44 protein-coding genes and 1 pseudogene are annotated in these 44,705 nt (G+C 64.4%); 19 read left to right on the top strand and 26 right to left on the bottom strand.

Translation table 11 applies throughout. The features are described 5' to 3' along the window. The 3 genes from GSQ79_RS02245 to GSQ79_RS02235 form a co-directional block, all read left to right on the top strand. The coding region (locus tag GSQ79_RS02245; RefSeq protein ID WP_210252989.1) for an MOSC domain-containing protein at nucleotides 1–505 on the top strand (505 nt) is incomplete at its 5' end. 192 nt (nucleotides 506–697) lie between these two features. Next, complete coding sequence (locus tag GSQ79_RS02240; RefSeq protein ID WP_158807131.1) at nucleotides 698–1,501, top strand: glutamine amidotransferase; 804 nt, start codon at nucleotides 698–700, stop codon at nucleotides 1,499–1,501. A 57-nt stretch (nucleotides 1,502–1,558) separates the two neighbouring features. Next, nucleotides 1,559–2,698, top strand: a complete 1,140-nt coding sequence (locus GSQ79_RS02235; protein ID WP_158807109.1) for an alpha/beta hydrolase — start codon at nucleotides 1,559–1,561, stop codon at nucleotides 2,696–2,698. Nucleotides 2,699–2,700: 2 nt separating this feature from the next. Here GSQ79_RS02235 and GSQ79_RS02230 read toward each other — a convergent pair whose 3' ends face one another. Further along, complete coding sequence (locus tag GSQ79_RS02230; RefSeq protein WP_158807108.1) at nucleotides 2,701–5,085, bottom strand: pilus assembly protein TadG-related protein; 2,385 nt, start codon at nucleotides 5,083–5,085, stop codon at nucleotides 2,701–2,703. 237 nt (nucleotides 5,086–5,322) lie between these two features. After that, complete coding sequence (panB, locus tag GSQ79_RS02225) at nucleotides 5,323–6,120, bottom strand: 3-methyl-2-oxobutanoate hydroxymethyltransferase (RefSeq protein ID WP_158807107.1); 798 nt, start codon at nucleotides 6,118–6,120, stop codon at nucleotides 5,323–5,325. Between the two features lie 143 nt (nucleotides 6,121–6,263). On the opposite strand from panB, the gene dnaG reads away from it, so the two are divergent. The 3 genes from dnaG (at nucleotide 6,264) to GSQ79_RS02210 (ending at nucleotide 12,119) form a co-directional block, all read left to right on the top strand. Continuing rightward, entirely contained in the window at nucleotides 6,264–8,189 is a 1,926-nt protein-coding gene (dnaG, locus tag GSQ79_RS02220) for a DNA primase (protein ID WP_158807106.1), read from the top strand. A 277-nt stretch (nucleotides 8,190–8,466) separates the two neighbouring features. Continuing rightward, nucleotides 8,467–10,509: an RNA polymerase sigma factor RpoD gene (gene rpoD, locus GSQ79_RS02215; protein ID WP_158807105.1), complete on the top strand. Its 2,043-nt coding sequence runs from the start codon at nucleotides 8,467–8,469 to the stop codon at nucleotides 10,507–10,509. A gap of 254 nt (nucleotides 10,510–10,763) precedes the next feature. Then, nucleotides 10,764–12,119 carry a lipocalin-like domain-containing protein gene (locus GSQ79_RS02210; protein WP_158807104.1) on the top strand — a complete coding sequence of 452 codons (1,356 nt, stop codon included), beginning with the start codon at nucleotides 10,764–10,766 and terminating at the stop codon, nucleotides 12,117–12,119. A gap of 30 nt (nucleotides 12,120–12,149) precedes the next feature. Here the strand turns inward: GSQ79_RS02210 and GSQ79_RS02205 are convergent. The 6 genes and pseudogenes from GSQ79_RS02205 to GSQ79_RS02180 form a co-directional block, all read right to left on the bottom strand. Continuing rightward, nucleotides 12,150–12,638: pseudogene (locus GSQ79_RS02205) on the bottom strand (urease accessory protein UreE); the annotation flags it as partial. Continuing rightward, complete coding sequence (locus GSQ79_RS02200) at nucleotides 12,631–12,993, bottom strand: 4a-hydroxytetrahydrobiopterin dehydratase (RefSeq protein WP_158807102.1); 363 nt, start codon at nucleotides 12,991–12,993, stop codon at nucleotides 12,631–12,633. The pseudogene GSQ79_RS02205 and the gene GSQ79_RS02200, both read right to left, overlap by 8 nt. 154 nt (nucleotides 12,994–13,147) lie before the next feature. Next, on the bottom strand, nucleotides 13,148–13,879 hold the full coding sequence (locus tag GSQ79_RS02195) for an amino acid ABC transporter ATP-binding protein (protein ID WP_158807130.1): 732 nt from the start codon (nucleotides 13,877–13,879) through the stop codon (nucleotides 13,148–13,150). A gap of 84 nt (nucleotides 13,880–13,963) precedes the next feature. Beyond that, complete coding sequence (locus GSQ79_RS02190) at nucleotides 13,964–14,656, bottom strand: amino acid ABC transporter permease (protein WP_158807101.1); 693 nt, start codon at nucleotides 14,654–14,656, stop codon at nucleotides 13,964–13,966. A gap of 2 nt (nucleotides 14,657–14,658) precedes the next feature. Then, entirely contained in the window at nucleotides 14,659–15,390 is a 732-nt protein-coding gene (locus tag GSQ79_RS02185; protein ID WP_158807100.1) for an amino acid ABC transporter permease, read from the bottom strand. A gap of 149 nt (nucleotides 15,391–15,539) precedes the next feature. Next, entirely contained in the window at nucleotides 15,540–16,448 is a 909-nt protein-coding gene (locus GSQ79_RS02180; RefSeq protein ID WP_210252992.1) for an amino acid ABC transporter substrate-binding protein, read from the bottom strand. Between the two features lie 321 nt (nucleotides 16,449–16,769). On the opposite strand from GSQ79_RS02180, the gene GSQ79_RS02175 reads away from it, so the two are divergent. Further along, a complete protein-coding gene (locus GSQ79_RS02175) occupies nucleotides 16,770–18,053 on the top strand; it encodes an FAD-binding oxidoreductase (RefSeq protein WP_246725045.1) in 1,284 nt (427 codons plus the stop codon). A gap of 472 nt (nucleotides 18,054–18,525) precedes the next feature. On the opposite strand, the gene ureC is transcribed toward GSQ79_RS02175, so the two are convergent. From ureC to GSQ79_RS02120, 11 genes are all read right to left on the bottom strand, one after another. After that, on the bottom strand, nucleotides 18,526–20,235 hold the full coding sequence (ureC, locus tag GSQ79_RS02170) for an urease subunit alpha (RefSeq protein WP_158807097.1): 1,710 nt from the start codon (nucleotides 20,233–20,235) through the stop codon (nucleotides 18,526–18,528). Nucleotides 20,236–20,335: 100 nt separating this feature from the next. Continuing rightward, complete coding sequence (locus GSQ79_RS02165) at nucleotides 20,336–22,723, bottom strand: alpha-amylase family glycosyl hydrolase (RefSeq protein ID WP_158807096.1); 2,388 nt, start codon at nucleotides 22,721–22,723, stop codon at nucleotides 20,336–20,338. A 252-nt stretch (nucleotides 22,724–22,975) separates the two neighbouring features. Continuing rightward, on the bottom strand, nucleotides 22,976–23,182 hold the full coding sequence (locus GSQ79_RS02160; protein ID WP_158807095.1) for a molybdopterin-binding protein: 207 nt from the start codon (nucleotides 23,180–23,182) through the stop codon (nucleotides 22,976–22,978). A 20-nt stretch (nucleotides 23,183–23,202) separates the two neighbouring features. Then, on the bottom strand, nucleotides 23,203–23,871 hold the full coding sequence (locus tag GSQ79_RS02155) for a dienelactone hydrolase family protein (RefSeq protein WP_158807094.1): 669 nt from the start codon (nucleotides 23,869–23,871) through the stop codon (nucleotides 23,203–23,205). Nucleotides 23,872–23,951: 80 nt separating this feature from the next. Continuing rightward, on the bottom strand, nucleotides 23,952–24,443 hold the full coding sequence (gene folK / locus GSQ79_RS02150) for a 2-amino-4-hydroxy-6-hydroxymethyldihydropteridine diphosphokinase (RefSeq protein ID WP_246725044.1): 492 nt from the start codon (nucleotides 24,441–24,443) through the stop codon (nucleotides 23,952–23,954). Continuing rightward, complete coding sequence (folP, locus tag GSQ79_RS02145) at nucleotides 24,443–25,273, bottom strand: dihydropteroate synthase (RefSeq protein ID WP_210252988.1); 831 nt, start codon at nucleotides 25,271–25,273, stop codon at nucleotides 24,443–24,445. Before folP ends, folK begins: the two co-directional genes overlap by 1 nt. Further along, nucleotides 25,273–26,325, bottom strand: a complete 1,053-nt coding sequence (locus GSQ79_RS02140; RefSeq protein ID WP_158807093.1) for a dihydroneopterin aldolase — start codon at nucleotides 26,323–26,325, stop codon at nucleotides 25,273–25,275. Before GSQ79_RS02140 ends, folP begins: the two co-directional genes overlap by 1 nt. A gap of 171 nt (nucleotides 26,326–26,496) precedes the next feature. Continuing rightward, entirely contained in the window at nucleotides 26,497–27,189 is a 693-nt protein-coding gene (locus tag GSQ79_RS02135; RefSeq protein WP_246725043.1) for a hypothetical protein, read from the bottom strand. Between the two features lie 64 nt (nucleotides 27,190–27,253). Further along, on the bottom strand, nucleotides 27,254–27,637 hold the full coding sequence (locus tag GSQ79_RS02130; RefSeq protein ID WP_158807092.1) for an MAPEG family protein: 384 nt from the start codon (nucleotides 27,635–27,637) through the stop codon (nucleotides 27,254–27,256). A gap of 54 nt (nucleotides 27,638–27,691) precedes the next feature. Further along, nucleotides 27,692–28,603, bottom strand: a complete 912-nt coding sequence (locus GSQ79_RS02125; protein WP_246725042.1) for a Tim44 domain-containing protein — start codon at nucleotides 28,601–28,603, stop codon at nucleotides 27,692–27,694. 150 nt (nucleotides 28,604–28,753) lie between these two features. Then, nucleotides 28,754–29,446: a hypothetical protein gene (locus GSQ79_RS02120; RefSeq protein ID WP_158807090.1), complete on the bottom strand. Its 693-nt coding sequence runs from the start codon at nucleotides 29,444–29,446 to the stop codon at nucleotides 28,754–28,756. 191 nt (nucleotides 29,447–29,637) lie between these two features. On the opposite strand from GSQ79_RS02120, the gene GSQ79_RS02115 reads away from it, so the two are divergent. Together GSQ79_RS02115 and GSQ79_RS02110 are read left to right on the top strand one after the other, a co-directional pair. After that, nucleotides 29,638–30,087, top strand: a complete 450-nt coding sequence (locus GSQ79_RS02115; protein ID WP_158807089.1) for a GatB/YqeY domain-containing protein — start codon at nucleotides 29,638–29,640, stop codon at nucleotides 30,085–30,087. Nucleotides 30,088–30,148: 61 nt separating this feature from the next. Further along, the gene (locus GSQ79_RS02110) at nucleotides 30,149–30,610 is read left to right on the top strand and encodes a VOC family protein (RefSeq protein WP_158807088.1); all 462 of its coding nucleotides are present in this window, start codon (nucleotides 30,149–30,151) and stop codon (nucleotides 30,608–30,610) included. Nucleotides 30,611–30,745: 135 nt separating this feature from the next. On the opposite strand, the gene GSQ79_RS30025 is transcribed toward GSQ79_RS02110, so the two are convergent. The 3 genes from GSQ79_RS30025 to GSQ79_RS02100 all read right to left on the bottom strand — a co-directional run bounded on the left by GSQ79_RS30025 (nucleotide 30,746) and on the right by GSQ79_RS02100 (nucleotide 32,043). Beyond that, nucleotides 30,746–30,874 (bottom strand): hypothetical protein, encoded by a 129-nt coding sequence (locus tag GSQ79_RS30025; protein WP_256378978.1) that lies wholly within the window; start codon nucleotides 30,872–30,874, stop codon nucleotides 30,746–30,748. Nucleotides 30,875–30,946: 72 nt separating this feature from the next. Further along, nucleotides 30,947–31,501 (bottom strand): hypothetical protein, encoded by a 555-nt coding sequence (locus tag GSQ79_RS02105; protein ID WP_158807087.1) that lies wholly within the window; start codon nucleotides 31,499–31,501, stop codon nucleotides 30,947–30,949. Between the two features lie 77 nt (nucleotides 31,502–31,578). Then, nucleotides 31,579–32,043 carry a GNAT family N-acetyltransferase gene (locus tag GSQ79_RS02100; RefSeq protein WP_158807086.1) on the bottom strand — a complete coding sequence of 155 codons (465 nt, stop codon included), beginning with the start codon at nucleotides 32,041–32,043 and terminating at the stop codon, nucleotides 31,579–31,581. Nucleotides 32,044–32,392: 349 nt separating this feature from the next. Between GSQ79_RS02100 and GSQ79_RS02095 the strand changes: the two genes are divergently transcribed. The 5 genes from GSQ79_RS02095 to GSQ79_RS02075 all read left to right on the top strand — a co-directional run bounded on the left by GSQ79_RS02095 (nucleotide 32,393) and on the right by GSQ79_RS02075 (nucleotide 36,904). After that, a complete protein-coding gene (locus GSQ79_RS02095) occupies nucleotides 32,393–32,602 on the top strand; it encodes a hypothetical protein (RefSeq protein WP_158807085.1) in 210 nt (69 codons plus the stop codon). A 70-nt stretch (nucleotides 32,603–32,672) separates the two neighbouring features. Continuing rightward, nucleotides 32,673–34,490, top strand: coding sequence for a hypothetical protein (locus tag GSQ79_RS02090; protein ID WP_158807084.1), 1,818 nt, complete (start codon nucleotides 32,673–32,675; stop codon nucleotides 34,488–34,490). Nucleotides 34,491–34,582: 92 nt separating this feature from the next. Continuing rightward, on the top strand, nucleotides 34,583–35,473 hold the full coding sequence (locus GSQ79_RS02085) for a Spy/CpxP family protein refolding chaperone (protein ID WP_158807083.1): 891 nt from the start codon (nucleotides 34,583–34,585) through the stop codon (nucleotides 35,471–35,473). A 375-nt stretch (nucleotides 35,474–35,848) separates the two neighbouring features. After that, nucleotides 35,849–36,040 (top strand): hypothetical protein, encoded by a 192-nt coding sequence (locus tag GSQ79_RS02080; RefSeq protein WP_158807082.1) that lies wholly within the window; start codon nucleotides 35,849–35,851, stop codon nucleotides 36,038–36,040. A 453-nt stretch (nucleotides 36,041–36,493) separates the two neighbouring features. Continuing rightward, on the top strand, nucleotides 36,494–36,904 hold the full coding sequence (locus GSQ79_RS02075; protein WP_158807081.1) for a hypothetical protein: 411 nt from the start codon (nucleotides 36,494–36,496) through the stop codon (nucleotides 36,902–36,904). Nucleotides 36,905–36,993: 89 nt separating this feature from the next. On the opposite strand, the gene GSQ79_RS02070 is transcribed toward GSQ79_RS02075, so the two are convergent. After that, nucleotides 36,994–40,422, bottom strand: a complete 3,429-nt coding sequence (locus tag GSQ79_RS02070) for a helicase-related protein (protein ID WP_158807080.1) — start codon at nucleotides 40,420–40,422, stop codon at nucleotides 36,994–36,996. Between the two features lie 423 nt (nucleotides 40,423–40,845). On the opposite strand from GSQ79_RS02070, the gene GSQ79_RS02065 reads away from it, so the two are divergent. The 5 genes from GSQ79_RS02065 (at nucleotide 40,846) to GSQ79_RS02045 (ending at nucleotide 42,902) form a co-directional block, all read left to right on the top strand. Beyond that, a complete protein-coding gene (locus tag GSQ79_RS02065; protein ID WP_158807079.1) occupies nucleotides 40,846–41,535 on the top strand; it encodes a Pr6Pr family membrane protein in 690 nt (229 codons plus the stop codon). A gap of 24 nt (nucleotides 41,536–41,559) precedes the next feature. Continuing rightward, the gene (locus GSQ79_RS02060) at nucleotides 41,560–41,832 is read left to right on the top strand and encodes a BrnT family toxin (protein ID WP_158807078.1); all 273 of its coding nucleotides are present in this window, start codon (nucleotides 41,560–41,562) and stop codon (nucleotides 41,830–41,832) included. Further along, nucleotides 41,789–42,097, top strand: coding sequence for a BrnA antitoxin family protein (locus tag GSQ79_RS02055; RefSeq protein ID WP_158807077.1), 309 nt, complete (start codon nucleotides 41,789–41,791; stop codon nucleotides 42,095–42,097). The genes GSQ79_RS02060 and GSQ79_RS02055 overlap by 44 nt, the downstream gene beginning before the upstream one ends. Nucleotides 42,098–42,210: 113 nt before the next feature. Then, nucleotides 42,211–42,465: a type II toxin-antitoxin system Phd/YefM family antitoxin gene (locus GSQ79_RS02050; protein ID WP_158807076.1), complete on the top strand. Its 255-nt coding sequence runs from the start codon at nucleotides 42,211–42,213 to the stop codon at nucleotides 42,463–42,465. Next, a complete protein-coding gene (locus GSQ79_RS02045) occupies nucleotides 42,462–42,902 on the top strand; it encodes a hypothetical protein (RefSeq protein ID WP_246725041.1) in 441 nt (146 codons plus the stop codon). Before GSQ79_RS02050 ends, GSQ79_RS02045 begins: the two co-directional genes overlap by 4 nt. Here the strand turns inward: GSQ79_RS02045 and truB are convergent. Genes truB through rbfA form a run of 3 tightly spaced genes read right to left on the bottom strand, consistent with a single transcriptional unit; the run spans nucleotide 42,899 to nucleotide 44,627 of the window. Then, nucleotides 42,899–43,813, bottom strand: coding sequence for a tRNA pseudouridine(55) synthase TruB (gene truB / locus GSQ79_RS02040; protein WP_158807075.1), 915 nt, complete (start codon nucleotides 43,811–43,813; stop codon nucleotides 42,899–42,901). The two genes, GSQ79_RS02045 and truB, sit on opposite strands and share 4 nt — an antisense overlap. Further along, nucleotides 43,813–44,220 carry a hypothetical protein gene (locus GSQ79_RS02035; RefSeq protein ID WP_158807074.1) on the bottom strand — a complete coding sequence of 136 codons (408 nt, stop codon included), beginning with the start codon at nucleotides 44,218–44,220 and terminating at the stop codon, nucleotides 43,813–43,815. Before GSQ79_RS02035 ends, truB begins: the two co-directional genes overlap by 1 nt. Then, the gene (gene rbfA / locus GSQ79_RS02030; protein WP_158807073.1) at nucleotides 44,217–44,627 is read right to left on the bottom strand and encodes a 30S ribosome-binding factor RbfA; all 411 of its coding nucleotides are present in this window, start codon (nucleotides 44,625–44,627) and stop codon (nucleotides 44,217–44,219) included. Before rbfA ends, GSQ79_RS02035 begins: the two co-directional genes overlap by 4 nt. Between the last annotated feature and the right edge of the window lie 78 nt (nucleotides 44,628–44,705).

Below are 44,705 nucleotides of genomic sequence, written 5' to 3'. Positions count from 1 at the left end.
GCACGGCGTCGGCAAGATCCCGCACGCGACGATCCGCCTGCTGACAGGGCTCGGCGTCGAAGGCGACGCGCACGCCGGCAAGACGGTGCAGCACCTCTACCGGATGAAGCTCGACCCGACCGCACCGAACCTTGCGCAGGTGCATTTCCTCCATGCCGAACTGTTCGACGAGATGGCGGCGCAAGGCTTCGCCCTGGAGGCCGGGACGCTGGGCGAGAACGTGCTGACGCAGGGGATCGACCTGATCAACCTGCCGACCGGTACGATCTTCCGCATCGGTGCCGAGGCGGTCGTGGAAATCTCCGGCATCCGCAATCCCTGCAAGCAGATCGACGGGGTGGCGCAGGGCCTGACCAAAGCGCTGTTCGATCGCGATGCCGCCGGCCAAGTGGTCCGCAAGGCCGGTATCATGGGGATCGTGGTGTCGGGTGGCGTCGTGAACCCCGGGGACGCCATAGCCGTGACCCTGCCGCCCGAGCCGCACCGCCGCCTGGAGGTGGTGTGACCGCGAAACCATTGATGGCGGTGCCGTTGTTCAGGCCAATAGTGCTGGCACCGCACGTGCATATTCGCTCTTGCCACTATTCGACCTTGGGTTAATCCTCCTTTAACCAAATGAATCGTCTCATAAGGCGATAAGACCTATCGATCAGGAAGAAATCGCTTGTTCGACGATGCTTTCAAAGCGCTGGATGAGATGGACGGCTTCGGCGACCTCCCGCTTTCGCTCGCCAAGCCTGCGCCGTCGCGCCGCATCCTGGTCATTCTGCATCAGGCTCATTCGACGCCCGGTCGAATCGGCCGTCTGCTGATCGAGAGCGGTTATCAGCTCGACATGCGCCGTCCGAGTTGCGGCGATCCCCTGCCCAGGACGATGGACGGGCATGATGCCGCGATAATCTTCGGCGGTCCGATGAGCGCCAATGACGAGGCGCCCTGGATCCGCGAGGAAATCGACTTCATCGGCAAGCCGCTCGCCGCTGGCAAGCCGTTTCTCGGCATCTGCCTCGGCGCCCAGATGCTGGCGCGCCACCTCGGCCATCGTGTCGCGCCGCACCCGGAAGGACGCGTCGAAGTCGGCTATTATCCGATCCGGGCGACGGCGGAAGGTGGCATGATGTGCCCCTGCGCCCTGCCGAAGAAGGTCTACCAGTGGCACCGCGAGGGCTTCGACCTGCCCACCGGCGCCACCCTGCTGGCGTCCGGCGACGATTTCGAGGCCCAGGCCTTCTCCTATGGACGCAGCGCCTTCGGGCTGCAGTTCCATCCGGAAGTCACCTACGCCATGATGTGCAAATGGACCGTGACAGGGGTGGATCGTCTCAGCATGCCCGGCGCTCTGCCGCGCGATATGCACCTCAAGGGCTGGTATCTCCATGATGCCGCGGTCGCGTCCTGGCTGAAGGCTTTCCTGCGCACCTGGGCGCGCGGCGGCGCCGTGACCGGCATGATGCACCAGTCGCCGCGCACGACGCCGATGACGGCGCCCCGTCTGGCCTGACCGGCCTCCTTGCCCTAGATTGGGAGTCCGCCGTCTCGGCGCGAGGAACCACGCGTCATGATCCGCAAGACGACCCTCATCGCCGCGATGTTCAGTGCGACCGCGATACTCGCGGCTTCGAGCGCGAGCGCGAAAGTCACGCCGACGCTGAAGGACCGCTTCGACCAGATCCTTGCAACCTTCATGGGCGACCCGAGCGCCGGCGTCGACGTCGACATGAAGCACGTTCTCGACATGTGGCGCTCTATGGGGCCGCAGAAGCTGGAGACGCTAACTCCCGACGAGGCGCGCAAGCAGCCGACGCCGATCGAGGCCGCCGCCAAGCTTTTGCAGCAGGCTGGCCAGACCCTCGATCCGTTCAAGGTCACGACCAAGGACCTGACCTTCAACGGCCCCGGCGGTGTGATGAAGGTGCGCGTCTATCTCCCGGCCGATGACGGCGTCGGCAAGCCGCGGCCGGTGGTGGTGTTCTACCACGGCGGTGGCTTCGTGCTGGAGAACGCGATGAGCACCGACGTCACGTCGCGCGCCCTGGCCGGCACCAGCGGTTTCATCGTCGTCGCCCCGGATTATCGTCTGGCGCCGGACGCGAAATTCCCCGCGGCGCCCGAAGATGCCGTCGCCGCCTATGCCTGGGTCCTCGCCAATGCCGCAAGCTTCGGCGGCGACCCGGCCCGCGTCGCGCTCGCCGGCGAGGGGGCGGGCGGCATGCTCGCGGTCGACACCAGCATGGCCGCGCGCGACCGCAAGCTGCCGATGCCGGCAGCGCAGATCCTCATCACGCCCGCGGCGGGGATCGACATGAAGACCGCCTCCTATCTCCAGGACGCCGCCGCGCGGCCATGGAGCGAGAAGGCGGTGCGCTGGGCCTTCGGCCAGTTCCTCGCCAACCCGGCGGAAGCCAACGATCCGCGTATCGACATGATCGGCAAGGGCACCATGGACGGCCTGCCGCCGACCACGATCATCACCGCGGAGATCGACCCGCTACGCTCCGACGGCGAGCGGCTCGGTGGCAAGCTCAAGCTGGCGACGGTACCGACGGAATTGCGGGACTACCCCGGCGTCACCCATGATTTCTTCGGCATGGGCGCGGCGGTCGAAAAGGCCGCGCTGGCACAGCGCTTTGCGGCAGATCGCCTGAAGGCGGCCTTCGCGCCGCCGAAGTCGAAAGCGGAGCAGGCCAACCTCGAATAGCGCTACTGCACCAGCGCGACGTTCCATGCGGAGGCGGATCCCGAGAAGCACGTAGCCGCCGACATGTTGCCGCTGCCGCTGAAGTTGATCTGCGACGCGATCACCTGGAGGCACCGGCCAGCTGCCGGCGCCATGCCGGCGCTGCCGGCGAGCGTCATGGGCCCGTACGGAAAGTAGATGGCGCCGTTGAGCGTCGATCCGCCGTAGCCTTCGGTCAGCGCGATGCCGCCGGTGTTGTAGGTGGTCGGCCCGACGATCAGGAGATTCGCGTAGGGCCCTGTCGTCGGCGCGGAGAGCGACACGTTGTTGAATCCCGAGGAGATGCAGAAGGCGGCGCTCGGGCAGTTCGCCGACGCCATCGTCGAGGCCGCGCCGGTGACGAAGGTCACGTCTGTGCCGGTGGCGCCGACGGAGACGCCGTTGCAAGTCGTGTTGCCGCCGTTGGCGTAGCCCATCCCGATATAGCCGCTGACCGTGTAGATCCCCGAGCCGAAGATCGTGCCGCCGGCCGTCGCGACGGAGCCGTTGATGTCGTGTTGGGCCGCCTTGCTGAAAGTCATGCAGCTGCCGCCCTGCGGGGCGTAGATATTGCCCGCCATCTGGAACAGGCCCGTGGTGGCGTCGCCGAACGTCGTCGTCGATCCGCCGCCGACATACAGTGCATAGCCGTCGCTGCTCGCACCGACCTGAAAGCTGTTCGTCGTGGTGTTTGCGCCGAGCAGCAGCGTCGAGCCGCCGGTATTGTAGATGCCGCTCGACAGAAGGAACATGCTCGGCCCGGCGAAGGTCGTCGTCCCAAGATTGCAGATGCTGTATTTGCCGGCGCCAGTACAGGCGGTCGTCCCCTGGCCGATCGCGAAGCTCCCGGCGCCGAAGGTGGTGGTGCCGCCACCGGCCGTGTAGACGCCTTGCGCAATGGTGAAGGCGCCCGCGCCGAAGGCGGTCGTGGCGCCGCCTGCCGTGCTGACGCTTTGCCCGATGGTGAAGGTCCCGGCGCCGAACGTCGTGGTCGACCCGCCTCCGGTGCTGACGCCTTGCGCGATGGTGTAGGTGCCGGCCCCGAAGCTCGCGGTCGCGCCGCCAGACGTGCTGATGCCTTGAGCGACATTATACGTCCCGGCGCCGAACGTCGCGGACCCGCCCGTCGTGCTGATGCCCTGCGCAACGTTGTACGTGCCCGCCCCGAACGTGACGGATCCGCCGGTCGTACTGACGCCTTGGGCTATATTGTACGTGCCGGGGCCGAAGACGACGGAGCCGCCCGATGTCAGAACCGTTTGCGCGATGTTGAAGGTGCCGATGCCGAAGGTCGTCGTCGATCCATAGGACGTTGTGACGCCTTGGGTGATGTTGAAGATTCCTGGCCCGAAAATGATCGTCCCGTTATTCACGATCTGGCCATTGAAATTATAGGTCGTCGGCAGGATGGTGCCGGGATTGAAGGTGACGGTCACGCCGTTCTGCACGGTCACGTTGCCGAAGCTGACGGTCGTGTTCAACGGGCAGGTGACGACCCACTGATTGAAAAGCCCGACGGCGACGCAAAGCTGCGCCAAGAGGGCGGAGAGTGTCGTCGCTGGCGTCGTGAGAATGCTCGAACCGAAGACGAGGTCGACCCCGGCCGGGGCTGTCACCGCTGGCACGGTGGGTACGGAAGCAACGGTCGGCGCGAGCGGCGACGCCAGGCTGTTGACGGCGGCGAGGTGGGTGGTCAAGGCGCTGACGCCCGCGTTGCCGGCCAGCGGATCGGTGACGGTCGCCTGCGACTTCGCTCCGATGACGTTCGAGCAGCCGGCCGACAAGGCGCCGCCATAGGTCGTGGCGACGTCGCTGATCGAAGTGCCGCATGGTGCCGTCACGTTGGCGTTCGAGGCGACCGCACAGGCCGGCGCCGTGATCGATGTCGATCCGGAAATGCTGATGCCGGCGGCCGTGGTTCCAAGCGCGATCACGCAGGCATTCGTCTTGACGCCGAGTTGCGCATAGGATTTCGCGACGATCGGCACGCTGGAGCTGAAATTGACGACGGGCGCGAGAAGCAGCAGCTGGGTTTTCGCGATGCTGACGAACACCGCCTGATCGCTCGCGTTTTTCGGCGAGGTGATGAGGCGGACGCTGACCGCCGAGGCCGGTATGCCGTTCAGCAAGGCGACATTCTGGGCCGCGGCGATCATCGACGTGGTGGACCCGTTGGACGCGTAGGCCAGGCCGCCGGCGTAGGACGCCATATCCGCAACCCGCTGAATCTCGGCTTTTGCCAGAAGCCCATGGCCGAATTCGACGACAAGGGAGGCGAAGGCCACCAGCATCGGCAGCGCGACCGCGCCGATGATCGAGACCGTGCCGTCACGACGCCGCAAAAACGATCTGACGAGAGAAAACAGCATAAGCCCGCTGATTTTGAAGAAAGCGACCTCTGGTCGCACTTTACCCATAGGAATAGCACGTCACCGAAACGCGCCACTCTTCAAAATCGCAGGATTATATAATCAAGATGATAATGTTCGCGGCATACGCACATGCTATAAGCTTGAGCTTGAACGCATATACTTGACTCATGCGGCCGCTTCTTGCTGGCGCAGGCTGTTTTTCCTGCGCCGCCGGCAACCCGGTTTGCGCGCGACCTAAATCAGCGCCAGTTCCGCCTTCGGCATGGCGAACACGTTGCCCGCAGCGGGAAAGCGGCGTTCACGCACGTCGTCCACGTAGGTTGCAGCTGCCTCGCGCACGGCGGCGCCGACCTCGGCGAAGCGGCGGTTGTGGCGGAACGCGGCGTCGGTGTAGCCGAGCACATCGGTGATCACGAGGACCTGACCATCCGTCTCGCGACCAGCCCCGATGCCGATCGTCGGCGCAGCGATCGCTCTGCTGACGCGCGTCGCCACAACTTCGGGGATTAGCTCGAGGATCAACATCGCGATGCCGGCCTCGTCGAGGGCGATGGCATCGGCGAGCAACTGGTTGGCCGCTTCGACGGTCTTGCCCTTGAGCCGCTTCTCGACGTGGTGCTGCGGTTCCAGCCCGATGTGGCCGCTCACGGGAATGCCGGCGTCGCAAAGCGCGCGGACGATCTCCGGCCTTGCCCCCTCGAACTTGACCATGTCGGCGCCGGCGGCGATCAGGCTTCGGGCGTTGGCGACGGCGTCGGCCGGCGTGTCGTAGGTCGCATAAGGCAGGTCGGCGAGGATCGGCGTCTCGGGCGCGCCACGGCGGACGGCGCGCACGTGGTGGGCGATGTCGGCAAGCGTCACCTCCTGCTCGCTGGCATAGCCGAGGAAATTGGTGCCGAGACTGTCGCCGACGAGAATCAGGTCGATCCCGGCCGCAGCGAGCGCCTTGGCGGTCGGCGCGTCATAGGCGGTGAGGACCGTGATCGGCTGGCGCCCCCGCTTCATCTCGAAAAAACGGCTGGAGATGCTCATGTCTCATCACGCTCCCGTGGCGCTTCCTGGTGGCGACCGCCGTCCGCTTCAAGGCGAATTTTTACGGCGCGCCTGTTGATAGAGGGGATAAGCTTCGAAAAGCCATCCCGATTCTTAAGTCATGCCGCATAGGTGTGGGTTCAATGCGCTTTCCGCCATCCTTCCTCGACGACATAAAAGCCAGGCTTCCGGTTTCGGACGTCGTGCGGCGGCGCGTCAAGCTGATGAAGTCCGGCCGCGAGTGGAAGGGCCTGTCGCCCTTCGGCTCGGAGAAGACGCCGAGTTTTTTCGTCAACGACCAGAAAATGGCGTGGTTTGACTTCTCCTCGGGCAAGAACGGCAACATTTTCGATTTCGTGATGGCGACGGAAGGCCTGTCTTTTCCTGAGACGGTCGAACGGCTGGCCCAGGATGCCGGCCTTCAGCTGCCGGAGCGTTCGCCCGAAGCCGAGCGCCACGAGCAGCGCCGCGCCGGCCTGCACGAGGTGCTGGAATTCGCCGCCGCCTATTTCGAAGCGCAGTTGCGCGGCGAGCGCGGTGGTCGGGCGCGGGCCTACCTCGTCGAGCGCGGCATCAGCCTCGACAGCCAGAAAACGTTTCGCATCGGCTATTCCCTGGGCGACCGGCATGCCTTGCGCGATGCGCTGGCCGCCAAGGGCGCCTCGGCGGAAACGATGATCGAGGCCGGCCTGCTGATCCACGGCGACGACATCCCGGTGCCCTACGACCGATTCCGCGATCGCGTGATGTTTCCGATCACCGACCGCGGCGGCCGGATCATCGCCTTCGGCGGCCGCGCCTTGGACAAGGACGCGCAAGCCAAATACCTGAACTCGCCGGAGACGACGCTCTTCCACAAGGGCGCGGTGCTCTACAATCATCACCGGGCGCGCAAAGCGGCGCATGACAAGGGCCGGGTGATTTCCGTCGAAGGCTATATCGACGTCATCGCCATGCACGCCGCGGGATTTCCCGAGACGGTGTGCGGCATGGGGACCGCGCTGACGCCGGAGCAGGGGGCGCTGTTGTGGGGCATGGCGGCGGAGCCGATCCTCTGTTTCGACGGCGATAAGGCCGGCCGCAAGGCGGCGTTCCGCGCCGCCGAGATGGCCCTACCGCTGATCGGGCCGGACAAGACGCTGGCCTTCGCTCTGATGCCGGAAGGCCAGGACCCCGACGATATCTTGAAGGCGGCCGGCCCGGCCGCCGTGGATGAGGTGCTGCGCACCGCGCTGCCGCTCGTCGATCTGCTCTGGGCGCGGGAGACCGAAGGCCGGCCGCTGGCGACGCCGGAGCATCGCGCCGCGCTGGAGCGCGCGCTGGCCGAAGTCGCCACCGGCATCCGCGACGAGGCGTTGCGCCGGCACTACAAAGCGGCGTTCGAGCAGCGCCTGAAAACGCTGTTCGGCCCGACGGAGCGCAGTTTCGAGCGAAGGCAACCTGGACCGGCGCGACGCGGCGGGCGCGGGCGCGGCGGCGCCTTCCAGGACGAGCGGGTCGGCTATCTCTCCTCGCCGGTGATGGCGAGCGCCAGCCTGACCCAGAGCCCGGCGTTCCGGGCGTCGCATGCGGCGATGCCGGCGCGCGAGGCGCTGATCCTCACGCTTCTGCTCGCTCACCCAACTTTGATCGCCGATCATGCCGAGGAACTCGCGGGCCTCGATTTCGCCGCCAAAGAGGCGGGGCCGCTGCGCGACGCGATGCTCGATCTGGCGCAGGACGACGCGCCGCTGAGTAGCAGCCTACGCGCCGCGCTTGGCCATGGCGGGTACGACGCGACGCTGGCAAAGCTCGATCGGGTGGGTCCGGCTTTCGGCTGGTATTCGCAGCCTGACGCCGCTTTGTCGGACGCCGATGCGGTTTTGCGGCAGGCATTGACCTTGCATCGCAAGGCGCGAGCGCTACATAGGGAGTTGCTTTCCGCTGAAGCTGCTCTAGCTATCGACGCTAGCGAGGCAAACTTTGCCCGCATGCGAGACATCCAGGAGCAACTATCCGCTCTTGCGGGCACGGAGGCAGCAGTTGAAGGGTTCGGCGCTTCCTCTGGACGCCCAAAGCCAATGCTTTAAACGCGTTTCCCGGCCGGGTTTCCATCCGGGCGGTAAAAGTCGTTAACGCACACTCGGTTAAGGCACATGTTCGAAGCGGTGATCTCTTGGATGGATGGTCCTTGGGGGCTGATCCGATCCAAGCCATCGTGGACCGCGCGGTCCGATGGGTTGGTTGAGAAGAGCTCACTCTTCCATGTTGCGCAAAGTTTAGTCTATGGCGGCGGACCGCGGTTCCGTCAGTCTCCGGGTACAGCGGGCCACGACGCGGCCGGTACCAGGTGGGAAAGAGGATCGGATGGCGAAGAAGGAAAACGAGAAGGCGGAAACCGAAGGCGCCGTGACCGAGAGCGCCGATGGCCCCTTGCTCGACCTCTCGGATGCCGCCGTCAAGCGGATGATCAAGGCCGCGAAAAAACGCGGTTTCGTGACCTATGCCGAGTTGAACTCCGTGCTGCCCTCGGAAGAGGTGAATTCGGAACAGATCGAAGACATTCTGGCGATGCTCAATGAGATGGGCATCAACGTCGTCGAGGCCGAGGAGGCCGAAGAGGGCGAAGCCGAAGAGGACAAGGAAGAGGAAGAAGCCGAAGGCGGCGATCTCGTCGAGGCGTCGCAGCCCAAGGCCGTCGTCATCAAGGCGTCCGAGCCGGCCGACCGCACCGACGATCCCGTACGCATGTATCTGCGCGAGATGGGCTCGGTCGAGCTGCTGTCGCGCGAGGGCGAAATCGCCATCGCCAAGCGGATCGAAGCCGGCCGCGAGGCGATGATCGCCGGGCTCTGCGAGAGCCCGCTGACGTTCCAGGCCATCATCATCTGGCGTGACGAGCTCAATGGCTCGCGCGTGCTGCTGCGCGAGATCATCGATCTCGAGGCGACCTATGCCGGTCCCGACGGCAAGAACACGCCGAAAATCGACATGACGGCGCCCGGCGCCCAGGAGGCGCTTGCCGCCCAGCAGGCGCGCAATGCTGCGCCCGCGACCGCGCCGATGAACCCGCCGGCCGGGCTCGATGGCGAGATGCCGCCGCCGGAAGACAACTTCGACGACGAAGACGACATGGAAAACTCCGTGTCGCTGTCGGCGATGGAATCCGAGCTGAAGCCGAAGGTGCTCGACACGTTCGACCGCATCGCCGACGCCTACAAGCGCCTGCGCAAGCTGCAGGACCAGAATGTCGAGAACAAGCTCAAGAACGAGACGCTGACGCCGGCGCAGGAGCGCAAGTACAAGACCCTCAAGAAAGAGGTCGTCACCGACGTCAAGTCGCTGTCGCTCAACCAGAATCGTATCGATTCGCTGGTCGAGCAGCTCTACGACATCAACAAGCGTCTGATCAGCCTGGAAACCAAGCTGCTGCGCCTGGCCGAGAGCTATGGCGTCGGCCGCGAAGACTTCCTCAAGAACTACCAGAACTCGGAGCTCGATCCGAAGTGGGTGCTCCGGGTGTCCAAGCTCGGGCAGCGCGGCTGGAAGGATTTCGTCGGCAAGAGCCTCGAGCCGATCAAGGACATCCGGACCGACATCCATTCGCTGGCGACCGAAACGGGCCTGGAGATCCAGGAATTCCGCAAGATCGTCCACATGGTGCAGAAGGGCGAACGCGAAGCCCGCCAAGCCAAGAAGGAGATGGTGGAAGCCAACCTCCGTCTCGTGATCTCGATTGCCAAGAAGTATACCAATCGCGGCCTGCAGTTCCTGGACCTGATCCAGGAGGGCAACATCGGCTTGATGAAGGCGGTCGACAAGTTCGAGTATCGTCGCGGCTACAAGTTCTCGACCTATGCGACCTGGTGGATCCGCCAGGCGATCACCCGCAGCATCGCTGATCAAGCAAGAACCATCCGCATCCCGGTCCACATGATCGAGACGATCAACAAGATCGTCCGGACTTCGCGGCAGATGCTGCACGAGATCGGCCGCGAGCCGACCCCGGAAGAGCTGGCCGAAAAGCTGGCGATGCCGCTGGAAAAGGTGCGGAAGGTTCTCAAGATCGCCAAGGAGCCGATCTCGCTCGAAACGCCGATCGGCGACGAGGAGGATTCGCATCTCGGCGACTTCATCGAGGACAAGAACGCGATCCTGCCGATCGATGCCGCGATCCAGTCCAACCTGCGCGAGACCACGACGCGGGTTCTGGCCTCGCTGACGCCGCGTGAAGAGCGCGTGCTACGCATGCGCTTCGGCATCGGCATGAACACCGATCACACGCTGGAAGAAGTCGGCCAGCAGTTTTCGGTGACCCGCGAGCGTATCCGGCAGATCGAGGCCAAGGCGCTGCGCAAACTGAAGCACCCGTCGCGGAGCCGGAAGCTGCGGAGCTTCCTGGACAACTAAATGCAAGGCTATGCCGACGGCCATAAGCGCTGCCGTTAGTCGTCGTGCATGCAATCGATGCGTGCACGACGACTCGCTCCCGTCGCTGGTCATCAGGTGCCGAGCACCCGGCCAACGATGTATACCGCCTGAAGTGGCGCTTCGTGCCCGTATCAGCTAGCTCTAACAAAATACTACCTTAGGGTGTATTTTGCATGACCTTTTCCTTTTCCTTGATATGATCGAGGAGTGTGGAGGATAGTCGGGAGGGCTTGATGACGGCTGACAGTGCGATCTCACCCGGCGAGGTTTTGTCCGACCTCGGGACTACGTTCGCCGCCTATCTCGCGACCATCGAGAATTTCTACACCCCCGACATTCTTGCCCTGATGCGGACGGTTGCAACGACCTCCCCGACGCCGGCGGCAGTCGAGGCTTGCTATCAGCTCTTGAGCAACTGGACCGGCAGCGGGATGAACCTTCCTCTCCCGATCCCGCCGGCCACGGGACTTTCGTTTCCGAAGGACCACGGCGAGCATTGGGACACGCCGATCGAATGGCGATATCTGGCGTGCAGCCTTTCGCTCAAGGGCGGCGGCCATATCCATGCGATCACGAATATCTTCCGCAAGGCGATCGCGACTGTGGCGAGCGCATCGGCTCTGCGCGATGTCGAGCGCCAGATCTACAGCACCAGTCGCGCCGTCACCATCGACCTGCCGGGCAAGGCGCCGGTGCACTACTCCTTGCCGGTGGAGACCCGCTCGGCTTTGCAGGGCGGCATGGAGGTTGCCGGCGATCCGTTGAAACTCGTTGTCGGCGACACGAGCCTCATCGCCACCACCTCGGATGTCTTTCCCATTCGCTTTCACTTCGAGGCAGCCGGCGATACGGCTGTCGGACGCCCCGCGATAACATTCGACATCGAAGCGGAAGCCGCCAATCCGCTATTTCTTCAGGGCTTGGACGGATACATCGGGGCGCCGGCTGGCCAGCCCCAAGCAGTCAGCTGGTACTATTACAGCTGGCCGCAACAGCCGACGACCGGGACGGTCATCATCGACGGCACGGTTCATACCGCGGCGTCCGGCCTGACTTGGATGGATCATCAATGGGGCGGCTACCCCGCACCGACGGCCGCGACGCCGCCGGGCTGGAGCGGGTGGTGCTGGTTCGAGTTCCAGTTCGACGGAAACCGGTCGCTGACCCTGGCGTGCTCGCACGCGGGACTCAAGGGTCACGAACTTCCGCTGATCAATCCTGGGTTCGGCACCTTCGTCGATAACGGCAAAGCGTCGTTGGTCCCGGCGGCTTTAGAAGTCCTGGCTTATAGCAAGAGCACGGAAACGGATGCCCACTATCCCAGTGATTGGTTGATCGAGGTGGGTAGCGCTCAGGGGCCCCTCTTGCTCGTCGTCAAGCCAAGGACGGTTTTGAAGAACCAGGCGATGTGGATGGGTGGCCTCACCGAATATTCCGAAGCCGCCGCGACGGTCACCGCGATCGGTCAAATCAACGGAAAAGGCGTCGAAATGGCAGGCATCGGCTACTGCGAAGGCGTCGGGTTCGAAGATCCTGCCGAGCATGAGGCGCGCGTCGTGGCGTTCCTGACATCTTTATTGCCACCCTGATTGTATCGTGGCCGGGCTGAAGGCGTTTCAATCGTGATGGTGACCGTGATGACCATGGCCGTGGTGGCCGTGGCTGCCCTCGGCGTAGGCGCCGCCTTCGGGATCGAACGGCGCCTCGATCGGCACGACCCGACCGCCAAGGCCAAAAACCATCGCCTCGATGACATGATCGCGCCGGATCCGCAGGCGTTTTCCCACAAGCTGCACCGGCAGATGGCGGTTGCCGAGATGCCAGGCGATGCGGACCATCGCCGCGGGGTCCGGGCTGGTGATTTCGGCCAGCGGCTCCGGCGCGGCGACCACCTCGATCAAGGCGCCGTCGTCGAGCACCAGGGCGTCGCCGCCGCGCAGCGCCGTGGCTTCGGCGAGATCGAGCAGAAAGGTCGTGCCCTTGACGCCGGTCATCGCGACGCGGCGGCGGTGGCGTGCGTCGAAATCCAGCACCACGCAGTCGAGGGGACGATCCGTCCAGGTGTTCTGCCCACGCACGGTGGCGGCGCGGCGTGAGATGTCACTCATCATATTTGATATAGGCGTGGCGCGGATCGCTCGGTGTGCCGCTGAACGGCACCCCGGGGCGCCACGCGACGACCTCCTCGATTTTTGAAGCCAGCGCGAAATCGAGGTCGGTGATGCCCTTCGCCGAATGCGTCGAGAGCTTTACCGTCACGCTGTCGTAGGACACCGCGAGGTCGGGGTGGTGCCAGGCGGCTTCGGCGAGATGACCGATCGTGGTGACCACCATCAGCGTGCCTTTCCAGCTCGCGGTTTTGTAGGTGCGCTGGATCGTGCCATCGGTGAAATACCAGTGCGGAAGCTCCGACTTCAGCCGCACGTGGATCGCGGCATCGTCGTAGGTTTGCGGCTTGGCCATGCAAACTCCTGTTAAAGGCCTCAATCTGCCCCTCTCCCCTTGCGGGGAGAGGTCGGGAGGGGGGGCGCGGCATTCTTCCGCGTCTCAATCGAAGCAGATGGATGGACCCCCACCCCTAGCCCCTCCCCGCAAGGGAGGGGGATCAGGCTGCGGTTTAGTGCGCCAAAATCTTCGACAGAAACGCCTGCGCGCGGGGGCTGCGGGGGGTGCCGAAGAAATCGTCCTTGCGGGCGTCCTCCACGATCTCGCCGGCGTCCATGAAGATCACGCGGTCGGCCACCTTTTTAGCGAAGCCCATTTCGTGGGTCACGACCATCATCGTCATCCCCTCCTTGGCGAGCTCGACCATCACGTCGAGCACCTCGTTGATCATCTCGGGATCGAGCGCCGAGGTCGGCTCGTCGAACAGCATGCAGATCGGGTCCATCACCAGAGCCCGGGCGATGGCAACGCGCTGCTGCTGGCCGCCGGATAACTGGCCGGGATATTTTTGCGCGTGCTTGGTCAGGCCGACGCGCTCCAGCATCTTCTCCGCCTTGGCCATCGCGGCGTCATGCGAGCGGCCGAGCACTTTTTCCGGACCGAGGCACAGGTTCTCGACAATGCGCAGGTGCGGGAACAGCTCGAAGTGCTGAAACACCATGCCGACGCGGGAGCGCAGGTTGGGAAGGTTGGTTTTCGCCGCGGTGACGCTGATGCCGTCGACGGTGATGGTGCCGGACTGGATCGGCTCCAGCGCGTTCACCGTCTTGATCAAGGTGGACTTGCCCGATCCCGATGGGCCGCAGACGACGACGACTTCGCCCTTGTCGACTGATGTCGTGCAGTCCTTCAGGACCTGGAACGTCGGATTGTACCACTTGCTGATATTGTCGATCGCGATCATGGCCATGACGGAAACTTTCGCACTCTTTGAATGGATAAAGCATCGGATCGGACGCAAAAGTCTGCAACTTTTACGTCCGGTGCTCTAGCGCACGATACTGACGCGGCGTTGCAGGATCTTCACCAGCGTCGAGGCGGTGAAGCAGATGATGAAGTAGATGCACGCCGCGAACAGATACATTTCCGTCAGGCGGCCGTCGCGCTGCGCGATCTTCGACGCCGCGCCCATGAAATCGGTGATCGAGAGCACGTAGACCAGCGACGTGTCCTGGAACAGCACGATGGTCTGGGTGAAGATGACGGGCAGCATATTACGAAACGCCTGCGGCAGCACGACGAAGCGCATGACCTCGCGGTAGTTCAGGCCGATGGCGTAGCCGGCCGAGACCTGTCCGCGCGGGATGGCCTGGATGCCGGCGCGCATGATCTCCGAAAAATAGGCGGCCTCGAACAGCGTGAAGGTCACCATGGTCGAGGACAGCGCGCCGACCTGGATCGGCCGATCGGCGCGGATGATCCACTGCCCGATGTAGGGCATCAGGAAGTAGAACAGGAAGATCACCAGCACCAGCGGCAGCGAGCGCATCACGTTGACGTAGCTCGCGGCGAAGCCCGAGAGGATGGGCTTGGACGACAGTCGCATCATTGCGATCAGCGTGCCGAGGATGATGCCGCCGATGGTGGCGATCACGGTCAAGGTGAGCGTGAAGCTCATGCCTTGTTCGAACAGGTAGGGCAGGCTGCGCCAGATGACGCCGAAGTCGAAATCGGAGAACATCGCTACTTCCCCCCGTTGAAGCCGGGAATGACCAGCCGGCGTTCGAGGAGGCGCATGCCGATCGTCACCACGGCGCTGAGGATCAGGTAGATCACCGTGGCGGCGGTAAAGGCCTCGAACACCTGGAACGAGAATTCCTGCATCGCGCGCGCGCGGGCCGTCAGTTCCAACAGGCCGATCGTCAGCGCGACCGAGGTGTTCTTGATCGTGTTGAGAAATTCCGAGGTCAGCGGCGGAAAGATGATGCGGTAGGCCAGCGGCAGAAGGATGTAGCGGTAGGTCTGGACCGTGGTCAGGCCGATCGCGGTGCCGGCCATGCGCTGGCCCGAGGGCAGCGACTTGATGCCGGCCGTCACCTGCGTCGCGACGCGCGACGACATGTAGAGGCCGATGCCGACGACGGACGTATAGAACGGGCCGTTGTTGAGCTGCTTGATCCAGATCCCCAAGGCGTGGGGCAGAAGCTCCGGCACCACGAAGAACCAGATGAACAGCTGCACCAGCAGCGGGACGTTGCGGAACAGCTCGATGTAGACGTTGCCGAGGACGACGAGCGGCTTCGACGGCAGCGTCCGCATGATGCCGATCAGCGACCCGAGGATGAAGGCGACCGCCCAGGCGCCGAGCGCGGTCAGGACGGTGATTTCCAGGCCGCTGATCAGCGTGTCGAAATAGGTGCCCGTCCCCTCGGGCGTCGGCTCCCAGAAGATCGACCAGTTCCAGTTATAATTCATGCGGCGATCTCATCCTGCGGTCCGCGAGAACTTTCACGCCTTGCGAAGGCGCCGGCGTTCAACCGTGCATCGTGCAACAGCGACGGGGGATACCCATCGCTGTCGCATCCCCGTGCCGGGGAAAGGCTCGGCCCCGTTCGGCCGGCAGATCAATCGGCGTAAGCGGCCGGATCCGGCGAATCGCTCGGGCTGGCGAACTCCTTCTTGAGCGACGACGGAATCGGGAAGTTGAGGTTCAGGCCGGCCTTGTTGATCGGCTTGGTGAACCACTTGTCGTAGAGCGCCTGGCCTTCGGGGCTTTTGTAGAGCGCCGCGGTGGCCTTGTCCGCGACAGCCTTGAAGGCCGGGTCGTCGCGCCGCATCATGATGCCGTAGGGCTCGGCCTTGGACAAAGTGAACTCGGAGATGACATAGGCACTTGGATCGCGCGATCCCGCGACGAAGCCGGCGAGCAAAATGTCGTCCATGGCGAAGGCGACGGCGCGATCGGTCTCGACCATCAGGAAGGCTTCGGCATGATCCTTGGCGGGAATGATGTTGATGCCGAGCTTCTTCTCGGTGTTCACGTCGTTCAACTGCTTGATGTTCGTGGTGCCGGAGGTCGAAACCGCCGTCTTGCTCTTGAGGTCATCGAGCGTCTTGATACCGCTCGCCTTCTTGGAGACGAAGCGCGTCGCGGTCAGAAAATGCGTGTTGGTGAAGGCGACCTGCTTCTCACGCGCCGCGTTGTTCGTCGTCGAACCGCATTCGAGGTCGACGGTGCCGTTGGCGATCAGCGGAATGCGTGTTGCCGACGTCACCGGGTTGTACTTCACCTCGAGCTTGGGAAGGTTGAGCTCCGTCTTCACGGCGTCGACGATCTTGGCGCAGATGTCCATGGCGAAGCCGACCGGCTTCTGATTGTCGTCGAGGTAGGAGAACGGCACCGACGACTCGCGATAGCCGACCGTGATCGCGCCGGTTTCCTTGATTTTCTTCAACGTGCCGGTGAGATCTTGCGCCTGCGACGGCGTCGCGAGCAACGCTGCAACGCAGCCTGCCACGAGAATTTTGAACATCATTCTGCGCATCCTTGGTTCGTGAGGGACGGTCTCGAGTGAGGCGTGGTGATCAGTAAAACGTGGTGCGATGGCTTTGACACGATCTGCCGTTCAGCGCGATATCGATCGCTCGACTGAGTCAAGGCGGACGATGTCTTGTACCAGCATCAACAGAGCGTTGCGAGGTCGCTACGGTGCCGCGCGATAGTATCCGCGGCGTTAGCCAAGTCGAGATAGACGTGCAGCTTTATTATGATTGTGCTTCTCCGATCCGACAGGGTAAGCGGAGCAAGAAGCATTCCAGCTGAGCAACAAATTGCGACATCGAAAGCCACGACGTTGAATAAAAAGCATCGCGTCGCGATTCTCGGCGGCGGCGCCATCGGGATCGTCAGCGCGCTCGAGATTTTGCGCGCGGGGCATGCCGTCACCATCATCGAACCGGGCGAACCCGGCGGTCCGCAGGCCGCGAGCTACGGCAATGCCGGCTGGCTTTCGTCGCACTCCGTCATCCCGCCGTCGGAGCCCGGGATCTGGAAAAAAGTCCCGGGTTATCTCATCGATCCGCTCGGGCCGCTGGCGATCCGCTGGCGCTACCTTCCCAAAATCGCGCCCTGGCTGATGCGCTATCTGCTGTCGGGTTTTACGGCGGCACGCGTCGAAAGGACGGCGCGTGCCCTGCGGCCGCTGCTCGTTGGCGCGCCCGGCCTGCACAAGAGCCTCGCCGCCGAAGCCGGCGTCCCGCACCTGATCGAGCAGGCCGGGGTCATGCACATCTTTCACTCGCGCGCCGACTTCGAAGCTGCCCGCGTCGCCTGGGAGATCCGTCGCAAGGTCGGCATCACGTGGCTGGAACTGTCCGGCGACGAATTGCGCCAGCGCGAGCCCGATCTCGACCGTCGCTACACGTTCGGTCTCCTCGTCGAGGAAGCCGGACGCTGCCGCAATCCCGGCGCCTACGTCGCCGCCCTTGCCGACCTGGCCCGCGCGCGCGGCGCCGTCTTCGTGGGCGACAAAGCCGTGCGTCTGCGGATCGAGGCCGGGCGGCTGGTGAGCGTCGTCACCGCGGCGCATGGCGAGATCGCCTGCGATCGCGCCGTCATCTGCGCCGGCGCGCATTCCCAGCCCTTGGCGGCATCGGCCGGCGACAGGGTGCCGTTGGAATCGGAGCGCGGCTACCACGTCGTCATAGCCAACCCGCCGGTCGGCTTGCGCACCTCCGCGATGGCGTCGGACACGAAAATGGTGATCAACGCGACGGACTCCGGCCTGCGCGCCGCGGGTCAGGTCGAGTTCGCCGGCCTTGACGCCGCACCGGACTGGCGCCGCGCCGACATTTTACGCGACAACCTGCTCGGGATGTTTCCCGGTCTGCCCCGCGACCTCGCCGCGAGCCGGATCAAAGTCTGGATGGGCCATCGGCCGAGCACGCCGGACGGGCTCCCTGTGATCGGGCACGCTAGATCCACGGAGGACGTCGTCTATGCTTTCGGCCATGGTCACGTCGGACTTGTCTCGAGCGCCCGGACGGGACGTGTCGTGGCCCAGCTGATCGACGGACGCGAGCCGGAAATTCCAGTTGCACCGTTTGCCGCGACGCGCTTTCGCCGTAGGGGCCGATGACGCCGCTTGGTCTTTAAACGACGATTTCGTCTAGACGAATGGATAGGTTGTACATGCAACATCTGCATGCTCAAGTTTTGCCGTGAGCGAGCCGAGGGCTCTTACTTGAACGCGCTCTTTATTGGATGCGCGTTGCGGGACGAATTCGATGATTGATGGCCGTTGTCTCCTGGAAAAGGTGGCCGCTTTGCTTGAGCAATCGCGGCGAAGACGGCTGCAATGCTCCGTGCCAGCAGCAAGACGGCCGTCGGCTCGGCGCGATAGTCACACGGTAGTGGCGGGCGACCGGCTTATGACGGCCGTTCCCTTGGGACTATATTCCGAAAAGCTCTGATGCCGGCGCCGCAACGCTCCTCCACTAGAGCGCTTTCCGCTTTGGTGGAATCACCAAAGCGATTAGAAATCGCTCGCTTCTCGAAAAGTAAGAGTATTTTCTCGACCACAAAGGTCCGCAACTTTTGTGGAAAATGCTCTAAAATAAGAAATACCGCTGCGCCATCGGCAGCTCGGTGGCTGGCTCGCAGGTCAGGTGTTCGCCGTCGGCGGTGACGTTGTACGTCTCGGGATCGACGTGCAGCACCGGTGTCGCGTCGTTGTGGATCATGCTGGCTTTGGAAATGCCGCCGCGGGTGTTTTCCACCGCGACCAGCTGGCGCTGCGTCCGCAGTTTTGCCGCCAGGCCCTTGTCGAGCGATGTCTTCGACACGAAGGTCAGCGACCCACCCGTCATCGACGCGCCGAACGAGCCGAACATCGGGCGATAATGCACCGGCTGCGGCGTCGGAATGGAGGCGTTGGGATCGCCCATCGCGGCGATCGCGATCACGCCGCCCTTCAGCACCAGGTCCGGCTTCACGCCGAAGAAGGCCGGCGTCCACACCACCAGATCGGCCAGCTTGCCGACCTCCACCGAGCCGACGTGTTTCGACACGCCATGGGCAATCGCGGGATTGATCGTGTATTTCGCGACGTAGCGCTTTGCGCGGGTGTTGTCGGCGAGGCTGTCGCCCTTCAGGGGGCCACGCTGGCGCTTCATCTTGTCCGCGGTCTGCCACGTCCGGATCAAGACTTCGCCGACGCGGCCCATGGCCTGGCTGTCCGAGCTCATCATCGAGAGCGCGCCGATGTCGTGCAGAATATCCTCTGCGGCGATGGTCTCGCGGCGGATGCGGCTCTCGGCGAAGGCAAGATCTTCCGGGATCGACGGATCGAGGTGGTGGCAGACCATCAGCATGTCGAGATGTTCATCAAGCGTGTTGACGGTGAACGGCCGCGTCGGGTTGGTCGAGGATGGCAGCACATTGGGCAGGCCGGCGACGGTGATGATGTCGGGCGCATGCCCGCCGCCCGCGCCTTCGGTATGGAAGGCGTGAATGGTGCGGCCCTTGAACGCCTTGATCGTTTCCTCGACGAAGCCGCTTTCGTTCAGCGTATCCGAGTGGATCATCACCTGGATGTCGTGGTCGTCGGCGACGCTCAGGCAGTTGTCGATCGCCGCCGGCGTCGTCCCCCAGTCCTCGTGCAGTTTGAGCGCGCAGGCGCCGCCCTCGACCTGCTCGACGAGCCCCGCCGGCAGCGCGGCATTGCCCTTGCCGGCGAAGCCGAGGTTCATCGCGAAGCCGTCGGACGCCTCGATCATCCGGGCGATGTGCCAGGGCCCCGGCGTGCAGGTGGTGGCAAAAGTGCCGGTCGCCGGCCCGGTGCCGCCGCCGAGCATGGTGGTGATTCCCGACGCCAGAGCCTCTTCGATCTGCTGCGGGCAGATGAAGTGGATGTGCGAATCCATGCCGCCGGCGGTGATGATCTTGCCTTCGCCAGCGATGATTTCGGTGCCCGGCCCGATCGGAATGGTGACGCCCGGCTGGATGTCCGGATTGCCGGCCTTGCCGATGGCGGAAATCCGTCCGTCGCGGATCGCGATGTCGGCTTTGACGATGCCCCAGTGGTCGAGGATCAGCGCGTTGGTGATCACCGTGTCGGGCGCGCCCTGCGCGCGGGTCATCTGCGACTGGCCCATGCCGTCGCGGATCACTTTTCCGCCGCCGAACTTCACCTCCTCGCCGTAGATGGTGAAGTCGCGTTCGACTTGAATGAACAGGGTGGTATCGGCGAGGCGGACGCGGTCCCCCGTGGTAGGGCCGAACATGTCGGCATAGGAGGCGCGGGGAAGGGTTGCGGACATCAGGGGTTCCTGGCTCAGGCACGGACGTGCCGACAACAGATCATCCCGAGCCGTGATGCAATGGCCGTTCCTCGATTCTCTTGCGCCTCGTGCCTGCGGGTCAGGCCGTCACCCGGTGGAACACCAGGATCCCCGTCGCGGGGACGACTGGATTGAACGCGCCGCCCTCGGCCGCCAGCGTCGCGCCGAAATTGCCCAGGCCGTGGCCGCCGTAGGCCGTCGCATCGCTGTTCAGCACCTCGTGCCAATGCGTGCCGTTGAACGCAGCATCGTGCATGACGTAACCATGGTCGAACGGTGCGGGATTGAGGCTGGCGACGACCAGAACCTCATCGTCGCCGCTCCAGCGGCGGAAGCCGATCACCCGGTTGGCGTCGTCGGCGAGGAACACGTCGATGGCGCGCGAGCGGACCGCCGGGCTGCCGCAGCTCAGGGCGATCAGGTCTTTGTAGAAGGCGAACAGGTTTTTTCCGCTGCCGGCTTTCAGGCCGGCGAAATCCTCGCGGTGCTGCACGAAATCATTGTAGCGGTAGGGCTGCTGGGCACCGACCTCCTCGCCCATGAAGAACATCGGCGTTCCCGCCGACAACAGCGAAAGCCCTGCGGCGACGCGCACGCGCGCCTCCGCCCAGGTCCGGGTGTCGCCGACGAGCGGCGCGTTGTTCACCGCGAGGCAGATGGTTCGCGCCGTGTCATGGCCGTTGCCGGCTTCGTCGTGGGACTCGGTGTAGACGATCTTGCCGTCGGCGCTGCCGCGCAGCGCGCCGGCAAAGGCCGACATCGCCAGCGCCCGCGCATCGCCATAGCCGGCGTTGCGCACCAGCTTGGCCCATTCCGGCCCGCCGTCGCCGAAATCAACGAGATGGTGGTAGAAATCGGAGTACCAGGCCGCGTCGAAGCCAAGGCCGCCCTGCTCGAAGGGCTGAGTCACTGCAGCCCAGCCGGAATGATCCTCCGCCGTGAGAAAGAGGCCCGGTTTGATCAGTCGCAACGTCTGCGTCCATTGCCGCAGGAACGCGATCCCGGCGATTTTTGCCGCATCGGCCGGGCGTCCGTCCGCATGCAGGACGGCATAGGAATGAATCGCCGTCGTCTGATCGACGCGGAACCCGTCGACATGGAAGTCGGTGACGAAGGCGGCGGCGCTGCTGATGAACAGCTGGCGCACCATCTCCTCGGAAAAACGCGGGGCATAGCCGGTGGACTGGTTGTCGACGTAGCCGCCATCCGGGAAGGGATGGCCGGCGGCGTCTTGGTAGTCCGATGGTTGGCCTTCGTACCAATAATAGATGTTTTTCGGCGGGTCGTTGGAATCATACTGCCATTCGGCACGCTCGGCGTCGCCGTCGTAGTGGTTGTAGACGACGTCGAGCAGCACGGCGATGCCGTGCCGGTGGCATTTGCGGACGAAGTGCTTGAGCCGGTCGGCGCCGCCGGCGCTGCCTTCGATCGCGGCGAAATGCGAGGTCGAATAGCCCCAGCCTTCATAGCCCTGGAACTCGGCGATCGGCAGAAGCTCGACGGCATTGACGCCGAGCTCTTCGAGATAGCCGACGAAGGCGAGCGCGTCGTCCAGCGTCCCCGCCTCCGGGCGGCCGAAGCCCAGCGCGCCGACGTGGAGCTCGTAGATGAGCAGATCCTGCGTCTGCGTCGGCAGCGGCTTGGCCGGATCGAACTCGTCGGCCCAGAACGTCGCTGTCGCAATCGAGTCGCCGTTTTCGTCGACGACGCGCTCCGGATCGACGACGACCGAGCAGCTTTTGGTGCCGTCGAGCAGGCTCGGCAGCCCCCCATAGGGCTTGCCGTCGGGGTCGAAGCCGCCCTGGCCGATCTGCGCGCGCGAGAAGAGGTCCGAACGATAGGCGACGGAGCCGTCGTCCTTGGTGATGCGATACATGTAGGGCTTCCCGACGAGGTGCCCGATGTCGGCGAGGATCGGATCCTGTCCCGTCGACCAGACTCCCGTCGGCTCGCGGGTCATCGGCAGCGTCCGCACGATGCCCGTCCCGTCGTCGGCGACATAGCCGACGGACGGATCCGCGAGGACAAGCGCGACGTCTTTGGCGTTGGGCGCCCACACGCTGAAGCGGAGAATGTTACCCGATGGCCCCGGAACAATGTTGGCGCCGAGAGACCGGCCGAGGGTCAGGTCATAGGCCCGCGTCTGGTCCCCGGCTCCAAGGACGAACTCGAGAAACACCGTCCCACCGTCACGCACGATGCCGGAGGCGATCATCCAGCGATCGGCGGCACCTGGTCCATCCGCCCGGATGCCCCAGCGTATCGTTTGTCCCACAACACTATCGTCGAAGCTGACGGCGACCTGAAAGGCCGGACATCCCGCCGCGTCGGCAACCGGCGCCATGACGATTTGCGTCTCGGCGGAACTCGGGCGGCCGTGGCTGTCCCACAAGCCGCAAAGGCGGACATTGCTGAAGGCGGGGCTCGCCAGTCCCGGTCGGAACACGAACGCAACACTTCCTGCCACGACCGTCCCCCCGTTTCGGCACCGCCAAACCCGGCGGCTCTCCTACCTCAATAATTCTTTGCTGTTGAAGCCAATAAATGCGCCGGATCTGACGATCCAGTCAACGAAGAGGATGACCAATACTACGAAGGCATGATCTGGGAAGCCTTCGAAGCCTGCCCGCGCGCAATAGCGCGATTGTTCCAGCCTGCTACCGCATGGAAATTCCCATGCGGTAGCGCGGCTTGCAAAACCGTCTCGCCTTGCCGGCTGCTAGGCGACGCCGACCATCACGTCCGACGCCTTGATGATTGCGGTCGCTTTCTTGCCAACGGCAAGGCCGAGCTCGTCGACGGCTTCATTGGTGACCGAAGCGAAGATCTTGGCACCGTGAACCTCGATGATGACGTGCGAGGTCGTGGCCCCCTTGTGGATCTCGAGGATCGTGCCAGCGAGCTGGTTGCGAGCGGAGATTTTCATATAAAATTCCTTCCGGCTGATTATTTGATGTGGCGACCGAGGAACTCGATCGTCCGGCCCCATGCGAGGTCGGCGCTCGGCTTATCATAGCTTCCGCGCTCGTCGCAGTTGAAACCGTGGCCCGCGGGGTAGGTGTAGACCGCCATGCCGGGATGAGCCTGGCGAATTTTTTCGATATCGCTTATCGGGATATGGTCGTCCTGTTCGCCGAAGTGCAGCTCGACCGGGCAGTGCAGCTTGTCCGCGACGATGCCGACGATGCCGCCGCCGTAATAGCCGACCGCCGCAGCCACTGTGTCCAAGGTCGTCGCCGCGGCGTAAGCCAGCGTGCCGCCCCAGCAGAAGCCGACGACGCCGACCGGGCCGGCCTTCGATGCGGCCGCGACCGCTGCGGCGACGTCCTGCAACGCGGCGGCGTGATTGGTCTTCTGCATCAGAGCGATACCCGCACCCATGCCGGCTTCGTCATAGTTGAGTTCGACGCCGGGCTCGACGCGGTCGAACATCGCCGGGGCGATGGCAAGGTATCCGGCGGCTGCGAAGCGGTCGGCGACGCCGCGGATATGATGGTTGACGCCGAAAATTTCCTGAATGACGACGATGCCGCCCTTGGGCGTGCCTTCCGGGGTCGCTTGGTAAGCCGAAATCGTCGCGCCGTCGGCCGTGGTCAGTGTCAGCATCTCGCCCATGGTTTGGTATCCCTCTGAAATGACGATCGGGTTATTGTGGAATGGCGGTCAAGAGGCCACCCGGCGCCTGCCATAGAGGCTTAGGCCTCTTCGGACCAGAGCCGGATGTCGGATGTCGCAATCGTGACCGCTGCGTCGGCGATCCGGCGGCCCGCGATGGTCAGGTCGGGCGCGATCTCGGCCAGCGGCACCAGCACGAAAGCGCGTTCGAACAGGCTTTCATGCGGTATGACGAGGTCTGGCGTGTCGAGCGTCGCACCGGCGTAAAACAGAATGTCGATGTCGATCCGGCGGGGGCCCCAACGGACGCTCGGCGCGCGCCCGAGCAGGGTCTCCACGGCCTTGACCTCCGCGAGCAGATCGCGCGGCGCGAGGTCGGTTTGGGCAAGCGCGCAGGCATTGGCGAAATCGGCCTGCGGCACCGGGCCCCACGGGGGCGTACGATAGATGGCCGAGACGCGGCCGAGGCGAATATGCCCGCGGTCTTCCAACGCCCGCAGTGCCTCGGCGATTGCTGCCGGGGCGTCGCCCACGTTGCCACCGAGTCCGAGGCCGATGTCGATCCAGTCCATCAGGCGCGCTCGATGGCGTCGAACACGGTCAGCGCCGCGCGGTTTTCCGCGCAGTCATGAACGCGGAAGATCGCGGCGCCGCGTGCCGCCGCGGCGAGATTGGCGGCGAGCGTGCCGATCAGCCGGTCGGCGACGTCGGTGGCGCCGATGAGGGCGGCGAAGAGCGATTTGCGGGAGACGCCGACCAGCACCGGCAGGCCGTAACCGCGCAGCGCGGCGATGCCGTGCAGCGCGGCCAGGTTCTGCGCCTTGCTCTTGCCGAAGCCGATGCCGGGATCGAGGATGATGCGGTGATGGGGAATCCCAGCGCGGTCGGCCAGTGCGAGCGAGCGGTCGAAGAAGCGGCGCATGTCGTCCATGATGTCGATGGCGGCATCGATGTCGTCGCGATTGTGCATGATGACGAGGCCGGCCTCGCCTTCGGCGACGACGACGGCCATCGCGGGGTCGCGCTGCAGGCCCCACTGATCGTTGACCACGGCGGCGCCGGCGGCCAGCGCCACGCGCGCCACGCCAGCTTTGGTCGTATCGATCGACACGGCCACGTCGACCGAGGCGATCAGCGCCGTCAGCGCCGGCTCGAGCCGCGCCAGCTCTTCGGCCTCGGAGACAGGCGTGTAACCCGGTCGCGTGGATTCCGCGCCGACGTCGATGATGGCGGCACTGGCCGCGACATGGGCGCGGGCCTGGGCGATGGCAGCCTCCGGGGCCACGAAGCGCCCGCCGTCGGAAAACGAATCCGGCGTGACGTTGACGATGCCCATCAGCAGGGAGCGCGAACCGATCGCGGCGAAGAACGTATCGCGCTTTGCGGCGGCGTCCGGGCGCATCAGGCGGCGCCTATCGGTAGGCTCGCCCGATCTCGGGTGATGACGATGCCGACCGAGCCTTCGATGACATCCAGCTTTTCGACCTTCACCGACACCAGCGTCAGTTGCGGATAGGCGAGCAGGGTGGCCGCGAGCTCCTCGGCCAGCGTCTCCACGAAGGTGACATGGGCGCGGGCGGCCAGCACGCGGATGGTCTCGATGATGATGTCGTAGGAGAAGACGCCGCGCATGTCGGTCGGCGGTTCGGCCGGTCGGCGCACGTCGGCATCGACGCTGAAGCGGACGCGCTGGCGCACGCCACGCTCGGCCTGATAGGCCCCGATCGAAAGCAGCGCGACGAAGTCGTGGACGAAGATATGGTCCGTCTCGTCGGTATGGATAAGGCCGCCGCTGCCGCGCACGCGCGCATCGTGTGGGATCAGCGCCCGTATCGTCGCCACCGCCTTGGCGTCCAGCGCGTGGTCCGGTCGGTGATCCCGGCGCAGCGCGACGTCGAAGCCGAGGAGATCGGGCTGCAGCACCAGCAGGCGCGCGACATCGGGCGCTTCCAATCCGCCGGCGAGGCCGAAGGGGATCGCCGCGCCGCGACACGCGCCGGCAAAGGCATCGAGCTGGTCGATGGCCAACGCGTCGATCAGGCGGGTACCGTCGCAAACATCGAGCACCACGGATCCGGCGAGTCCCGCCATGGCCTCAGGCGGCGTGCCGAGGTCGCCGTCCGCAAGGACGATCGCGACCAGCGTCACCGGGCGTGTCAGCGGCGCCAAAGCCGTGAGGATGTTTTTGGCTTCGGGAATTGCCTCGATCGGCATCGCGATCTCGTCGGCGCCGAAAGCGATGGCGGCCTCGGTCGCGCCCAACTGCTGCGCCGGATCATCGATCCGCAGCCGCAGCGTCCCGGGAAATGCCGCCCGGATCGCGCGGATCGCGGTGGGATCAAGGGGACGGGCATCCCCGATCCCCGCCATCCGCACTTCGACGACATCGACGCCGCCGGCCGCCGCGACCGCGGCGTCCCTGGCATCGGCCAAGCCGACCAGCATGCGCGTCATCCGGGTCTCCGCGAAGAGGCCGGTGAGCGCGTGACGTGGATCCAATACAGCAGCATCAAGCGCCAGAAGCCGATCAGAGTCTGGAGACTGCCGTCGCAGAGGATTGCGGTCCGGCCCGCTGCGTCCTTAGCCGAGATCGCGCCGCCGCTCCAGCCCTTGCCTCTTCGGGGCTCAATGCCGGTAATTGGACCAGGCCACCCAGGCGGCAAATGCCAAGAGCGAAAAGAACGCAATCGACCCTAACACGTCGATGAAGAAGGCGAAGATGGTCGCGAGCACCTGCGTCAGGGAGCGCCGCTCCGGCGCGTGACTCTCGAGGGGCGGTGCCAGCCGCGTCGGGGCGATCGGCCGGGGGCGAACCGTGCGGCGTGGCGGCGGATCGTCGGCGCTATAGGCGGCGAGCGCCTTGTCGCGCTCAAGAAGCCGACGGGCCACGTAGTGCGTGGCGGCTTCGACCATCGCGTCGACGGATTCGCTTTCCGCCAGCTTGACCCGACCGTGGCGGGTGTCCTGGACGAACCGGTACACCCGCGGGTCGCGGCCCATTTCAACGAAACCGATCATGTCGATGAACAGGCGCGGGTTGGCGCCGGGCATCACGCCGACGTCGAAGCAATCCACGTCGTCGGGTATTTGCGCGAGCAGCGGCTTTAAGGCTTCCTGCAGCACTTCGAGCCGACCGAGGCGGGCGGCGCGCAGGTCGGCGACGACGCCGGTGCGCTCGGCATCGTCGAAGCGGGCGCGACGCATCGCCTGCTTGAGCGACAGGACAGCTGAGGGCGAATGCGCGCGGGGTGCGGGTTCGGCGATCTTGACGACCTCGGCTTCTGCCTCAGGAGCCAGGTCGTGACTGGTATCGTCCACGCTCACCATCTCCGGGGCCTGATCCCTATCGAAGCGTGAAAATACACCCCTTTTTCGGCAAACGTCACCCATGCCACGCTGGCAAGGTGAAGATCCCCACTGTCATGAACAGGCCGGCGATCCAGGCGAGGCTGCGCAGGCTCGGCCAATCGAGCAGATAAGCGGCGATATAAACCAGGCGCAACGCAAGCCATGTCAGGGCCAGCGTATTTAGAACACCGATCGCGGTATGCGCCGAACCACCGCTTGCGACCACGACGGCAACCGCAAAAAACGGGAACGTTTCCAGCCCGTTCTGGTGGGCGCTGTTGGCCCGATAAGCGAGCCCTTGGTAGAGTCCGGGCGAGCGCGGGTCGCGATTGTCGTAGGAACTGCGCGCCTTTGCGATCCCCACAGTCAGATACGGAAGAATGGCGGCGACGAGCACGCACCAGTATGCAACCGACATTGATAGTCATCCCCGACCTCGGGCAGCGGCATGCCGCCCGAGATTTTTCGCCGCTCAGCCCTGCTGGATTGCCGAAAGCACCCAGGCATTGCCCGCGCCGGCCGGCCGGACGAAGGTCCAGAGCTCTGTGACGGTTTGCGGCGCCGTCGCGCTGCCGCCCACGACACGCCCCGTGGCCCGCTCGACCATCGCGTCGATCAGCGAAAACTTCATCGCCACGGTGGCATAGTCCGTCGAGCCTTCGCGCCAGGCTTCCGCGAGATCGCCCTGCAGCAATTTCACGTCGGATAGCCGGTTGACCACGCCCTGGCGACTGTTGCCGGCGAGCTCTTCGGCGAAGTGGCTGGCCATTTCGGGCGTCGCGAGACGTCGCAGGCCGTTGACGTCCTCGGCACTATAGACGCCCTGGATTTCGCCAAGCCGCTGTTCGAACGCGGCGAAATCGGACGGATCGATGGTGATCGGCACGCCACGCGGGGCGCCGTTGCCGGAGCCGAAGCCAAACCCGCCGCCGACCGGTCCGCCCTGAGGCGGGGCCTGGCCAAAGGCCGCGCCACCGAAGGCCGGCTGCTGGCGATTGCGGAAGAAGCCCATGATGAACCGGAACAGCAGATACAGCAGCCCAAGCTGGAGGATCAGGCCGAAGATCGACGAGATTCCGCCGAGGCCGCCGCCGAACCCGTTGCCGAAGAGCATCCCGAACAGGCCGGCGCCCACCAGGCCGCCGAGCAGCCCGCGGCCGAAGCCGCCGGAAAAGAAGCCGGGGCGCTGCGCGGCGAAGCCGGGATTGAAACCGGAACTGGGCGCAATCGTCGAGCTGCGCGGTGCCGTGTAGGTCGAGGGTGGTGCACTGTAGGTGCGCGAGCCGCGGCTGCCGAAGGAGCCGCCGCTGCCCAGACGGGCGAAACTGTCGCCGACGGATCCAACGGTGAACGCGGCTGCGAGCCCGAGGACGAGCGCAGCCATCGCCGACCGACGCATCTGAGACGAGCGGAGCCAAGAAAAACGGATAGACATGGGTGGTCCTGCGTGACGCGAAACAAGGTGTTCGCGCTCGCTTATATGTGAACGCGCCCGCAAAACTGCAAAGGGTCGCGACTTATCCCTAAGGAGCAGCTACCAGCAGACCTTGGGCAGCCGGCGTTTCCACTCTTCACCCGGCTTCAGCTTGGTGCGAACCCAGGCGAAACGCTCCTCGTCGCGCGACCGGTAGGTGCTGGAGGGCGTCGTCGTCGCTGGCCGCGGGGTCGCTTCAGGAGCCGGGCGGGGGGCGTCGAAATCCGCGTCGCGGAATACAGGCGGCGGTGTGCTCGGAGCCGGCCGGGCCTGGACCGGCGCCCTTGGCACGTCGTCGATGAAGACAGGCGCTTTCGGCTTATTCTTCGAGCCGGGCTTGCGGCCGCGGCGCTTCGGCTCGCGCTCCGCCTCCAGTTCGGCAAGACCGGGCGCCGGCGTCTCGTCGATGGCGCGGAGGATACGGCCTCCACTTCCGGGGGCATCCCCGGACTCGATGTCTGGCTGGTCGTGATCCGCCATTGCCGTGCTTTCGAAGCGCGGCGCGCTCAGCTTGGGCTCGGGGGCTTTCTCCGCCGGGGAAAATAAGGCATCCGCCGCGCGCAGGGCCGCCTCATAGGCGTCCTCCGGATTGTGGCGGGGCATGTCGCCGCCAGACCGGGAAAACACCTCGTTTGCCGCGGTCGCGTAGGAGAATTCCTCGCTCTGCAGCCGTTGGGCGGAACCCGCGGCTTGGCCCGGCCGGCGAATCGGGCCTTTGTATTCCGTCACGAACGGTTTAACGGGACGACGCATTCAAATCTCGCAAGGGACTGCTCGGGACGCATCGCCGTCACGAAGACGGTGACAGGCGGGTCAAGCGTAAGCGTGGGGTCTAGTCAAAGCCAGCACCCGTTTGCAAAAAAATGCAACTCGTTTGCTTTGATATCCCAACCAAACTTCTTTCACAAACAACATGTCGTCTTCCGACAGTTAGGACATAGCGCATGCGCGACACACTGAACAACGATTTGAAAGCGGCGATGAAATCTGGCGACAAACGCCGGGTCCAGACCATCCGGCTCATCAACGCAGCCCTCAAGGACAAGGATATCGAGGCGCGGGGCCTGGGCAAGACCATGGCGGACGCCGATATCCTGGCTCTTCTGCAGAAAATGGTGAAAAGCCGGCAGGAGTCACTGGAGATCTATCAGAAAGCCGGGCGGGAGGATCTTGCGCTCGTCGAGTCTGAAGAAATCGCAATTCTGCAGGACTATTTGCCGAAGCCGATGAGCGATGCGGAGGTCACGGCCGCGATCGATGCCGCGATTGCCGAAACCGGCGCCGCGTCGATCAAGGACATGGGCAAGGTGGTGGCGGCGCTAAAGGGCGCCCATGCCGGCAAGATGGACTTCGGCAAGGCCAGCGCTTTGGTGAAGGGCAAGCTCGGCGGCTGACGCTTGGGGCCGGCGTTCGGCGGTCTCGATCTGATGGCGAATCGGGGGTAAACGTCATGGCATGACCAAGCCGCCGTTCAAGATCCTGCAGGCCGATCATACCGGCATCACCGTCCGGGACATCGAGGCGTCGCTCGCCTTCTGGCAGGGCGTGCTGGGCTTCAAGCTGTTGTATCGGGCGCGGCGGATGGGGGCCTTCGCCGAAGAGGTGACGGGGGTTGCGGAGGCGGAGATCGATATTGCCGTGTTGCTGGCGCCCGGCCACAAAATCGAGCTGTTGCAATATATCGCACCGTGCCATCGCGAGCATCTGCGGCCCCGCGCATGCGATATCGGATCGGTGCATGTCGCCTTCGACGTCGACAACCTGGACGCCGTCCTCGCCCACATCGAAGCCGCGGACTGGCAGGCGGTCGGCGCCCCGCAGATCATCGCCGGCGGCGCGCGGAACGGCACGCGTGTGGTTTACGTGCGCGATCCCGACGGCACGACGATCGAATTCATGCAGCCGCCAACGGTCTGACCGGCAGACGATGCGACGCTTTGCTGCTTGGGGCTTAATTGTATTACGGCAAACGATTGATTAAATTCGAAAACGTCGAAATTCTAGTTCCAGTTGCCTGCGATCTGCCGCGTGATGAGGCCGCCGAAAATTGCCCTAGTATCCATCCGCCACGCCGCCGATAAGGTTGACGGCAAGCAGGTTTACCGCCGTCACCGGCTTGCGCAGCGGCTTGCAGAAGGCTGTTACCGGGCCGACTTCGTCTTTCCGGGGCAGCGGCGCCACGCGGGCGGCCCCTGCCGCACGGCGCCGAGCGCGAACCCATCCGAGACGATGGTGAACCCCCGTGAGATCAGCCTAGCGCTGCTCGAACGAGCCGCTCGGCTTGGTGCCGACGTCCATGCCGAGCCGCGTCTTGATGCGACGCAGCGTGAGGCGGGCGCGCTGCTTGAGATCGGCGGCGAGGCGCCAGACCTCGGTGGAGCGGAACCAGGCCATGATCCTGTCCTTGTAGCTCATCAGCCAGGTCCAGAGCCGGGCGAACCAGCCGATCGTCATCAACTGCGCCTTGCCGGCGGTAAACGTCCGCTCGCAGACGAGAATGCTGACGATGTAGGCGCCGATGAAGATCGTGATGCCCGTCTTGAAATGGCCGCTGCCCATCAGAAAGACCGCATAGGCCTTGGCCAATTCCGCGATGGCGAAAGGGACTACCAGAAGCACCAGAAGCACGTAGGGCGGCAGCGACGCGATCCAGCCCTCGATCCGCTGGATCAGGCGCAGGCTCGACAGCCAACGCATCAGCGGCCGGAACAGCGGCGCGACCAGGAAATCGACGGTGACGTAGAGTCCGACCACGATTTCGGCCGGGATGCGGGACAGGCGGCGCAGCAAGCTGGGAGCGTTGGCCATCATGCACCTTCATCGATCACGAATTGCGTGATGCGTTTGTTGGGCTCTGGACCGCCAGCCGTCAAGGTCGCGACGCTTCAGTCCATCGGCAGCGTGTAGCGCACGAAGTCGTCGACCTGGACAAACGTATCGTAGAGGCGGCGGGCGACCACGTTGTCGGCTTTGGTGTGCCAGTATACGCGCCCAAGCTGGCGCGCCTTGGCGATCGCGACGCCATCCTCGATCAGGGCGCGTCCGGTGCCGGTCTTGCGCTGGGCCGCATCGACGAAGAGATCCTCGAGGTAACAGACGGGTGCGATCGTCCACGTGCAGTCGTGCAGCACGTAGGTGGCGAGGCCGACGAGCGCGGTACCGTCGACGGCGATGCGCGCAAAAATCGCGGATTGCGGATCGAGAATCCGCTGCCAGGTCGCGGCGGTCACCGGTTCCGAAACGGCGTGGTCGTAGAACAGGTTGTAGAGGCCCCAAAGGCGGCGCCACTGGCGTTCGTCCGAGGCGTCGGCATCGCGGATGACGAGGCGTGCGGTGTGATTCTGCGTCATGGACGTGTCCGGTGTTGGCGCCTAGAGCGCTTTCCGCTTTGGCGGAATCACCAAAGCGATCAAAAATCGCTCCTTTCTCAAAGAGTTAGAGCATTTGCTTAATCACAAAAATCTGCAACTTTGTGAAAATGCTCTAGCGCTCGGTCGATGCCCGTCAAGCGCGACGAATGAACCGACCCATCGCGTCTTGACGCATCGATCGCTCGCGCAGCAAACTGTCATTTGATAATGTGAAGGCAGGTGACTTGGCCGAACCGATCGATAAAGAGCCTGTCGCAGCGGTCAAGCTGGCTTTGACAAGACTGAGGAGCCCGCAGCGGCTCCCCACACGATCACGCGAGGCCATCCGATGCTTGATCTGAGCGCGGCGCGCGTCGCAGTCACGGCCGTTCGAATCACACGGTCACGGCATCTGATCGATCGCTCCATTGCTGTGCTTGCCCGGACCGACACCTATGTCGCCCGGACGAGCGACCTTCTTCGCCGTTCCGCGGCGCGGCTTGAGCTCGTCGCTTCTGACTTCCTGGGACCCGGCGGCGACCAGATCGTCGGCCGATAACGGTAAGACGGCGGTAAGCGCGGCGCGTTATAAGCGGCGTGAAACCGTAGCCTCAACGTCGGAGACGCTTGTGACCGCCGTCGCCGATGCTCCCCGCGCGCGTCTTGATCGGGCCAAGACAGCGAACGACCACGTCGCCGTCGGCGTCATGGTGGTCGTCGCCAGTATTCTGGCGTTCGGCCTCTACTGGGCGCAACTCGTCGCGGTCTGGCACAGCGGCACGTTCTTCGATACCGACGACGCCCTGCGGATGGTTCAGGTGCGCGGCCTGCTCGCAGGCCAGCATTGGTATGACCTGACGGTCTATGGGCTCGACCCGCCGGCCGGCATCTACATGCACTGGTCGCGCACCGTCGACGTGCCGATCGCGCTGATGATCAAGGTTTTCGGCCTGTTTGCCGATCAGGCGACGGCGGAGAAGCTCGCGCGGCTCGGTCTGCCGTTCCTCTGCCTGCTCGGCCTGTTCAGTGGCGTCGCCTGGCTGGCGGACACGCTGTTCGGCCGCGTCGCGCGGGTGCCGGCGATCGCCGCGACGCTGCTGAACGGCGCGGCGATCGTCCAGTTCCAACCCGGCCGCATCGATCACCATGCGCCGCAGATCGTGACCCTCGTCTTTCTGGTGGGCGCCGCCATTCTGGCGCTCGATCTGCCGAAGGCGCGCTATGCCGTCCTGACCGGCATCCTGATCGCCGTGTCCTTCTCGATCAGCCTGGAGAACCTGCCGTTCATCGCCTGTCTTCTCGGCATGCTCGTCGCGGTCTGGGTCTGGCATGGCGCCGCGATGGATCGCATGCTGCGATGCCTTTGCGCGGGGCTCGCCGCCGGCCTCATTCCGATGTTCGCCGCGACCGTGGCGCCCGATCGCTGGTTTTCGCCCGTCTGCGATGCCTTCGGCGCCGCGCATCTCGGCGCCGGCCTGATTTTCGCCGGCGGATGCGCCGTGCTTGTCATGGCCTCGGCTCGCATGCCGAGCCGCGGACTTCGGCTCGTCGGCGCGAGCGTGGTTGCGCTCATCGCCCTCGGCTTCGTCGCCACGGCCTATCCCACCTGTCTGCACGATCCCTTCGCGATGGTCGATCCCCTGGTGCGGGAGCTCTGGCTGTCGCAGGTCAGCGAGTCGAAGCCGCTGCTGGCCTTGGCGCATGCGACGCCGATGACGACGCTCCTCTACATCGTCCCGCCCACGCTCGGTCTGGCCGGCATCGCCATCGCGTTAATTTTCGGGCGCGGCGTGGCCGCGTTGCGAATGATCCTGCTCGTCGCCCTCATCGCGATCGGCATCGCCATGACGTTCTGGCAGATCCGTGTCCTGAACTCGGTCATGCCGCTTGCGGTCTGCGGGGCGCTTCCGCTGGCGGTGGCGCTTCATGCGCGGGCGACGCGGCAGGGCCGCGAGCTCCTGGCGGGCCTCGCGCTAGGCCTCGTGTTTCCCTTTACCGCCATGGCCTGGGCGATCGCTTTGCCGGACGATTCCGCGCCGGCGGCGCGCGCCGGCACGGACACATGCCTGGCCGCCGCCGCCTTCGACGGGCTGCGCGATCTTCCGCCCGGCTCCGTGGTGGCGCCGGTCGATGCCGGCTCCTTTCTTCTCGTTCACACGGGCCTCACCGCCTTTGCCGGGCCCTACCATCGCGACAATGACGGCAACCGATTCATGTTCGACGCTTTCCTTGCAGCGCCGGATGCCGCGTACCGCCTGCTGGCCGCACGCGACGCCACCTACCTGATGACCTGCCCGAGCCTCGGCCAGACCAAGAGCCTTGCCGCGCGGGCGCCGAACAGTCTCGCTGCCGCGCTCGAGGCCGGACGGATTCCGCCGTGGCTGGAGCCGGTCATGGTTAAAAACACGCCCTATACAGTGTACAGGATCCGTCACGACAAGAATTGATCAAACGTGATGCGCGATGAGGCAGAAGCGCCATCATTCGTTCTTCGCGCGCGGCTAATCCAATCCGGTCTAATGTCCGGAGATGTTCAATGATGTGCCGTTTTCCCGTCGGGGCCGCGCTCGGTGCGCTGCTTGGCTCGACCGCTTTCTTCAGTCCGCCGGCCGCCTTCGCGCAAAGCGCGCCAGCTGCCAATCCGCCGCAAGGCCCAGCCGAGTCCAAGGCAACGCCGACGCCGAACAAGCCGGCGCTCGACGACAAGAAGGCCGACGACAAGGCCATGGGCGCGATGAAGGCCTATTTCGATGCCAGACTGGCGGGGCTCCATGCCGGACTTGAACTGACGCCGGACCAGGCGCCGCTCTGGACGCCCGTCGAGGCCGCGATCCGCGATCTCGCCAAGGCCCATGCCGAAGCTCATCGCGACCACGGCGACGAGCCGACCGATGCGTTGCATCAGCTCAAGAGCATGAGCGAGCGGCTGATCCGCGGCGGCCAGGCGATGAAGGCGCTGGCCGATGCGTCTGGCCCGCTGATCGCCACGCTCAGCGACGATCAGAAGGAGCGTCTGCCAAAACTGCTCGACGGGATGCCGCCGAAGAAAATCCTGGCGAAGGCCTTCAACCTTCCCGAAGAGCATGAGGACGGCGATCGCGACGGCGAGAACGGGCACCGGTCCGGGCATCACCACCATGATCAGGCCGACGAGGAGCATGGTCCCCGCGGCGGACGCGGCGATGAAGGGCGGGACCACAACGGCGGCGACCACGACTTCAAGGGACGCGCGTTCGGAAACCGGGACTTCGACGACCACGACTTCGGCAAGCGCTTCTATCGCGACCATGAGCGGCACGGCGACCACGATCGCGGCGAGGACCGCGAGGCCGAACGGCACCATAATCGCGATCACGACGATTTCGATCGGGATCGTCACGGCTCCGAGGACTTCCGCCATCGTCAGGACAGCGACGACGAGCGGACCTGACCGGCCGCCGCCATCATTCGAAAAAATAGCTCGCCCGGGGCTTACCCAGGCGAGCCGAAGTCAAGGGAGAAGGGCTCATAGAATGAGCCAACGCGTTGGGACGCGCCGTTAGTGGCATAAACTAGTTTCGGCCCAAACGAGAGTCCAGACCTTGAGCAGAGCGCCAAATTAATGGGCAATGTTGTTGAAGCTTCTTTACTTTCAATAAGTTGACATGACGTCCCGGCTGCATCGTCTTGAGCCAAAAGAGCTGCGTCACCTGCGCAACAGGTCACGAAATTTGCTCGCGAGCGCAGGATCAGACCTCGCGCCGCCCTTGACTTACGCCCGCAGCGGTCTGTGAATAACGCCGTTGGTATGCGTGAGGGCTTTACTATGCGTAACAGCCGTTTTGAAGATGTCTCGCCGTTTGGGCGCGCCATGAAAGCTATGACTTTAGTCAAATCCACCGATTTATATACATCGGGCCTGATCGAGATCTTTTCCCTCGACGGTCTGTTCTGGCGGGTCTCGGGATTGCTCTCGGATCTCGAAGCCGCCGTGGAGCGGCGCCTGCTCATTGTCTGAGCAGGCGTCACGAAGGATTTAGCAAAGCAAATTATAAGCGATCCGAGCTTACATTGACCATCGCGGACGGGTCGGGTGAAAGTTTACGGGCCTCCGTTAATCGATGGTCCGGACCGGGTACCACGAAGCAAAATCAATCGATTATATCCGTCCAGTCCAAATTTCGCCTTCTCTCGCTATCGAGGGTCAATTACATTCTGCGCCCGGAGTGCGTCTATGAGCTGGCAAGACAGAGCAACCGTCTTTGGAATACTTCTGGCCATTATAGGAATATTTCTAACGATATTTTCAATCTATATATCGCCTCCTGCAAAATGGGAATTGCCATTCAGGTCAAGATATCAAAACTTATACGGTCGTTATGATCTCTTTAACTACTCCAGAGAAAGAACGTTGGATAGCTCTGGCAATCGCCGAATTATAAAGTGGTCGGTCTCAATCCGACGAAGGCTATTGAAGATTCCAGAATTCGTCATGATTTATGACGATCCAAGGCAAAGGTACAATACAACTTATTCTGGAAATATTGTCGTAGAAGGGGTGCGTATGACTGCGAGACTTGCATGCAAAAACAAAGATGATGAGCACAGCGACGTATGCTTTATCGTCTTTAACACGCCAAAAGATCTAAAAATTAAAGCACAGGTCGGATTTATGTGCGGGTTTAGAAATCCCTATGCGCCCTATTGTGGCGCCCATCTGTTGTGTTGTCAGGATTACATGACAACGGCCGAAGCCGCGACGATACTCAGCGGCCGGCCGGACCTGTGGTTTGAAGACTTTGAAACGTCGGTCGATACCGTACTTGAGAGTCGAAGTCGTTCCGAAAGCGGAGTGCGCGGGAACCGCACAGGCCGTGGCTAGAGTCGGTCCGTTCCACGCGCACCGTTAATGCCACTTGCTGCACGGACCGGCGAGTGAGCGGTTCTCACCCGTCCGATGCGGCAAGCGCTCTAGCGCCGGTCCTTTTCCATCTGTTCCTTGAGAGCGGCCAGCTTGGCAAACGGGGAATCCGGATCGGGCGCGCGGTCGCGCGGTTTCGGCCGCTCGCTGCTCGTCACAGCGGCCGGGCGCTCATCGCGGCGGAACCGGTTGCCCCCCTGGTCGCGATCCCCGTCGCGGCCGCGCCGGCCATCGCCCTGCGGCCGGCCCTGGCCGCCGCCTGAACGCTCGCCGCCGCTCTTCTGTCCATCGCCGCCGCTCGGGCGTTTGAAGCCCTCGCCTTCGGGGCGACGGTAGCGGGCCGAGCGCTCGGGACGCGGACCGGTGGACTGCGCCTCACCGCCGGCGGGCGCCTCGCCCCCTGCCGGTGCCGCGCCGCTCTGCGCCGTCGGCGCCCGGTCGCGCCGACCCTGGAACTTGGCCCGATCGCCGGCGGGACGACGGTTGTGAACGTTCTGGCGATGCGGACGCCAGACGTCGATCAGCGGGATTTCGGCCGGCTCCTCCGCCGGGGCCGCGTCGCTGGGCTCGGTTTCGCTCGAGGCCGCAACGGGCTCGGAGGCTTCCGCCGTCGGCTCGACAGGTGCGATGTCCGCGACGGGCGCGTCTTCAAAATGTCCGGCTTCTGCCGTTGCCGCTTCAGGGGGTGCGTCGTGCTCGGCCTCGGCGACCGGTGCCGCAGCCTCCGGCTCTGCCGGCGGCGCAGTCTCTGGCGCGGCCACCTCGGACGTATGCAACGGCGTGATCGCGTCCAGCGCGCCACCCTCGAGGGCGGCGGTGATCAGCTCGCTTTGCTGCTCCCGGCTGATCGGCGGCGTCGTCTCGGCTTCGGCGGTCTCGCCGTCATCGGTCGCCGGCGCATCATGTGCCTCGTCCATAGGTTCCGGCGTCGCGGCCGCGTCCTCCGGCTTCGGCTGCTGCACCGGAGCCGTTGCGGCCTTCGGCACCAGCGGGACGGTGATCGCAGGTCCGGCACGCCGGTCGAGCACATAGCCGAGCGACTTGAGGATCGAGCCGAAGGCTTCGCCCGAACAACCGGCGAGCGAGGTCATGCCCACCGTGACGACGAAAGCATCGTTGTCGGCGGCGCCGGCCGGCGGATCGCCGGGCGTGGTGCCGGGGCGATAGGCGATCGCCGTGCGAATCAGATCCGCCAAGCGCTCCAAGATGTCGACGCGGACAGCACGCTCGCCGCAGACGCGGAAGCCGGCAGCGCGGTAAAACCCCTTCTGCACGGCCGGATCGGCGACGAAGGAGGTGCGGCCGGAGGAGGCGAGATGCGGCACCTCGTCGAGACCCTTGACGCCTTCGACGCCGCCGTTCTTGAGCGCCCAGAGCTGGGCGGCGAGCGCACGCGGCGCCGGCTTCACCAGGGCGGGGAGATAGAGATGATAGGCGCCGAAACGCACGCCCATCTTGCGCAGCGTGGCGCGGGCGTCCTGCGGCAGGTTTTTCACCTCGTCGGCGACCTTGCCCCGCTCCAGCACACCGAGCGACTCGGCGATCTGGAAGGCGATGCCCTTGGCGATGCCTTCGAGTTCAGCGGATTTTTCGAGATCGGACAGGGTGCCGAGCAGTTTCTTGACGTGCTGGCCAAGCCACAGGTCGAGGCGGCGCTGGACCATTTCGAGAGAGGGACCGGTGAGCTGCTCGTCGGAGATGACGCGGACCTGCGGCTCCAGAATGTGGGCCCCGGCGCCGATGCGGCCGACCGGTTCGCCAAGCCAGCGAATCAAGCCGTCGTTGGCGAGGACGAAGGCCTCGTCCACCGCTTCGTTGACACGCGTCGCGCGGCCCTCGATTTCCGAGGCCAGCGCCTTCTGCGCGGCGGCGTTCAGGGCTTTGGCAGCCTCGCCCTGGGCCTGCGGGTCCGGCGTAAAGCGGAAGCCATTGATTTGGCCAACGTGCTGGCCTTCGACCATCACGTCGCCGCCAGAGGTAATTTCGGCTTCCAACATTGCGTTCTCTCGTAACCGACGCATCAGAACGCTGGCGCGGCGGTCGACGAACCGCTGGGCCAGCCGTTCGTGCAAAGCGTCCGACAACGTGTCCTCTACCCGACGCGTAACGCCCTGCCAATGCTCGGGATCACGCAACCAGTCAGGTCTATTAGCGATGAATGTCCAAGTGCGCACCTGGGCAATGCGTGCGGACAGCGTATCGAGGTCGCCGTCGGTGCGGTCCAACACGTTGACGTGACGGGCAAACCAGTCGTCGGGGATGCGCCCGGCGCGCACCACGAAGCCGTAGACGGTGAGCACCAGCTCGGCGTGCGCCGAGGGCGACAGCTTGCGGTAGTCGGGAATCTGGCAGCATTCCCAGAGGCGGGCGACATCGCCGCGGTTACGCGCGACCTTCAGCACGTCGACGTCGCGGGTGGCGATCTCCAGCGCCATCTGGTCCTGCGCCAGCGGCGCGCGGGTGAGGCCGGGCTCGCCCGGCAGCACGTCGAGCGAGCCGGCAAGAGAGGCCAGCGAGGTCATGTCGAGATCGGTGTTGCGCCACTGCAGCATGCGGACCGGATCGAAGCGATGATCCTCCAGCATCTCGACGAGTTCGCTGTCGAAAGGCTGGCAGCGTCCCGTGGTGCCGAACGTGCCGTCGCGCAGATGGCGTCCGGCGCGTCCGGCGATCTGGCCGAACTCGGCCGGCGTCAGGCGGCGATAATGCCAGCCGTCGAATTTCTTGTCCGCCGCAAAGGCGATGTGGTCGACATCGAGGTTGAGGCCCATGCCGATGGCGTCGGTGGCGACGATGTAGTCGACGTCACCGTTCTGATACATGTCGATCTGGGCGTTGCGGGTGCGCGGCGACAGCGCGCCCAGCACCACGGCGGCGCCGCCCTTCTGCCGCCGCAACCATTCGGCGATGGCGTAAACCTCCTCGGCCGAGAAGGCGACGATGGCGCTTCGGCGCGGCAGCCGGGCGATCTTCTTCTCCCCGGCGAAGGTCAGTTTCGACAGGCGCGGCCGCTGGATCAGATGGGCGCCGGGCAGAAGCTCCAGCAACGGCTTCTGCATCGTGGAGGCGCCGATCAGCAGCGTCTCTTCAAGGCCGCGGCGGTTGAGCACACGGTCGGTGAAGACATGGCCGCGGTCGAGATCGGCGGCGAGCTGGACTTCGTCGATGGCGACGAAGGCGAGATCGAGATCGCGCGGCATCGCCTCGACGGTGCAGATCCAGTAGCGCGCGTCCTTCGGCTTGATCTTCTCTTCGCCGGTGATCAGCGCCACGGCCTCGACGCCGACCTTTTCGACGACGCGGTTGTAGACCTCGCGCGCCAGCAGTCGCAGCGGAAGGCCGATCATGCCGGAGCGATGCGCCAGCATGCGCTCGATGGCGAAGTGGGTCTTGCCGGTGTTGGTCGGCCCCAGCACGAGGCTGACGCCCAGGGCGCGATCGCGCGCGGGCCGGCGGCTGGCCGAAAACGGGAGGTTCATCAGAGTCGCGCTGCGCCTCGGGTGGGATCAAACGTTAAAGCATCAGGGTCATGGCACCGCGCGTCGCAACCTCCTCTGCGCGCCGATGCATCGGCAAAGCGTATCACATCGATCCGTCGTGCGTCGTCCATCTTTACAAACCGAACGAGTCGCGAACGAATCGCGCCCGAATCGGCCGACTTTGTTGAGTCTGCATTTGTTCACGCTAGATGTTGGGCTGAACGCGAAAGGCGATCAAGATCATGTATTTACCTGCGGCAATCGGCCCGCGCAGCCTCGATGGTCACCGCCCATCCGCGGACTCCGATCGTATCTCTTGTCAATGCGCCGCGGGACCGAACGGCGTTTGCGCTTGAAGCGTCGGCAGCATTAAGCGATAGCGCGGGCGGCGCGGTCGTGCCCGGGACCAAACGAGGCGTGACTGTGCAGGCATCTTTCGGACGGGCGACGCGACGCGGCTTGATTCTGGCGGCGAGCATCGCAGTTCTCGGCTCGGTCGCGGTGTCGATCGAGTGCGGTATTTCCTTCCACAAGTCCTTCGCCGAAGGGCGCGGCCTCGCCACGGCTTTGCTGCTCTTCCTGCGCTATTTCACGATCCTGACGAATATCGGCATTGCGGCGCTGATGACGGTCACCGCATGGCGGTTGGCGCAGCGCAAGCCGCCGGCGCCGGCGAGCCTCTATGCGGCGGGGCTCGTTTACATCGTCGTGGTCGGGATCACCTACGAGGCGATGCTGCGCCGACTTTGGTCTCCGCAGGGCGTGCAGTTCTACACCGACATGACCATGCACGACGTGATCCCGGTGCTCAGCCTGGTGTTCTGGGTCGCCTTCGCCCCGAAAGCGCCGCTCGCTTGGAGCGGCCCGCTGCGGTGGCTGGAATTTCCGGCCGTCTATTTCGCCGCAACTCTGATGGTCGGCCTGATCGGCGCGGACTACCCCTATGGTTTCCTCGATCCGGACAAGCTTGGCTATGCGATCGTGCTGCGCAACGGGCTGATTTTTCTGGCGGCGTTTTATGGGCTCGGGCTCGGCGTCGTGGCGACGGCGCGGGTGTTGACGCGGGAGCGACGGGCTTTGCGCGCCACAGGCCGAGCGACCCAGGAACCGTAGCTTCGCTATCGAGACGCTCGGCGCATGAATTATTCGTGGGACGAGGCCAAGCGCGGCAAGATAAAAGATGACCGAGGCTTGGATTTTGCCGACGCACGGCTGTTCTTCGACGGGCGGCCGGCCAGCCATGAGCCGACGCCACGCAACGACGAGGACCGCTGGAAAACCACGACGCTGATCGAAGACCAGTTTTACACCGTCGTTTGGATGTGGCGCGACGCCAAACAGCACATCATTTCGATGAGGAGGGCCCATGAAAAAGAAATTAGAAAATATCGTGAGCTTTACGTCAGCTGAGATCAAGGAACGGCAGGTGAAAGGCGAGATGCGGAGCGACTGGACGAGGGCGGCCGCACAGCCCATTCCGGACGGCAGCGATCCCGATGATGCGATGGAGCAGGGTGATTGGGCGACCGCAGAGCTGCCCATGCCGCGATCCAAGGTCCACGCCTCCATTCGCTTGGACGCCGATATGCTCGCATGGTTCAAAAGCCAGGGGCCTGGCTACCAGACCAAGATCAACGCCGTCCTTCGGAGCTACTTTCAGCAGCACCAGCGCTGAACGGATAGCATTGGGATCTGGGCCCATACTGGGCGAGATCCCGATCGGAGCTGCCGACGTGTCGATTGAACCCTGGCGTCGTGATATCATCGGTCGAACGCCGAGGGCCGACCATGAAAGTCACCGCCGAAGACTTTATCCAGAATTATAGTAGGCTTGCGGACGGTGCCCTAACGGAGCCTTTGACCATCGTGGAGAATGGAGAGGACCGTCTCGTCGTCTTGTCGGCCGCCGAATTTGGCCGTCTCAAGCGCGCACGGACGGCGATTGTGCGGCCGCTGACCGAGGATGAGGTGGCCCTCGTTGCCCGCGCCGAGGTTCCTGCCGAATACGCGTTTCTCGATGAAGAGCTCAAAGACGTCTCGTGAGCCTGCCGACGCCTGATCCTGGCCTTGTCATCCGGTATGCCTATCTCTGGCGGCATGAGGCCCAGAGCGGTCGTGACGAAGGGCGAAAAGATCGACCTTGCGGGGTTATCGGCACGAACAGGACGACGATCGGCCAAAGTCAGACTTCCGTTCTGCCCATCACTCACACGGAGCCATCGGTAGCTGACATGGCCTTGGAGATCCCTGCCGCCGTCGGATCACGGCTCGGTTTAGACGCGGCTCGATCCTGGATCGTTCTGACCGAAGCAAATCTTTTTGCATGGCCCGGGCCAGATCTGCGTTTCGTCGAGGGACGCGAGCCGCGCACCATCGCTTATGGCTTCTTCCGCCACGCTTCTTCAAGGACGTTCGAAGCCGCTTTCTTGACAACCACGCTCGGGGCAAAGTTTCGATCGTGGTCCGGTCGTAAAAATTAAAACGGCAGATTGAACACCCGCGCGGGCACCAGTTCGCCGCCTTCGATACCGCCGATGGCGATGACCACGCCGCCACAGGCAGCATAGGCCTGGCCGTCGCTGGGGGCGTCTGCGCCGCGCAGCAGCATGCCCTGGCCGCGGCGCAGGCGGGCGGCATCGGTGCGGTCCACCAGGATACGGGTGAGTTCGCCGAGGCCAGCCTCGACCCGGCGCAACGCCTTTGCCGCGACTTCGGGATCCTCCAGCGCGGTGAGCGGCACGGCGTCGCTTTCCAGGAACGGTCCGACGCGGGTCCGGCGTAGCGCCGTCACATGGCCGTAGCAGGCGAGCGCCCGACCGAGATCGCGCGCGATGGCGCGGACGTAGGTGCCTTTGCCGCAGCGCGTCTCGAACACGGTTTCGTCGCCTTCCATCGCGACGATCTTCAACTCGTGAATGGTCACGGCGCGGGCGGGAATGTCGACGACCGCGCCTTCGCGGGCAAGGTCATAGGCGCGCTCGCCGTTGATCTTGATCGCGGAAAACGCCGGCGGTTTCTGCTCGATCGTGCCGATGAAGCGCGGGATGAAGGCTTCGATGGCGGTGCGGTCCGGACGCATTTCCGAGCGCGCGACGATCTCGCCGTCGGAATCGTCGGTGTTGGTTTCGGCGCCCCAGAGCACGGTGAAGCGATAGGCCTTTTCGCCGTCCTGGACGTAGGGAACGGTCTTGGTCGCCTCGCCGAAGGCGATCGGCAGGATGCCCGAGGCCAGCGGGTCGAGCGTGCCGGCGTGGCCGGCCTTCTTGCCGTTAAAAATGCGCTTCAGCCGCGACACCGCGTGCGTCGAGGTGATGCCGACGGGCTTGTCGAGCACGACCCAGCCGTTGACCTCGACCCGCTTGGAGCGGTGCTGTTCTTTTTTCTCGGTCATCAACACGTCGTCCTAATGTCGGCTTCGCTCGTCACGACCGTGCCGGTCGCGTCGAACGTCAGATAGGCCCGCCAGTCGGCGCGGCAGGCGGAGGATGGGGGACCGGCGCGAAAACACGACGCGGCGTTGGCGTCGGGAACGCAGGTGAAGCCGCTGTCCGCAAATTTTGCGAAGACGGTTCTGTCCGGCGTGCCCGGGGGAAAGAGTTTTGCGATCGCCGGCAGGGTCTGTCGGCCCGTGCCCGGCGCGCCGCCGTTCTGCGCCGCGAGAAAGAACCGGCTGACGTCGGCCCGCAGCGCGGCGTCGGCCGGCACCGTACTCGGCATCAGAAGCGTAGCGACGGGCAGGGCGATCATCAGGATCGCCACCGCGCCGAACACGCAGAGGACGATCCGGCCCTCGTTCATTCCTCGTCGCCGTCGCGGGGCGCCAGATCGCGCTTCACCTGCGGCGATTGCAGGATGGCGTCGACCGAGGCGTTGTAGTCGAAACTCGTATCGGCGCGGAAGCGCAGGTCAGGCGCGAACTTCATGCTGATCTTGTGGGCGACCTCGGTGCGCAGCGCCTTCTTGTTGCGCTCTAGGGCTTCGAGAACCTCCTTGAGGTCCTTGCCGCCGAGCGGCATGACATAGGCCGTGGCGAGCTTGAGGTCGGGACTCATCCGCACGTCGGGGACGGTGATGACCTTTCCTTCGAGGGCCGGATCCATGATCGTCCCGCGCGACAAAAGGTCGGAGAGGGCATGACGGATGAGTTCGGCGACGCGCAGCATGCGCTGCGAAGGCTCGCCGCCTTGTTGATGGGCTCGTGACATATCTTCTTAAACTCCGCGCCTAAAGGGTCGCGCTGTGTGACTTCGCTTATCGAGCGAGGTGCGACTCCCTTCTCCCGC

The sequence above is a fragment of the Beijerinckia sp. L45 genome (assembly GCF_009765775.1).
Taxonomy (GTDB): domain Bacteria; phylum Pseudomonadota; class Alphaproteobacteria; order Rhizobiales; family Beijerinckiaceae; genus RH-AL1.
The sequence above is the reverse complement of the archived record's forward strand: the minus strand, read 5'-3'. Positions and strand labels throughout refer to the sequence as shown.

Excerpts from the sequence above, each read along its gene's own strand:
- GSQ79_RS02160 (WP_158807095.1), bottom strand. The coding sequence starts at position 23,182 with ATGAAAATCTCCGCTCGCAACCAGCTCGCTGGCACGATCCTCGAGATC.
- truB (WP_158807075.1), bottom strand. The coding sequence starts at position 43,813 with ATGACCGAGAAAAAAGAACAGCACCGCTCCAAGCGGGTCGAGGTCAAC.
- GSQ79_RS02130 (WP_158807092.1), bottom strand. The coding sequence starts at position 27,637 with ATGTCGGTTGCATACTGGTGCGTGCTCGTCGCCGCCATTCTTCCGTAT.
- GSQ79_RS02105 (WP_158807087.1), bottom strand. The coding sequence starts at position 31,501 with ATGGCCAACGCTCCCAGCTTGCTGCGCCGCCTGTCCCGCATCCCGGCC.
- GSQ79_RS02035 (WP_158807074.1), bottom strand. The coding sequence starts at position 44,220 with ATGAACGAGGGCCGGATCGTCCTCTGCGTGTTCGGCGCGGTGGCGATC.
- GSQ79_RS02085 (WP_158807083.1), top strand. The coding sequence starts at position 34,583 with ATGTGCCGTTTTCCCGTCGGGGCCGCGCTCGGTGCGCTGCTTGGCTCG.
- GSQ79_RS02050 (WP_158807076.1), top strand. The coding sequence starts at position 42,211 with ATGAAAGTCACCGCCGAAGACTTTATCCAGAATTATAGTAGGCTTGCG.
- panB (WP_158807107.1), bottom strand. The coding sequence starts at position 6,120 with ATGAGCATCTCCAGCCGTTTTTTCGAGATGAAGCGGGGGCGCCAGCCG.
- GSQ79_RS02185 (WP_158807100.1), bottom strand. The coding sequence starts at position 15,390 with ATGAATTATAACTGGAACTGGTCGATCTTCTGGGAGCCGACGCCCGAG.
- GSQ79_RS02060 (WP_158807078.1), top strand. The coding sequence starts at position 41,560 with ATGAATTATTCGTGGGACGAGGCCAAGCGCGGCAAGATAAAAGATGAC.
- GSQ79_RS02100 (WP_158807086.1), bottom strand. The coding sequence starts at position 32,043 with ATGACGCAGAATCACACCGCACGCCTCGTCATCCGCGATGCCGACGCC.
- GSQ79_RS02195 (WP_158807130.1), bottom strand. The coding sequence starts at position 13,879 with ATGATCGCGATCGACAATATCAGCAAGTGGTACAATCCGACGTTCCAG.
- GSQ79_RS02200 (WP_158807102.1), bottom strand. The coding sequence starts at position 12,993 with ATGGCCAAGCCGCAAACCTACGACGATGCCGCGATCCACGTGCGGCTG.
- GSQ79_RS02140 (WP_158807093.1), bottom strand. The coding sequence starts at position 26,325 with ATGACGCGCATGCTGGTCGGCTTGGCCGATGCCAGGGACGCCGCGGTC.
- rbfA (WP_158807073.1), bottom strand. The coding sequence starts at position 44,627 with ATGTCACGAGCCCATCAACAAGGCGGCGAGCCTTCGCAGCGCATGCTG.
- dnaG (WP_158807106.1), top strand. The coding sequence starts at position 6,264 with ATGCGCTTTCCGCCATCCTTCCTCGACGACATAAAAGCCAGGCTTCCG.
- folK (WP_246725044.1), bottom strand. The coding sequence starts at position 24,443 with ATGGACTGGATCGACATCGGCCTCGGACTCGGTGGCAACGTGGGCGAC.
- GSQ79_RS02180 (WP_210252992.1), bottom strand. The coding sequence starts at position 16,448 with ATGTTCAAAATTCTCGTGGCAGGCTGCGTTGCAGCGTTGCTCGCGACG.
- GSQ79_RS02125 (WP_246725042.1), bottom strand. The coding sequence starts at position 28,603 with ATGGCTGCGCTCGTCCTCGGGCTCGCAGCCGCGTTCACCGTTGGATCC.
- GSQ79_RS02070 (WP_158807080.1), bottom strand. The coding sequence starts at position 40,422 with ATGAACCTCCCGTTTTCGGCCAGCCGCCGGCCCGCGCGCGATCGCGCC.
- GSQ79_RS02235 (WP_158807109.1), top strand. The coding sequence starts at position 1,559 with ATGATCCGCAAGACGACCCTCATCGCCGCGATGTTCAGTGCGACCGCG.
- GSQ79_RS02240 (WP_158807131.1), top strand. The coding sequence starts at position 698 with ATGGACGGCTTCGGCGACCTCCCGCTTTCGCTCGCCAAGCCTGCGCCG.
- GSQ79_RS02095 (WP_158807085.1), top strand. The coding sequence starts at position 32,393 with ATGCTTGATCTGAGCGCGGCGCGCGTCGCAGTCACGGCCGTTCGAATC.
- GSQ79_RS02055 (WP_158807077.1), top strand. The coding sequence starts at position 41,789 with ATGAAAAAGAAATTAGAAAATATCGTGAGCTTTACGTCAGCTGAGATC.
- GSQ79_RS02110 (WP_158807088.1), top strand. The coding sequence starts at position 30,149 with ATGACCAAGCCGCCGTTCAAGATCCTGCAGGCCGATCATACCGGCATC.
- GSQ79_RS02080 (WP_158807082.1), top strand. The coding sequence starts at position 35,849 with ATGCGTAACAGCCGTTTTGAAGATGTCTCGCCGTTTGGGCGCGCCATG.
- GSQ79_RS02155 (WP_158807094.1), bottom strand. The coding sequence starts at position 23,871 with ATGGGCGAGATGCTGACACTGACCACGGCCGACGGCGCGACGATTTCG.
- GSQ79_RS02230 (WP_158807108.1), bottom strand. The coding sequence starts at position 5,085 with ATGCTGTTTTCTCTCGTCAGATCGTTTTTGCGGCGTCGTGACGGCACG.
- ureC (WP_158807097.1), bottom strand. The coding sequence starts at position 20,235 with ATGTCCGCAACCCTTCCCCGCGCCTCCTATGCCGACATGTTCGGCCCT.
- GSQ79_RS02210 (WP_158807104.1), top strand. The coding sequence starts at position 10,764 with ATGACGGCTGACAGTGCGATCTCACCCGGCGAGGTTTTGTCCGACCTC.
- folP (WP_210252988.1), bottom strand. The coding sequence starts at position 25,273 with ATGCGCCCGGACGCCGCCGCAAAGCGCGATACGTTCTTCGCCGCGATC.
- rpoD (WP_158807105.1), top strand. The coding sequence starts at position 8,467 with ATGGCGAAGAAGGAAAACGAGAAGGCGGAAACCGAAGGCGCCGTGACC.
- GSQ79_RS02115 (WP_158807089.1), top strand. The coding sequence starts at position 29,638 with ATGCGCGACACACTGAACAACGATTTGAAAGCGGCGATGAAATCTGGC.
- GSQ79_RS02120 (WP_158807090.1), bottom strand. The coding sequence starts at position 29,446 with ATGCGTCGTCCCGTTAAACCGTTCGTGACGGAATACAAAGGCCCGATT.
- GSQ79_RS02190 (WP_158807101.1), bottom strand. The coding sequence starts at position 14,656 with ATGTTCTCCGATTTCGACTTCGGCGTCATCTGGCGCAGCCTGCCCTAC.